Origin of the sequence: Flavobacterium sp. Sd200 (assembly GCF_009826935.1) — a bacterium.
GTDB lineage: Bacteria > Bacteroidota > Bacteroidia > Flavobacteriales > Flavobacteriaceae > Flavobacterium.
In genome coordinates this window covers 288357-346027 of sequence record NZ_WUMN01000004.1, presented here as the reverse complement: position 1 = coordinate 346027, position 57671 = coordinate 288357, and the positions used below count along the sequence as shown (strand labels likewise).

The window sequence follows — 57671 nt, the reverse complement described above, 5'->3', positions numbered from 1 at the left end:
TAACCATAAAGGCGGGTCGATAGTAATAACCCTCAATAGTAAAAGCTTTACCATACAAAACACCGGTAATAATAAACCTCTTGATAAAGCCCAGGTATTTGACCGCTTTTACAGAAATTCTGACAACGAGCAATCTACAGGTTTAGGATTATCGATAGTGCAGTCTATTGTAAACAGCTACAAACTTACTGTAAGCTACAGCTTTAACGGCCAGCATAGCTTTACAGTGCGCTTTCCTGAACAAAATGCTTAAATAATTATAACACAAACACAATGTTTGAAAAAGAAAAATTGGCGCATTTAAATTATAATTAGTTACTTTTGCAATCTAAACTTATTCTAAATAAGCATTGAAGGCTACACTCGCAACATTAAAAAAAGGCCAGCGCGCCATTATAACCGAATTTAACGTAGAAGCTATTCCGCTAAAGTTACTGGAAATGGGCTGCCTGCCGGGCAATGAGGTTGAATTGTTGCAAATTGCGCCGTTGGGCGACCCTATTTACATTAACGTTAACGACAGCCATGTGGCCATTAGAAAAGATACTGCTGCCGAAATAGACGTTACAATTATAACGGAATAATTAATGGCTGGCCATACCCTGAAAATAGCCTTAATAGGCAACCCTAATACCGGTAAAACATCTGTCTTTAACCTCCTTACAGGCCTCAACCAGCAGGTGGGCAACTATCCGGGAATTACTGTAGAGCGCAAAAGCGGCTATTGCAAGCTGCCCGATAACTCAAAAGGACTTATACTCGACCTTCCGGGCACCTACAGCCTTAATGCCAGCTCTATGGACGAGAATGTGGTTATAGAGCTATTGATGAACAAAACGGATAAAGACTATCCGGACGTGGCTGTAGTAGTTACCGATGTAGAGAACCTTAAACGCAACCTGTTGCTCTATACACAGATAAAAGATCTTGAAATACCCACCATACTGGTTATAAATATGGCCGATAGGATGGACAGGAAAGGCATTTCACTGGATATCCCTTATCTTGAAGAACATTTAAAAACGCGTATTGCGCTTATCAGTTCGCGCAAGGGTACAGGAATAGATCATCTAAAAGAGCTTATAGTAAACTATAAAGATCTTTCGCATGAGCCATGCCTCAATGCGTCTACCATAGATCCTGATTATTTCAATAAGCTAAGACAAGCCTTCCCTAACCAGTTGCTGTACAAACTTTGGCTGGTAATAACCCAGGATGCTAACTTTGGCATTATAGACATGAAGGAGCTTCAGGGCACGTCGTTTACCAAAACAAAACCTGAGTTAAAAAGGCTTCAACAAAAAGAGACCATAAAACGCTACCAGTTTATAAACGATGTATTAAAGGTTGGTCAAACTATAGATACATCGGGTGCAAAAGACCTGCGTGCCAAATTAGACCGCGTGCTTACCCATAAAGTTTTTGGCTACGTTATTTTCTTCGGAATATTGATGCTCATATTTCAGTCTATATTTTCATGGAGCGAAATACCTATGAACTTTATAGATGAGAGCTTTGCTTGGCTGGCCTCGTTTACGGCAGAACACATACAACCGGGCAAACTGACCGACCTCATCACTCAGGGCATCATTCCCGGAATAGGTGGTGTAGTAATATTTATTCCTCAAATTGCATTTTTGTTCCTCTTTATATCTGTACTCGAAGAAACCGGGTATATGAGCCGTGTGGTTTTCCTTATGGACAATATAATGAAACGCTTCGGGCTTAGCGGCAAAAGTGTAGTTCCGTTAATATCGGGTACAGCCTGTGCCATTCCTGCTATTATGGCAGCACGAAATATAGAGAACTGGCGGGAAAGACTTATAACTATACTGGTAACGCCGTTTACAACATGTTCTGCAAGGCTTCCTGTTTATACTATACTCATATCTCTCATAATACCGGACAGGTATGTATTTGGTATTTTTAACCTACAGGGGCTAACGCTAATGGGATTGTATTTACTTGGGTTTGCCGGGGCAATACTCTCGGCATGGGTGCTAAATAAAATACTTAAAACAAAATACAAGAGCTTTTTTGTGGCAGAAATGCCAAACTACAAACTTCCGTTATTTAAAAATATCGGTCTTAATGTGTTAGAAAAAACCAAGGCTTTTGTATATGGTGCAGGTAAAATAATACTGGCATTATCTATTATTATATGGTTCTTGGGTTCGCACGGACCCGGTAGCAATTTTGATAATGCTGAAGAGATCGTAAAAAAAGATGCTATTGAACGTCAGGTAAATCCTGCTCATTGGGAAGATATGATCGCAGCTTACCAGCTTGAAAATTCGTATATTGGTATTATGGGTAAAACTATAGAACCGGTTATACGCCCGTTAGGTTACGACTGGAAAATTGGCGTTGCCATTGTAGGTTCCTTTGCAGCACGTGAGGTATTTGTGGGTACATTGGCGACAATATACAACATTGGAAGCAGTGCCGAAAGTGAAGACGAGGGCACTATTCGACAACGAATGGCCGCCGAAATAAAACCTGCCACAGGAGAAAAAGTTTTCAATTTTGCAACCGGGGTATCATTATTGCTGTTCTATGCTTTTGCAATGCAATGCATAAGCACGCTTGCCATTACCAAAAAAGAGACTAACTCATGGAAGTGGCCCATAATACAACTAATAGGAATGAGTGGTTTTGCTTATATAGTATCGTTATTGGCTTACCAATTATTAAAGTAAACGCTATGGATATTCAACAGATAATAGTATACATACTTGTAACAGCGTCGGTCGCCTTCCTGATTAAAAAATATTTCTTCAAAAAAAAGAAAGCAGGCAATTGTGGTAGCGATGATTGCGGTTGCCATTAATCTACCCAATAATAAGGAAAACCTCAATTTATAATCTAAAAAAAGGCTTATGTTTGTTTCAATAGCCACGGTATGAAGTTATTGAAATATCCCCTTATTCCTTTCACCTTATTTTTTTCCCTTGGCATTACCGGAGGATATTACATTCCGTGGCTGTATCGGATAATTCCTTACCTGCTTTTTGTATCAACTGTTTTTGTAGGACTCACATTTTATTATGCAAATAAAGCGTTTATACAAAAACCTAATTTTGCTGTAGGCATTGCCATTTTTGCGTTTTTCTCCGGCACTGCAGTTCAGGCTTTGCATTATGGCCCGAATAGTAACTATCATTACTCACATTTCCTCGATAATACAAGAGATGATGCTCCAGCGTTACCTGTATTTAGTGGTGTAATTACCGAAAGGCTAAAACCTAATGAATATTCTGAAAAGTATTATTTAGAGGCTATCGGCTTTTTCAGGCAGAGTGCTTCCGGTAAATTGTTAGTAACAGTACCTAAAGACAGTCTGTCGAAAATACTGCATGCCGGCGATAAACTTATAATTGCCGATATTCCACAGCCAATAACACCTGCATTGAATCCCTATCAGTTTGATTATGCTGCTTACATGAAAAAACAGGATGTTTTTCACCAGATACGGTTAAAAGACAATTATATTTTAAACGGACAGGAAAAGAATTTTAACTACTACATAGAGCAGTTAAGAAATGCATTGATAAACAGTTTTAGTATCCATAATTATGATGCTAAAACCATGAACCTTATTAATGCCCTTCTTTTTGGACAACGCCAGGATATGGATAAGGAAACCAACGACAGCTACACCAATGCAGGTGTGGTACATATACTGGCAATATCGGGACTGCATTTTACACTGTTATTTATTGCACTAAATTATATCCTAGAACCTTTAAAAAGAGTAAAGCATATAGGTGCCATAGGGCATTGTATAATTACTCTTGCACTCATGTGGTTATTTGCCTGTATTACGGGCTTGTCAGCATCAGTAGTGCGTGCTGTGGTTATGTTCAGTTTTGTACTGGCAGGGCAACTGTTAAACCGCAGGGCAAATATTTACAACTCATTAGCAGCCTCTATGCTTTGCATACTGTTATGTAAACCCTCTTTTTTGTTCGATGCAGGCTTTCAGCTAAGCTATCTTGCCGTGTTTGCCATAGTATGGCTACAACCCATTTACGGCCGCCTGATACACTCTAAATACTGGCTGATAAACTTTGCTAAAGACACTGTTGTAATATCGCTGGCCGCACAAATAGGCGTGCTGCCGTTAAGCCTGTATTACTTTAACCAATTCCCACTATTATTTTTAATAGCAAATGTGGTCGTAATACCACTTTCCAACGTTGTTCTTGGATTAGGGATTACAGTGTTGGTGCTCAATTTTGTTTTTCCACAGGGAGCTATATGGTTAGGATACATCCTGCAATTTACTATACAAATAATGAACGGCTTTATAAAATGGGTTGCTTCATTTGAAAGTTTTGTAATAAAAAATATTCCGTTTAGCCTTTTGCTTAACCTTTGCATGTATGCCCTGCTTGCAGCAACAGTCCTGTTTTTATATAAGCAAAGTTTTAAAAGAATAGTTGCAGTGCTTAGCCTATTGTTTGTATTTCAGGTAAGCTATATGGCAACGGCATGGCAGGCAAAAAATGGCAGTGAATTGCTGGTTTTTCATAACCGTAATGCAACATTAATGGTAGAAAAACAGAATAACAATATAACCGTACTTAGTGCAGATACACTTGCCTTAGAAAACAGAATCATAAAGGCCTATAACAAGGGCAATTTTAATCGTAATTTGCAATTGAGGCCATTGCGTAATTTAGTTTGGCATAACAACCATAAAGTCCTGATCATAGACAGCATTGGTGTTTACCCTGAAAACATAAAACCCGATGTGGTAGTACTTACACAATCGCCCAAAGTAAATTTAGACCGCATGCTGCAACAGCTACACCCCAAACAGGTAGTTGCCGATGCCACAAACTATAAAACCTATATTACCCTTTGGGCAGAAAGCTGCCGCAAAAAAAATATCCCTTTTCATGCTACTGCCGAAAAGGGATATTATATACTCAAATGAGTCGTAAAGTCAAAAGGTATTAGAACACCACAAGTTCTTTCGACTTTATGACTTTAAAACTTTATGACTTTATTACGCTTTCTTATTTTTAAGGATCTTATTGGCTCCATCCAGCCATGCAGCAGGCCCACCTGCAACATATCCGGTACTGCCTAACGCATCGAAGCTTATTTTACCATCAGCACCTTTTGCACCATGTGCAAACCATACTGTTGGATATCCCCTAACCTGAAAGAACTGGTTAAGCTGCGCATTTTGCGACTTAAGCTCTTCACTTTGGGGGGTACGCCTTGGGAAATCAAGTTCTACCAGCACTACATTTTCCTGTGCCCATTTGGCAAACTCAGGGGTTTTAAGCACTTCTTTTTGCAAGCGCATACACCAACCACACCAGTCAGATCCTGTAAAGAACATAAGCAATGGCTTTTTAGTCTTTTCAGAAAGTGCCACTGCCTTAGTAATATCGGTTTGCCACTCCAGTTCCTGTGCCTGAAGGCTAACTGCACTAAAGGCAATAAACAGCAGTAAAATAGCTTTTTTCATAAACTGTATTTTTAAACGTTAAACCAAATTCAGTACCAACCTATTTAACGCCATGCATTAGTTTTTTTACAAGCGGATGAAGCGCTGTAATAATAATACCTAACCCAATAGGCACTGCTGTAAATATAAGGAAAAATGTTGTTAATGAATATTTTGCCGTGATTTCTTCTATCATTCCTCCCATAGATCCGGCAATTTTGTTGCCCATAGCTATAAACAGGTAATAAACGCCAAACATCATCCCAATCCATGCAGCAGGAACAAGTTTACTTACATAAGATAATCCTACCGGAGAGATACAAAGCTCTCCCATTGTGTGAAACAGATAAGCCAGTATAAGCCACACCATACTCACACGTACCGTTTCTTCCGCGCCCTGTACAATAGGCATAGAGCCATAGGCAAGGAAGCCAAAGCCTAATCCTAAAAGCACGAGACCAAGACCAAATTTTACTGCTCCCGGAAGGTTGTATTTACTTTCCCACCATTTAGAAAACAACGGGGCAAGGGTTATAATGAACAATGAATTGAGAATACCAAACCATGTAGCGGCAACCTCAGTAGTCTCAGCAGAGAATTCTCTGTTTACCCTCCAAATCACAAGCCCCCATATAGCAACAAAACTTAGTGCCAAAATAATGTTACCAATAGAGTATTTTTTAAACGTCTTACCAAAAAGACTTATAAGTACATAAGTAATTATTCCTACAGGAGCAATTGTAAGTATTGCGTCTATAATTTTATAAGTCATACCTGCATTCCCTGTTAACACCCTTTGTGTATAGCGATCGGCGAAAATAGTCATCGATCCTCCTGCCTGTTCAAATGCTGCCCAGAAAAAAATGGTAAATACAGAGAATATAAATACAACAATTAATCTATCTATAATGATTTTTTGAGGTGTATTGTCTACAGCCTGCTCTGCTTTCGATGCTTTTTCTTTTTTAGGAGCCAAACCAACTTCTCCAAAGATGCCCTGAGTAAAATAAAACTGCAATAATCCAAGGAACATAAAAATACCCGCAAGGCCAAATCCCCAGCTATAAGATACTTTTTCGCCTATATAACCACAAAGTAAAATACCAAGGAAAGCACCTGCATTTACACCCATGTAGAAAATTGAATAAGCACCGTCTTTTTTTTCCGGATGGTCTTTATACAAATTACTGATCATTGATGTCATATTGGGCTTGAATAAACCATTACCAGCCATAAGGCAACCTAGACCAATATATAAAAATGTCTCCGTTTCAAGAGCCATACTTGCATGCCCAAGTGTCATTATTAATGCTCCAAGTAAAACAGCCCATCTATAGCCCAAAAGTTTATCTGCAATAAGCCCTCCAATAACCGGAGTAAGATAAACACCCATAGTATAGGTTCCATACAATGCCATAGCCTTTTCGGTAGTCCATCCCCAGCCTCCTTTATCAATTCCGGAAACAAGGAATATTACCAATAAGGCACGCATGCCATAATACGAAAAACGCTCCCACATCTCGGTAAAGAACATTACAAATAACCCGGCCGGCTGACCAAGTACACTTGATTCAAAAAAATCGCTTTTTGTAGTTGTAGCGGTTGTAGACATATATATAAATTAAAATAATATTTTCTAATTACTTTACTTCCTGCATTAGTTTTCTAATCAGCGGTGTTAGTGCTATTAATATAACTCCGGCAATAAGCGAATAGATAGCCAACTGATAATAGCCCTCTGTATAAGATTGTAGCTTAGACACTAATGTTGTACCTGTATTTGACCTCGATATTTCGGCTCCAAGCTTGCCTGCAGCAAACTGCCCAAAGGCACTTGCCAGGAACCAAAGCCCCATCATCATTCCGAACAAACGCTTTGGCGACAGCTTCGTAATGATCGACATTCCTATAGGCCCAAGGCACAATTCACCCAGGGTTGTTACAAGGTAGCCAAAGGTAAACACATTTAGTGAAGTAATACCCTCTGCATTGGCAAAAAACCTTGTGTAATAAAAAACATAGAATGATGCCGAAAGGAAAAGAAAACCAATACCAAATTTAATTACAGTATTAGGCTCTATTTTCTTTTTAGCCAGCCATAGCCATAAAAGCCCTACCAATGGGCTGAATATTATTACAAACAGTGAATTAGAACTGTTGTTTACTACGTTAGGATCGATATGGAAAAATAGTAACGAATCGTTTAGGTTGTCTTTAGCAAATAGAGATAAAGATCCTCCGCTCTGCTCAAAAATGGCATTAAATAAAAAGTAAAAGAATATGAAAAGGAATGCTGCTATAAGTTTCTTTTTCAGTGAAGATTCCAGTTTAAACGCCTCGTAACAAAAATATAAAACTGCGATTATGCCAATGGTGTACATAAAATAATCAGTATAATCGCTGTTCTTTACCATAAGGAATATGAATGGTATGCTTAGTATAGAACCTGCATATACCAATATTTCTTTTAATTTTCTGCTGGAAGGTGTTATACCTAAAAGTGGCGAATTGCCTATAGGCCCCAAATGTTTTTTGGTGAACAAAAATGTAATAAGCCCGAAAAGCATTACTAATCCGGCAGAAAGGAAACACAACGACCATGAGTGGTATTTACCTAAATAAATACACAATGCGCCGCCTAAAAGTCCGCCTACGTTTATACCGGCATAAAACAATCCGTAGCCGGCATCGCGGCGGCTGTCTTTTTCATGATACAGCTCCCCTACCATCGAACTGATATTCGGTTTAAAAAAGCCAGTGCCTATAATAGAAAGCGTTATACCATAATAGAACATTTCCTGCGGAGAGAAAGCAATAAGAAAATTACCCAATATCATTACTATACCACCAAATACCAATGATTTTTTAAAGCCCAGAACCTTATCGGCAAAGATACCGCCTATAAATGTAAAGGCATATACAAATGCCTGTATGGCTCCATATTGCAGGTTGGCCTCATCGTCTTTAAGCAAAAGCTGGTCTACCATAAAAAAGGTAAGTACGCCACGCATGCCATAAAAGCAAAAGCGCTCCCACATTTCCACTAAAAACAAATACCATAACTGCTTAGGATATTTGCCTTCAAAATTTTGTATTTGTTCTAAAGTAACGTCAGTAGTCTCGGCCATTATAGTTTTTCTTTAATAAAGTTGGTCATTTTTGTATATAGCTGCAGCCTTGTATAGCCACCAAATATACCGTGGTTTTTATCCGGATAAATAGCCCAGTCGAATTGTTTATTTGCCTGAATAAGTGCCTCTATCATCAGCATACTGTTTTGTACATGCACATTATCGTCGGCAGTACCGTGTACAAGCAGGAAGTTTCCTTTTAGTTTAGACACGTGGTTTATAGGCGAATTATCGTCATAACCCAATGGGTTTTCCTGTGGAGTTTGCAAATACCTCTCGGTATAAACACTGTCATAAAAACGCCAGTTGGTAACCGGAGCAACAGCAATGGCTGTCTTAAATACATCGGCTCCTTTTAAAATACAGTTGGCACTCATAAAACCACCATAGCTCCATCCCCATATACCAATGCGCGAGGCATCTGCATACGGATATTGTGCTATAACCTTAGCTGCATCTATCTGGTCTTCTACCTCAAACTTACCAAGCTCTTTATAAGTAACCTTTTTAAAGGCTGCCCCCTTAAATCCTGTACCGCGCCCGTCTACGCAGGCAATAATATAGCCTTGTTGAGACAGCATATAAAACCAGTAGTCATCGCTCGTATTCCATGTATTAGCGACTTTTTGACTTCCTGGTCCGCTATATTGGTACATCAATACAGGATATTTTTTTGCAGGATCAAAATCTTTTGGTTTAATAAACCATGTATTAAGTTCATGGCCTTTAGCTGTGGTTATTGTAGTAAACTCTTTTGCCGGAAGATCATACTTGCTCAATCTCTCCATCAAAAGATCATTACTCACAATATCTTTCACAAGCTTACCGTCTTTGGCACTATGCAGCTTGTAGTTTGTGGCTATAGTGCTGCTTGAATATTGGTTTATGAAATATTCAAAATTGGGACTAAACGTTGCCTCATTGGTTCCGGTTTGTGTAGTTAGTCTAACCTTATTTTTTCCGTTGATACTGATACGGTACACATCTCGGTTAATACTACCATTCTCTACAGACTGGTAAAAAATGTTGCCAGTTTTATCGTCAAAGCCATAATAGGCAGTTACCTCCCACTTGCCTTTGGTTACCTGATGCAATAATTTCCCTGTTTTACTGTAATGATAAATATGGTTATAGCCGTCTTTTTCACTGGTCCATATAAAACTGTTGTCGTTTAAAAAAGTAAGATTATCGGTAACTTCAACATAGGCATTATCTTTTTCGTTAAGCACCACCTTTGCTGTCCCTGAATTTGCATCAACAAAAATAAGGTCAAGATTATTTTGGTGGCGGTTTATAACCTGCACGCTCAGTGTTTGGGCATCGTTAGTCCACTTAATACGCGGAATGTAAAAATCATTATAACTACCTAAAGCAATCTCCTTATTTGTACCCGATTTTAAATCATATATGTGCAAACTAACCGTTGCGTTCTTTTCGCCTGCTTTAGGATATTTAAAAGTCTCCTGTTTTGGGTACAGTCCCTGGTTGTAAACATCCATGGTAAATTCAGGCACATCTGTTTCGTCAAAACGAATATAGGCAATTTTATCTCCGGCTTTATTCCACTCATAGGCTCTTACAAAAGCAAACTCTTCTTCATACACCCAATCAGTAATACCATTTATAACAGCATTCTTTTTACCATCGGTTGTAATTTGCTTTGTAGTTTTCGCAATGGCATCATACACATATAAGTTATTATCTTTTGCATAAGCTACTTTACTGCCATCGGCATTAAAAGTTGGCTCCATTACTTTATTATCAGAAAGCTTAACCAAACTTTTAGAGGCAACATCATAAATATAAAAATCGGCAACAAAAGAATGACGGAAAATAGGGTTGCTGTTATTGGCAATCAGCATCTTTTTTTCGTCATGGCTAAAACTGTAACTGTCTATTCCGTCTAAACCATTATGGTTTTTAGAATCTATAAGTGTGCCTACCTTATTAAGCGTAGAAAAATCGTACAAATCTACCGCTGCATTGCCATTTTTATCATAGACGTTTAGAACGGTGTACTGGTTGCTGTTTTGCATAGCAGTAAGTTCTGCCATACCTTTTGCCCTGAAAGCACCTCCCCATATTTCCTGAAGGGTTATTTTTTGCTGGGCTATTGCCGGCATAACTGCCAGTAAAAAGAATAAAACCGGGGTTTTAATGTATTTCATTTTTAGTTAGGGTAAAAAACTTTCAATTTTAGTAATTTTTTATGACTTATAAGACCTTTTTTTTGTTAAATGCATTAAGCAACCTTTCTTTATAAAACAGTATTTTTGGCATAAGCTAAAGGTAAAGCTTATCTTTGCGTTAAATTATTATTTTAAGCTACTGAAAATGAGCAAAGCAATTCTGGGATTTAGTAAACTTAGCAAACAGGAAAAAATTAATTGGCTGGCACAACAGCATTTTGCCGACCCTGAGGCTGCCACAACACTTTTGCAAAGCTACTGGAATACCGATGCCGAAGTGCAAAAGTTGCACGACGAATTTATAGAAAATACTGTTACTAATTTTTACCTGCCGTTGGGTATAGCTCCCGGATTTATTATAAACGGAAAAGAATACACCATTCCGATGGCTATCGAAGAAAGTTCGGTAGTTGCAGCAGCCAGCAAGGCCGCAAAATTTTGGTCAACACGAGGAGGTTTTAAAGCCACCGTACTTAATACCGAAAAAATTGGTCAGGTACACTTTATGTATAATGGGAATGCTGACAAACTCAAAGTTTTTTTTGAAGAGACTAAGAATGAGTTTTTTACCGATACCGAGACCATAACCAAAAACATGCAAAAACGCGGCGGGGGTATTTTAAATATTGAACTGCGCGATAAAACCCATCTTATACCAAACTATTACCAGCTCCATGCAACTTTTGAAACCATAGACAGCATGGGAGCCAATTTTATAAACTCATGTTTAGAACAGTTTTCTAAAACTTTGCGTGAGGAAGCCCAGCTATATACCGCTTTTACCGAAGAAGAAAAAGATATTAAAGTGGTAATGAGTATCCTTTCTAACTACGTGCCGGAATGTGTGGTTCGTGCTGAAGTATCGTGCCCCGTTGAGGCACTTAATGAAGATAAAAACATCAGCCCTGAAGAGTTTGCAGACAAGTTTGTTGCCGCCGTAAAGATAGCCGAAGTAGAAACCTATCGTGCCGTTACCCACAACAAAGGCATTATGAATGGTATTGATGCAGTGGTTGTAGCTACCGGAAACGATTTTCGTGCGGTTGAAGCCGGAGTACATGCCTATGCAGCCAAAAACGGTCATTACACAAGTCTGTCTCACGCAAAAATTGAAGATGGTCAGTTTACATTTTGGCTCGACGTGCCATTAGCATTAGGTACAGTAGGAGGTTTAACTACATTGCACCCACTTGTAAAACTTTGCCTCCAAATGCTTGGCAATCCATCTGCCCAGGAGCTTATGCAAATAGTAGCCGTGGCCGGACTGGCTCAAAACTTTGGTGCACTGCGATCTTTGACTACCACAGGGATACAACAGGGGCACATGAAAATGCACCTTATGAATATCCTGAACCAACTTGAGGCTACCGAAACCGAAAAACAACAGGCTGTAAAGCATTTTGAAAAAAACACCGTGAGCCACAGTGCGGCAGCAGAATTTGTAACCCAACTACGAACCATAGATAAAGCACGCATTGAAGAAGACTTTTTACAGTAACGGAAAGCTGTTTATTACAGGAGAATATACCGTACTCGACGGTGCCGATGCTTTTGCGCTGCCCACAAAGCAGGGACAGTATCTCGAAGTTGAAGAAACCAACAGCGGCATTATAAACTGGAAAAGTTATGATGCTGATGGTTCTGTTTGGCTGGAATGTTCCCTGCCTGTAAAATCAGTTACAGAAAATATACCGACCGGTATATCACCAGAAGCTGATACGCTCATAGAAGTACTGCATCATGCACACCTTTCTAATCCAAACTTATTAAAAAAAAACACAGGATTTGATGTAGAAACAAGGCTTACATTTTCAAGAAAATGGGGCTTGGGCACCTCCTCTACTTTTATAAATAACGTTGCGCAATGGTTTAAAATAAATGCATTTCAACTACTGGCAGACAGTTTTGGAGGCAGTGGCTATGATATTGCCTGTGCACAAAACAACACCCCTGTAATTTACCGCATCAATGGCAATGATCCTTATATAGCTCCCGTAGACTTTTATCCAACGTATGCCAATAAACTATGGTTTGTATACCTTAACCAAAAACAAAACAGCCGGGAAGCCATAGCAGCATACCGTGCCCAACGTCAAAATATAGCACCTGTGATTACCCGCATAAACGCCCTCACTCAAGATGCAATACAAGCCAAAGATGCACAGGAATTCGGATCGGCATTAGAAAAGCACGAAGCCTTACTGTCTGGGGTTTTAGGCATTGCACCTGTCCAGGAACGCCTGTTCCCCGAATTTAAAGGTGTAGTCAAAAGCCTTGGTGCATGGGGTGGCGATTTTGTTTTGGCCGTATCGGAAGAAAACCCTATCGGGTATTTCAAAGCTAAAGGATATGATACTATTGTATCTTATCATGATATGATATTGTAAACTTAACTGAGAATAAAAATAGAGGTCTTTAGAATTCAACCAATTCCTAAAGACTTACTAAAACAAAAAGTCCTCCAAATTGGAGGACTTTTTGTATATACTAACGCTACTGATTAATTAAACTCGTAACGGTTATCTTCAATATCAGCGGCATCTTTAAGAGCATTTGTAATTCTGCCTTGTACGCTTCCACGTCCTTCAGCCATAAGCCTTGTGGTTATAGCTGTATAGTTTTGAGGAGCTGCTGCTTTTTCAACGCTGGTAGCTTTTATCATAAATACACCTGCAGTACCATCTATAAGACCTGATGTTTTTCCTGCAGCAAGACCAAATGCTTTACCTACAACTTTAAGTTCAGGACCAACACTTGGAACCATTGGGCTTGCAAAGCTAACGCCTGTTGCCGTCGCAATGCTTGATCCAGATGCTTTAGAAACAGCCTCAAGTGTAGAGCCAGTCATTTTTTTACGGATAAGCTCAGCTTTTTTCTCGTTACGTACTAACGGAAGTACAGATATTCTAGCTTCTTCTAAAGGAAGTAATCCTTTTTCGTTTATTGTTTTAAGTCTTGCAACAACACTACCCTGAGGAGTATCGAATTTCTTAACATCGCCTATTTTAGTACCGTTCTCGTAAGCCCAACGAACAATAGCCCTTTGAGCACCAACACCAGGAATGTTCTCATCGTTAACACCAAGACCGTTAGCCGGGGTTACAGTAAGATTAGCCGCTTTAGCAAGGTCTGCAAAAGATTTTTTACTGTCTCTTGCATCCATTTCTAGTTTAGTTGCTTTTACAAAGTTAGCATCAGTAGTAGCCTCTGTAGGCTGTATTTTTTGAGCTATTGTAGCAAGCTGTACGCCTTCGTATTTATCAAGAACTTTAATCACGTGGAAACCAAAATCAGTTTCAACAACACCTGTAGAACCTACACTGTTATTAAAAATATAATCGTTAAATGGTTTTACCATTTGATTTGGAACGATATCATCATAAACACCGCCTGTACCCAACGACCCTTTATCATTTGAGTTAAGAGCTACCAATTGAGTAAAAGAATCAGGGTTTGACCTTACCTGAGAAAGAAGTCCGTCTGCTTTAGCTTTAGCTTCTTCTTTAGTAAGTGTAACAGTAGGATCTGCCATTTGCGCACCTTTGTAAGCAATAAGTATGTGGCTTGCCTTAACACTTGCACCCGGCTTTTTACCTACCATTTTAGTAACTTTATAATAGCCATTATCTACATAAGGGCCATAGATCTGACCAGGAGCAAGACTGTAAATTTGCTGAGAATGCTCTACAGGCAGTTGCTTTTTGTTTACGTAAGTACTGTCAAATTTAATTTCAGAGTTTAGGTTTACAAACTCTTCATTATTTGTAACTCCGGCAAAACCTGGAACAGTATCGTTAGCCTTTGTTGTTTCGTTATAAACAACTTTAGGAGTAAGCAGGCTCTCAACATTTTTCTTAACCTCTGCCTCATCTGCTGCAGACGGTTTATTGTCTATAAGAACGAACTCTATATCGCGTGAAGCCTCTGCCTTATATTTTTTCTCGTTTTTCTTCATGTAAGCAGTAAGCTCCTCATCAGAAACTTTTACCTGATCGTCATTGATCGTTGTATAAGGAACAAGTACATAGTCAAATGTAGCTTTGTTGTTTTCCTGAGCAAAACGTGCTTTACCTTCCAAGTTAGTTGTAAAGTATCCTGCCTTCAGCATAGTGCCATACAACTGGCTTTTTGCAGAAGACTCGATGCTTGGCCTTTCTTTTTCGATAGCTTGGAATTGCTGCGGGTTAGTAGTTTTTAAGTTTGCAAGAAACTCATTAAACTTACCTTTATCAAATTTGCCCAACGCATTCATAAACTGAGGGTTTTGCCCAAGCATCTGTGCATAAACATCAAGCACGTGCTCTCTGCCCACACGAATACCGGCTTTCTCAAATCTTTCTTCTAAAAGAATACGGTTAACCTCTGTGTTCCAAACATAGTTTGCAGCCTGCGTAGAAGATGCTCCCTGCTGTTGTTGCTGGGTATTGTTTACTTTTTCTAAAAATTCTTTTACGGGAATATCTGTACCGTTTACACTTCCCACATTTTTAGTTACGCCAAAACCGCCACTGTTTATAATATCACCTATTATAAACGCCAGTAAACAGAAACCAATAACTCCTATGAGTAGTATTGAGCGCTCCCTTATTTTTGATAAAACCGCCATTTGTTTTGTTGTTAAAATTTTAATTCAGTGGGCGAAAATACAATTATCTATGTAATAATAAAAATACTATACTTATTTTTTGCCAAGTTTTCGTTTATTTATTTTCAGATATGAATATTTCGTTAAGCTTTATCATCTACATATATAAAATCAATGCGGTATTATTAACGAAAACGTTTAGAGTAACCGCTAATTATATTTAGCCATTACACAGAGATAAATCACTCATTATCATGCTCATCCTCTATTTCCCCAAATAATTCTTCAATAATATCTTCAACTGTAATGATACCTAACGTTATTGCATTATCATCCTGGACTACCGCCATACTCTTTTTTTTATGGGTAAGCTGAGTTAACAAATCTTTAATGTAAATAGTAGACGTAACATGCTCAATAGATATCATTACCTCCTCAATAGTTTGCGGCTTTTTGAATAAAGAAAACGAATCTACATAGCCAATTATATTATCCAAGTCTTCTTTATAAATAACAATCTTACTGTATCCCGTATCTATAAAAAGCTGTTTTAAACCTGCAACAGTATTTCCTGCATCTATGGCAGCAATATCTTTGCGGTTAGTCATGATCTCTGAAGCTGTCAGATTTGGAAAATCAAGTGCATTTTTAAAGATCTGTATCTCTGCATCTACTTCTTCCTGTTTATTGTCGCCCGTTAGCTGCTCTTTTAGATAATCATCAAGCTCGTGCCTGCTAAAAAGGTCTTTACGTGTATCTGCCCCGGTGTTAAACAGCTTTACAAGAATAAAATCAGACACCTTCATTACAGCTTTAGAAAAACTATAAAAAAGCATATAGAAAAAGTAAGCCGGCACAGTCAATGCTTTTATAAGGGTATTGGCATATACCTGAAACAGCACTTTAGGAATAAACTCTGCGGTGACCAGTATAATAAAAACCGAGAGTATAGCCTGGACTATAAACTGCCAGACATTTGGCAAGTAAAAACCTGCCCCTGCGAGCCAGCGCAGCGTAACATTGCCCATGTGGTAACCGTAAATAACCAGCACAATGCTGTTACCCACAAGCATGGATGTTAAAAATTGTGAAGGATTTTGGGTAAGACGGGTAAGAAATTTGGAAATAACGGTAGACTGCCGTTTCTCAATACTGAGATATACCTTGTTAGAAGCAACATAGGCTATTTCCATGCCCGAAAAAAAAGCAGAAAGCAACAGACATCCTATGATTATTGCTGCTTCCATAACGCTTAGTTTTTAGGTTGCCTGTTGTGATATTTTTTATGCGAACTTTTCCTGAAAAAGAACATAAAAACAGCTACACCCGCAAAAAGAAAACTTATCAGGGAGTCTTCGCCATTGTTTAACCTTACAACACCATCTATAGCAAATACAGCTGCCATAATAAGGTAAACATACGCCATATATTTTAAGTAACCCATAGTACTAATCTTCAACTTTATTAATCTGACCTTTATTACTTTGCATATTAAAGATCTTAAAATCTTTACTAAAATCTATGCCGGGCCCTTCCAGAAAGCCACCCTGACCATCTGTAAATTTAAAATATTTTTCGGTATAAAACCACTCATTCTTCTGGTCGTAATACAACTGATCAGTTTCAAGCACTTTACCGTCGTTAGAAGTAATCTTTACGTTACCCTGAAGATCTATAATGTCAGTATTTGCATAAGTAATGGCATAGTCTGATTTTATGTAGCTGTTTTTTTGCTGATTGTCTATCAACGTTACATCTACCCCTTTAGGGAATTCATTAAAGCCATATTCAAGCTGGCTGTAATCGAGCATTAACGGACTTACTAAAATAGCCTTTACCTTACCGCTGTCGGTATATTTAAGATTGATGTTCTCACTCCTGCCCACAGGGCTAAAAGCAACACTGTTAATGCGCTGCACATCTTTAAAATTACTTTCGCATGATGTTAGCAGCCCAATAATTGCCAACACTGACAGCATTATATATTTCTGAAATTTTATCATTTTAGCTTTGGCAATGTAACACTTTCATTTATCCAGCAGCCGTAAGTAATAATATCTCCCTTACCTTTTTTAACTGCCTTCGCCTCTTTTTTAGTGGGCAAGCCTTTTGTGTATTCTTCTGTCAACGAAGCTACAGTAGGCTTATACTTAGGCTCTGCAAGCTCTGCTTTTTTGAGCGTTTCTATAGCCAAAAGTTTTAGCGCTTTAACCTCAAAATCGCCAAGGCCGCAATCTTTTGGAGGCGATGCATACAAACCCGCTATAAACAAATAAGGCTTTCCTGAATTGGGGTTAACCGCAGCCGATTTTAAAGCAAACTCTTTAGCCTTAGCCCTGTCTGTAACCCTATATATTGCTGCAATATCGTTATACAGGTTGGCTTTTTGCACAGAATCTTCCTGCAATGCAACAGCTTGTTCATAATAGGCAATAGCTTCGTCAGTTTTATTTCTTTTTTGAGAAAGATAACCCAACTGCAAAGCGCTTTTATACCCTGGTCGCAATTCGTTTAACACAACTGCACCATTATACAAAACATCACTTCGGTTGCATTTATTAAAAGTAAGCACATGAACCATCGAATCTATCCATGCAACATTGCCTTTGTTTTTCTCAAAATTAGCACTGTAATAGGTCTCTAGTTTTTCGCAGCTAAAATATTTAGACGCTGCCCTAAACATATTTTCGGCTACCGCATCAAAAGTGCCTGAAAGTGTTCGTGTATCACTAAGATATGCCAATTCTTCCTGCTCAAGAACCAGCGAATTATCATCGCGCTTTTTGTGAAGGACGGCCCTTTTATCTTCAATAGTATTTTTCGCAAAAGCTATTTGGGCGGCAATATCACCTACTTTACGGATAAATTCATCCTGAGTTATACCTTTTGCTGCTTCATATTCTTTTAAGTACAAATTAAAATACAGTTCAAGCGCAGTATAATCCATAAACAACTGAGGATTGGCATTAAAAGCGTCGTTCAGCAACTTATATACTTCTCCCTCTTTAGCTAAAGACTTTTCATTTAACAGCAAAGCCCTTTTTATATCAGCACCGGATGCCGGATAGTTTTTTTGCCAGGCATCATAAAGCGCTATTCGATCCTGAACAAACTTTTTCTTCTCAGCCTCATCTTTGGTTTTAACCTCTTTATCTTTAAAGGCAGTTTCGCCATATACATAAAGCTGCTCATTAAATTTCGGGCAGTGCTTCATTAAGTCCGGCAACTGCTTTACAACATCGTCATAACTCTTGTCTTTAGCCTTTTCTTCAAGAAGTGCAAAAGCCGGTTCGCATTTAAAAGCCGGAGCCTGCGCAACTTTCGCCTTTGGCTTTGTGGTAGTTTTAGTTTTTGCTTTCGTTTGAGCAAAAGCAGTAAAGCAAGTTGTTACAGCCAGCAATAGTATAAGTGCCTTTTTAATTTTCATGCCGCACATTTTTTAAGTCTATTCGTATCTTCTCTTAACAAACCATCTGTCGTTTAGAGAGATGCCAATAAACAGGTTAACATAGTTTTCCTGAACAAGGTTAGCATTAGTAGTACCGCGTTTGCCAAACTCTGCGCCAACGTTTATATTAGACCCTCCTATAGTTCCGCTCAACGGAAAACCAAGACCAAGGCTAACGCCATAATCGTTAATATCCTGACCCGCAATTACAAGACCCGTTTTCTCATATTTCAAACCTGCTCTGTAAGTAATCCTGCTCAGGTAACTGGTATAAGACATGTATTTAGGTGTATAATAACCTCCTAAAGATATTTTATGCGAATTTTCAAAGCCCGATGCCGTCATATTCGCAAAACGGTTGCTTAATTTGCTATTTTGCTGATACGTATATTCTACTCCGGCAAACCATTTCCTGGCCTGTCCAAAACCTGTACCCACTGCGAGTTTAGACGGAATTGCAACATCTACATCAGACACGTTGATGGTTACCTCGTCGTTAACGGTTTCTGTATCAGAAGACGAAACGGTTATTGCAGCGATATTTCTTACTGTAGTATTTTTTAGGGTCGTCTCAGGCGAATAGGTTGCGCTCGCCACCCACATGTATTTTTTATTGATAAGCGTTTGATACATAGCTCCAATATTAACCCCAACACCTTTATAATCCGAAGTATTTATTTCGCGGCTTCTGTATTGTGTCGAAGTACCTCCGCTTCCAGAGGCAACAGACACTACCGATTTAGTCTCTATATCTCCAAAGTAATACTGAAAGTCGGCACCAATGCTTAATTTATCTGTTATTTGGTAGGCACCTCCAATAAAAACACGGTTTAAGCCTCCATCACCTAAAAACTCTCTCTTACGGTAAAGATTATCCGAGCTGTCCTGTACAGAATCTTTCACTTTATACCCTACCGCTGTATATGGCATTAAACCAAAAGAAACACCTACTTTTTTAAAAGCAAGCGCTACAGCCAAATAATCAAAAGTGGTACGTCCTGCATTGTCTTTTGCATCATTGGTTTTTAAAGTTGTTTTAGAAGTAGTACCTCCAACCGAGAATGTGGTAAACTTTAAACCACTGTATGAAGCAGGGTTTTGCAGGTTTAAGTGAATACTGTCGGGCACTATACTAAGCCCGCCCATCGACCTGTTCTCTACAGTGCCTTTAAACTTAACATCGCCCACGCCATAAAAAGAGTAGGGAGAAGCATTATTTTGCTGTGCTGATGCAACTACCGAAAATATAAGGCAAAGGCCTGCAATAATTTTTTTAATCATTTTTGATTCGTATATAGGTATAAAAGGTTCAAACTTTCCAATAAGAAATTTGAATTGGCAAATATGGTGCTTTTTAATCTTTTAGCCAAAAAATCAGCATCTCCTCCCGTTAATATCACCATTACATCCTGATACTGTTGATTATACTGTTGTGTAAAACCCTCAACTTCATGTAAAAGGCCGTTTACCACCCCACTGTGCATGGCTGATTTTGTGCTGTTGCCAATATAATTTTGTGGCATTTCCGGATATAACAACGGAAGTTTTGCCGTAAAATTATGCATTGCATTATATCTTAGCTGCAATCCGGGCGAAATTGCGCCTCCTAAATAGTGGTTACCATTGGTAACAAAATCATAGGTAACGCAGGTACCCGCATCTATAACGAGTCGGTTTCTTGCAGGATATTTAAGTACCGCCCCGGCAGCCAGCACCATACGGTCTATTCCAAGAGTGGCAGGTGTGGCATAATCGTTAATAAAAGGAAAAACCAAATCGTGGTTTACGGCAGTCAGCTTAGTGTTCTGCTGCAGCCATAAAAGCAGTTCATTATCTTCTTTGCCTACCACACTCATAATACTTTGGGTGGCATCAGGAATTTTTTTTAAAATTTTTTCAACCCCGAAAACACCCTCTTCCGGATTAAAAACAAATTTCTCAACAAGGGCAGTATCCTCAAATACAGCGGCTTTAATTTTTGTATTGCCTACATCTACAGCTAAAAGCATTTTGCGGTTTTTAGTGCTGCAAAGATAGTAATACATTTTTTTTAACCTTTGCTTTGCATAAGTTAAAAAAGGTTCTATATTTGCACCCGCTAACAAGTTTACTGATCTCTTAATAAAATTAAGATTTGTACGGTAAATTTTGCAATGGTACCTTAGCTCAGTTGGTAGAGCAATGGACTGAAAATCCATGTGTCCCTGGTTCGATTCCTGGAGGTACCACAAAACAAATCCCACATGGGATTTTATCTTAAAATATTGCCGGTACCTTAGCTCAGTTGGTAGAGCAATGGACTGAAAATCCATGTGTCCCTGGTTCGATTCCTGGAGGTACCACTTTAAAAGCCCTTATCTTTTTTGATAAAGGGCTTTTTTTTTGCAATTATACACAAAACCTTACATCGCTTTTTTACACTACCAGCCTTCTGGCACAATATCCGGCGAAACCTCTCCGTGCTCACTTATATAACTAAAGAAATCTTCAACCTTTTTGGGAGCAGGCTGAAAAATAGTCATCAAAGTACCTGGGTTATTTTCTATGGGATTAATAATTGTATGTAAAGTTCCTTTTGGAATAAATGCGGTATCTCCGGCTCTCAACATCGATTCTACGCCATCTATACTTACAATAAACTCCCCTGAAACAACATACACAATTTCATCCTCCAATCCATGAATATGAGGAGGAGGCCCTCCTTTATATTTAAATACATTTGGTGTTGATGTTTGAATAAACAACTCCTCATTGGTATCTGTTGATGATACCTTGCAATGCAAAAAAGTCTTATTACCAGGCTTCGTTTGCTTACCACTGTAACGACTTTCATCAGATTTTACTATGAAAGGTTTTTTACCCACCTTCTCTGAACTTTTTCTTTTACTATAAAACACAGATCCTCCTGCAAAAGAAAATGCAGGCAAGGCAAGCAGCATTGTCGAAATAAATGTTTGTCTTTTCATAAATAGTTATTTGTAAAATTGAATACCACTACTTTTTATTACAGGCAAGCCTCAAAAAAACCTTGCATAACCCTACATCCAAAACACACTCGATAAAAAACTAAGATACTAAATATTAGACGCATAAAATAATTTTATAAAATCATATCAACCACAAAAAAGTCCGTAAGATATCACAAACACCAACTATTAGCTACAGTACAATTTTTTTGTTATTTTTATAAATAAAAATTCTATGCCATATTACAGAGCCCTGTTTAAACTGCCCGGCGGCAGAGAACTTGAAGCCCATAAAGGATATGTTCCTGATATATTTTTTGACGCCATACAAAAAGTTACCGTTAACGATATTGTAGATACTTATGAAGATGGTTTTGTGCTTTCAACCGACCTGCATGAAAAGCTGAACATTCACGACACCTACACCAGCTATGCAGCCATAGGCAAAAATGCTCCGGTGGGAACAAACACATCTACCGAATTTAAAACGGAATTATTAAACCTGCTAAAAAATGCCAACCACGCACGGCCATTGGAAAACCACCATGGATATCAGGTTTTTTACATGGAATATATTGAAACTCCACCCGATGATGATTAATAGAAAACGAATAAAAACAAAAAAACCGAAACATTATTGTTTCGGTTTTTTTTTGAGCGGAAGACGAGGCTCGAACTCGCGACAACCAGCTTGGAAGGCTGGAGCTCTACCAACTGAGCTACTTCCGCTTTTGTGAGTGCAAATATAATACATTTTATTTCTTTTGCGCAAGCTTTTTCTATAGAAAATTTCAGTGTTTTTTCTTCCCAAAAGCTAAAGCGTTTGCCTCTAATTTGTTACTAAACTGTTTAGGTTTAAAAAAATTAAAATTAAGTCTGAAAACTTTTCAAAAACACTCTCAGCAACCACACAGAGCCACCAATTATGTAATACATAAAATTTTTCCTGTTAAGTAATAATTTCACAAAATTTTATATCTCATTTTAACAATTCAAGAAATTGGTTTTGTATCTTTAAGGTAAATTATAAGACGGCAAATCACAATCCGGACCCCATAAAAACCGCTCACGGAGCATTATAAGCACCCCGGATTATCTTATCCTTCTGTTCAAAACAGGGCTTAAGTAGTAACGCCATTTTAAGATCTGTACAACCAAACACAAATGTTATGATCAGGCCAACTACCATATTATGTGCATTGTTGCTAATAGTTGCTTCCTGCCAAAATACCGGGCGGCTAAAAGAACAACTGCCTGTACAACCCGAAAATACAGCACACTTAAAAAACACTCCTTTAGCTTTAGATCCCATACTACTTCAAAATGTTCCCGAAGTTGTCAAAGAATTTTATGCCGCTAATGGCAACGTTACCTTATGGACAACTCAGGATGACCGTAAAGCACTACAGCAAACTATTGCTGATGTAGAAAATGACGGACTGCTGCCTGATGATTACAGTCTTACTTTTTTAAAAGAATTTGAAACACTTACGGCAATATCCGAGCAGGACTGCATGCGTTATGACCTAATGCTCACCGAAGCCTTTACATCTGTAACCAACCACTTATTTAAGGGCAGATTAAAACCCGATGGCGTATATACAGACTGGGCACTTACACCAAAAAAACTCGACACCAATAAACTGCTCACCGAAGCTTTGCAAAACCATAACGTAACCGAAGTTATAGATCGTTGCAGGCCACGCCATAAAATATACGGCAGCCTGCGCAAAAGCCTTGCCTATTTAAACACATTGCCTAACGACAATACAATAAACAGCATTGTCATTGTCAAACCCATTACTTTAAACGATAGTACTTCTACAGTACACAGCATAAAACAAAGACTGGCCTATTGGCAGGATCTGGATAGTATATATCTTAACGATAATGTTTACAACGCAGCAACAGCAGTGGCTGTTAAAAAGTTTCAGGAACGCCATGGTATTGTGGCAGACGGTGTGGTGAACAGCCGCACTGCACAGGCTTTAAACTTTAGCCGAAACCAGCGAAAAGAACAGGTAATTGCCAACCTGGAGCGCTGGAGATGGTTTCCATACGACTTTGGCGAACGGGCTATTGTAATAAACATTCCTGATTATGGACTGGCTATAGTAGAAAACAATAAAGACACGATACAAACTTATAAAGTTGTGGTAGGCAAGCCCGACAGGCGCACCCCGGTACTACAATCTACTTTAAGCAACCTTATTATAAACCCTACATGGACGGTGCCTCCCACCATCTTAAAAGAAGATCTTACCCCTACTGCCACTAAAGACCGCAACCATTTTATTGACCTTAACATGAAAATATACCTTAATAACGCAGAAGTGTCTCCATGGGAATGGGATCCTGAAAAGGCTACAAGCTACAGGTATGTTCAGGGACCGGGCAACCACAACGCTTTAGGAAGGATAAAGTTTAATTTTCAGAACAACTTTAGCGTGTATCTACACGACACCAATCATAAAGAAAATTTTGCAAAGCCTTACCGCGCACTGAGCAGCGGTTGTGTAAGGGTTCAAAATCCTTTTAAACTGGCCGGCTATGTATTGGAAAAACAGGAAGCAGGATGGACCAAAGATAAAATAGATGAAATTCTGGAAACCGGGGAAACTACAAACGTAGATATAAAAAAATCCATCCGGGTGCACCAGCTATACTGGACCGCCTGGATGGATAAAGACGGGCTGCAATTTAGGAATGACATTTACAGCCTCGACAAAATATTATATGCTAAACTAAGAAGCTAATAATTTAGATTTTGCAAAGTAGCTTTTAGTAGGATGGTAAATAAACAAACATGCTTTGCCCTGTAATAAAGTTACAATTTCTTTCGTAAGGGCTACCGGCAATGCCGGGCAACCCTGGCTCCTGCCCAAACGGTGATGTTGTTTTGTAAACGCTTCACTAACATAATCAGCAGCATGCATAACCACTCCCCTGTTGCGTGCATTACTGTTAATACCATTTTCCAGTCCGTCAAGCTTTAAACTTTGGCCGTGTTTGCCGTTGTAAATTTCGCCTGTGGCATAAAATCCAAGGCTGCTTTGATTAGAGCTGTTGGCATTACTAAATGCAGTAGCAAACTCATTGCCACTATTCCTGCCATGAGCCACAAGGGTGTTGTAAACCACAGTTTTAGAAGCCATATCTATAATCCAAAGTCTTTTAGAATTGGAAGAAAGGCTGAAATCAATAACGGCAAGATAATCTTTTTTGATTTTTCCCTGCTCTTTTAGCTGGTTATATCCCTTGATAGCGTTAGAGAAACATTCAAAGGCAGGCATAGATGCAGAGTGCGATTTAATTGTACTGTAAACAGTTTCTGTTTCAGTCATTTCATTAGCCACAGGTGCGGCTTTTACATTGTGTTTTGGTGTTGTTGCGGTAAAAGAAAAGAACAAAAATAAAACCGACGTAAAAAAGTTGTAACCCATAGTAATCATTTAGTTGTGCATTCTAACAAAGCCGCTAAATAAGTTAAGAAAAACCAAACTTCCAAAAAGCAACTGTGTTAAAATCAAATATTTAACATTTTCATTTGGCAGGGACTCATTCCTGTGCCGTTCTCACTTCATAATATCTCTATAACGGGACAAAAGCTATGCAAATTGTGTAAAACCTAAAATTATATTAAAATTTAAATTTTGCTTTACTAATCTTAATGCGTTTGCAATACAATAATTGGTTAATTTATAGTAATTTTATCCCTCAACTTCGTGTTAATATAATCTAAAACTGTGCCAAAAAAACTTAAGTAATTGAAAATGAATAAAAAAGTTATCCTTATGATACTTGACGGCTGGGGAAAATCGCTAGACCCAAAAGTATCTGCCGTAGACAATGCCAATACTCCTTTTATTGACAGCCTTTATACACAATATCCTAATGCAACCCTAAGAACAGACGGCCTTAACGTTGGTTTACCCGAAGGCCAGATGGGCAACAGCGAAGTAGGCCACATGAACCTTGGCGCAGGTCGTATTGTATATCAGGATCTTGTAAAAATCAACCTTGCCGTTCAGGATAATACTATTGCAAAAGAGCAGGCACTGGTAGATGCATTTGCCTACGCTAAAGAAAATAACAAAAAAGTACACCTTTTAGGTCTTGTTTCCAATGGTGGCGTACACAGCCATATTGACCACCTTAAAGGCCTTGCAGATGCTACTCAGGCAGCAGGTCTTGATAAAGTATATATACATGCATTTACCGACGGACGCGATGTTGACCCGAAATCCGGCATTGGTTTTATTGCCGATATAGAGAACCATATTAAAGATACCAATGTAAAGCTGGCCTCTATTACAGGCCGCTACTATGCAATGGATCGCGACAAACGCTGGGAGCGCGTTAAACTGGCTTATGACGTGTTAGTACATGGTACAGGCACTCCATCTACAAATGCGGTAGACAGCATACAGCAAAACTATAATGAAGGTATTACTGATGAGTTTATTAAACCGATAGTAATGACTACTGATGGCACTACCCTGGTTGCTATTGTAGAGCCTGATGATGTGGTAATATTCTTTAATTTCCGTACAGACCGCGGGCGCGAACTTACAGAAGTACTTAGCCAGTTCGACATTCATGAGCAAAATATGCACAAGCTTAAGCTGTATTTTGTAACATTGACCAACTATGACGACACCTTTAAAGACGTTCATGTGGTGTATGATAAAGATAACCTGACTGAAACTTTGGGTGAAGTAGTTAGCAAAGCAGGCAAAAAACAGATACGTATTGCCGAAACTGAGAAATATCCTCACGTAACATTTTTCTTTTCAGGAGGGCGCGAAGAACCTTTTGAAGGAGAGACAAGGATATTGCGCAACTCTCCAAAAGTCGCAACTTATGACCTACAACCTGAAATGAGTGCGTTTGAACTAAAAGACGCTTTGGTACAGGAACTTAAAAAAGGAGAGGTAGATTTTGTATGCCTTAACTTTGCCAACGGCGACATGGTGGGGCACACCGGTGTATTTGAGGCAGCAATTAAAGCCTGTGAAGCTGTAGATGCCTGTGCTAAAGAGGTAATTGAAACCGCTCTTGAAAACGGCTACACCACTATTGTAATTGCCGATCACGGTAACTGCGAAACCATGATAAACCCAGATGGCAGCCCTAATACAGCACACACTACCAACCCAGTGCCTATTATTTTGGTTGATAAAGAAATTAAGCATGTAAAAGACGGCATACTTGGCGACATTGCCCCTACTATACTGCACCTTATGGGAGTAGAGAAACCTGAGGTAATGACAAGGACATCATTAGTTTACTAAGATTTTTAGAAGCTGAAAGACTTTAAATAATGCAAACCCCGTTGGTATATAAACACTGACGGGGTTTGTTTTTTTTATGTAATGTAGCGAACTAAAAACCAATCACTCCTAAAAATAAAAAAACCGACCCCTACAACTGATCGGCTTTCTCCTTTTTGAAAAAAAACTTGAAATATTAAAAAAAACAACTAATCTAAACAAGTGTTGCATTCGCCCTCAATATTAAAGAGTGTTTGCACATCGGCAGGGCTAAGAACTCTATTGTAAACCCTTAGGTCGTCTATCCAGCCCCTAAAATCCTGGCCTATGTAATAATCAAGTGCATTTGCGCCTATATTGGTATATTCAAACTGTTGTGTATTTTGCAGCACCCCATCACGATATATTTTGGCTTCATACGTACTGGTAAGCGTTATTACAACATGGTGCCAGTTGGTTGTATCGGTATGCAATGCCGAAGTCTGGTTCCAGTTAATATCCCATATCTGCTGAAAATTAGCGGCACCGAACATAGGAGTGTTACCATCATAAACCGATAAATAAAATCCGTTTGTACCACCCGAACCTTTTGCAAAAAGAACTTCAAAATTACTCTGGTCGGTATTTTGCATTCTGAACCAAAGACTGATACTTAACTCATCACCATCTTTTATGGCATTATCAGCAGATGATGTTACCCTTAACGATTGGTTTCCGTTAAAAGAAATAGCACATCTGGAATTACCGCTACGGTCGTCAACAAAAACAGTATCGTTAGGTGCTGTCACCACACTTCCCTTAAGATCATTAACATTACCCGAAAACGGCATGTAAAGTTTTAACCCATCAGTAAGTATTGCCGGATTATCACATGGCTCTTCAGGGTCTACAGGCCCTTGGTCGCAGGCATCTATAGCTGTGGTTATTACCTGCTGCAGCTGTATGTTGCTGTTAGCCGAAACCACTTCCTGTCCTGCAACGGTAAGCGTTACAGGATAGCTTATAGAATAGTATTCGTTAGCCCCTATATTTAACAAAACAGAATACAACTCTTCATCATTGTTAAGCATATAAGTATTTTCTCTTTGCAGCCTGCTGTTATAGCTAAACACCGTTATAGGATAATTTATAGCAACACAATCCCTTATATAATGTGCATTATCGTTACAGGCATCTACAAGACTTCTATATTGTGCCTCATTGTTTACAACAATCTCTGTATGATTGGCATATACAATGGTTACAGGAAAAACAATCGTCAGCACATCTGCCGCAGTAATAGTATTATTCTGCAAAGCCTCTTCTACAAGTACATAATCATTACTGCTGTTAACCGTAATATGCTGCCCGTTAGCAATAACCTCTACCGGAAGTTTTACATAGAAACAACTTGTACTGTCTATAACTGTACGTGTAATATTGTCGCTTACAGATATTGAGGTCAGCAATGCTGTAAGCTCCGACTCCTGAGTAAGGGCTGCCGTGCTGTTCTCGCTTACAGCATCGTTCTGACAAGACACTGCATAAACAAGCACCACCAGTAAAGCTATTGCAAATATATTTTTAAACCTGCCCATTTATTTTTTTCTGTAATATAATAACAACCCAGTAAATATTTACCCTACCTATATTTTATTTTTTATAAAAAAACCGACCCTTTATAGGGGTCGGTTGAGCAATTTTAGTGTAGTTTTCTTTTTCAAATACTATTACATTCCAAACAAATGATCAATTCCAAAAAAATAGATTACAGTATCAAAACAGGTAATAAAAAAAATACCCTACCTCAAAATTTTATTTTTTTTGAAAATTAAGAAGCTTCGTACTTAATTAACAATTTTCACAACATTGCTTTGCTTATCTGCCTCCCTGATATTTAAAAAATAAACACCTTTTTCAAGTTGGGGCAACTGCAATGGTACCTCCGTTTTTCCGGCTGCAAAAAATTTACTCTGCGCAATTGTGCTTATGAGGGTACCTTTTACGTCATACAATTGCAGAGTAACCGGACCACTATTTTTAATATCCAGCATCAGTACCGAATTTGCCGTAACAGGATTAGGGTAAACCATAAACCTATTTACGGTTTTATCAAAACTTTCTGTATCGGCAACTGCATCAACCGGCATTAAACGCGCCATTCTGAAGCCCATCATGACGGGACCCGTACCCCCGACCAGAATTTTATCATCGGGCTGAATTACTATGGCACAAAGATATTCGTGGCCAAGCCCTCCGAATGTAAATATATTGCTGCCATTATCCGCAAAAGTAATATCGGGCACACCATTCATATCATAGGCACTTACATTAAAATCGTAATTACTTGTTAGCCCGGAACTATAACCTACTATTAACTTACCCCTGCTCACGGCAACTTCCCTCGCCTGGCAAGAAAGATTTGCCCCCACATCATTATACAAAATGCCATTTTCGCCAAAACTTTCCACAAGGCTGCCGTTTGCCGATAGTTTTACTAATATACCAATATATTTAGTTGATGGCATAATACCACCCGCAATTATGATATCGCCATTTTCTAATACTACTATACCCGGCATATAGGTAATACCACTTATATGTGCAAGAGACACCCAGCCGGCATTACCAAAACTCTCATCAGGCAAACCTGTAGAAGTATACTTTACAACATTCATTGTATTATTAATCCTGCCCGAAGCCAGTATAGATCCATCAGGTAAAAGTTCCATTGCCGTAATTTCTTTACGTCTGTTCGTGTTAGCATGAGGATAACCATTCATATTAAAGGATTCATCTATAGTTCCATCCTCAAATAACCTAATTATAGAAAATTGAGAATCTCGTATACCCGCTAAAAGTATTTTACCATCCTGCTGTATTTTAACTACGTTTGCATTACTGGTGCCTTCCAAAGGAATTGTTAAAAAACCGGTTGTATTAAAAGTAGTATCTAAAGATCCATCTGTATTGTAACGCGCTACAGCTACATCTATAGTTGTAACACCGTTGATTATAATACTCGATGACCCGGCTGCAACTATTTTTCCATCAGGCTGCAACGCTATAGAGTTTATTGCGGCACTATCGCCAATTTGAGTAATTACCCTGCCGTTATCACCAAATTCAGCATCTAATGTTCCATCCTCTAAATATCTCACAATCATAAAACTTGTGTCAACATTAACCCCATAGCCCCCAGATGCCACTATTTTTCCGTCTGGCTGCAACACCATATCACTAATCCCCGCGCCAATATTGGCAGCAACCCGCCCATTTGTACCAAAATCAGGGTCAAAACTACCCGGCTGTCCAAATACACCAAGAGGCAGTAAGCAGCATAATAAAAATAAATGTAATGTTCTTTTCATAAAAATCGGTTATTTGTGTATTGCGCAAAAATAAGTAAACGCTAAAATATTTTAACAAAACACATAATTATTTTGTAAGACACATGTACAAAATTTTAAAATAGTTTGCCTTATGCATTTACTGTCAAAATAATTTATAATTTACGCCCTGTTTTAAAACACGGAATGAGCAGCGATAAACCAACCGGAATTTGCGAAGAACTAACCTTTGCCAACTTTTTTGCAAGCCATGCAAAGGCTTTGCGCAATTATCTTTATTATAAGTTTGGCAACCGGGAACAGGCAGACGATGTAACACAGGAAGCTTTTATTAAACTTTGGGAAAACTGCGCGAACGTTCCGCCCGAAAAAGCAAAATCGTTTTTATATACCGTTGCCAATAACACTACGCTAAACCAAATTGCGCACCAAAAAGTGGTTTTAGAATATTCTAAAAAAAACACTCAGAATGGCAGCGATAATCTTAGTCCCGAATTTTTACTGGAGGAAGAACAGTTTAAAGCAAAACTGCAAAATGCAATTGCCAACCTTAGCGAAGCGCAGCGCACTGCATTTTTGCTGCACCGCATAGAAGGAAAAAAATATCATGAAATTGCCGAAATCCTTGGCATTGGAATAAAGGCCGTTGAAAAAAGAATACATGGTGCGCTGTTGCAATTAAGAAAAGAAATTGATACTTTTAGGTAGGGTTTTTTACAACCCGGCTGTTACAACAAAAAACAGAAGGAAACAATGAACGAGGATGTTACCTTAGCAAAGTGGCTAAACAACGAAATGACCGAAAAGGAGCTGCATGATTTTATGCAAACCCCTGAGTATGCCACTTATAATAAAATTAAAGAGTATTCTGCGGAGCTAACTGCACCCGAGGCAGATATGGATACACTATATCAAAATATTACCCGTAATAAAAACAGAGCGAAGCAACCTAAGGTTCGCACATTAAACACCTGGATGCCACGTGTGGCAGCAATTTTTGTTGTTTTGCTTGGCGCTGCTTTCTTTTTATATGCATCGCACACCACAGAGCAAATGGCTGCTAATGGGCAAAGAAACACTTTTTTATTACCTGACTACTCTGAAGTTGTGCTTAACTCAGGATCTGAAGCCAACTACAAACAATTTAACTGGAACAACAACCGAAGACTACAACTTGAAGGAGAAGCTTATTTTAAAGCTGCCAAAGGCAAGACTTTTGATGTGGTAACTCCACACGGAACCGTAACGGTAATAGGCACACAGTTTAATGTTAAAGTACGTAACGGCCGTTTAGACGTTACCTGTTTTGAGGGTAAGGTAAAAGTTGCTTCAGGAAATGAGGTTGTATTTTTAACACCGGGCAAAAGCGTTGCCTACGAAAACGGTAAAAACCTTAATGTTGGAGATGATAAAAAAGCTGCTCCGGGATGGATAAACTATGAGACTTCTTTTGATAAAGAAAATCTGGAAAATATAATCAGTGAGCTGGAACGCCAGTATAACGTTAAGATAACTGTAACAGGAAATACAATACCGTCAAAGCGTTTTACAGGTACCATTCCCACAAAAAATCTTGATACGGCTTTAGATATTATCCAGGCTGTATATCATTTAAAATCATCAAGATCAAACAACAACACTATTATATTATCTACTGAATGATGCAGGGCATCAGGCATTTTTTAGTGCTCATTTTATTTTTTTTTTTCGCCTCCAATGCTTTTGGACAGGACGAGAACAAAAGTATTGAGTTAAAAAAAATACTGAACAGTATAAAAAATCAATATCACGTTAAGTTTAATTATGCCGAGGAAGATGTTGTGGGTCACTCCATTTTTCCGCCCCCACGACACCTCCCACTAAAAGCAATACTTATATATCTATCAAACCGCACGGGTCTTACATTTAGAGAAACGGGCGGTTATATCATTATATATACCTCAACAAAAACCGAAACAGAGCACCTGCAATGCGCCTATGTTATTGACGAATTTGGACAGCCAATAGAAAATGCGGTTGTTCAGTTTGACGGTGGTGTAAAAGTAGTAACCGCTGCCGATGGCTATTTTGAGATTCCCAAAAAAACACAATCTGTATATGTAGCGCAACTGGGCTATCAGGCTGCCATAGTACCTGCAAAACTGCCCGACAGCAACGACTGTCTTGAAATAGTACTTCCGCTTACCGTTCAGCAGCTCGATGAAGTGGTCACCGAGCGATATCTTACAACAGGTATGTCTAAATTAAAAGACGGTTCGTTTGGCATTAAGCCTAAAAAATTCGGTATACTGCCAGGACTTATAGAGCCTGACGTATTGCAGGCTATGCAGCAACTACCCGGAATAAACAGCATAGACGAAACAGTTAGCAATATCAATGTGCGTGGCGGATCTCATGACCAAAACCTGTTTATGTGGAATGGTCTTCGTCTTTTTCAAACAGGGCATTTTTTTGGGCTTATATCTGCCCTTAGTCCCAATCTTGCACATAATATCAAAATCTCTAAAAACGGAACATCGGCCTTTTATGGCGAAAGTGTATCGAGTGCCATAGATATTACATCACGCCCCGCAGACATCGGAACAAATACTACAAGTATAGGCACAAACATGATAAGTGCTGATTTTTATACCCGTATTAAAACCAACAAAAATGCTAATATAGAACTAACTGCGCGCCGCTCTTTTACAGATGTTTTGGCTTTTCCTGCCTATAATAAATATTCTAAGCGAATTTTCCAAAATACAGTGGTTACTGCTCTTAGCAACAGTACCGATGTAAATTATAAAAGCGATAAAGAGTTCTATTTCTACGATTTTACGGCACAGTACCATCAAAAAATAGGCAAAAGGCATCACTTTTATACCGATGTAATAGGCATAAACAACAAACTGGATTTTACCCAAGGCACCATTACCCAAACCAATGTGGTTACCAAAGCAAGCGGGCTTGACCAACTGACGTTAGGAGCAACCACTTTGTGGCGCACTAAATGGAACGAGAGTCATAGCACAGAAGTGGGCATATATGGTTCTTACTACAATGTTGACGGTATAAACCAGTCTATAGAATTTAACCAGATCACCAGTCAAAAAAATACCATACTTGATGCAGGATTGAAACTTTATGACAGGCGCATACTAACTCAGACATTTACCCTGCACAGCGGATACCAGTATAATGAAATAGGCATAAAGAACAGCGACAATATTAACGAACCACAGTACAACCGCAATGTAAAAAAAGTATTGCGCACCCATGCCCTGATAGGCGAGCTTGAATTTAGTCCGGAAAACGGCAGGATCTTTTCCCGGTTTGGCGTAAGGTTAAATTACATTGACCCGTTGGGTGCTGTTTATACCGAGCCCCGCATGCAGTTTACTTATGATATTGCAAACAATTGGAAAGTAGAAGTACTGGCCGAGAAAAAGAGCCAAACAGCCTCTCAGGTAGTGGAATTGCAGGCAGACTTTTTAGGCATAGAAAAACGCCGTTGGGTACTTGCCGATGATGCCGATATACCTATACAGCACAGCAATCAGGTATCTTTAGGAATATCTTATAAAAACAGAGGATGGTTAGTATCTGTTGATAATTTTTACAAGAAAGTAAAAGGAATTACCTCTAACGGGCAGGCATTTCAGGATCAGCTTGAGCTGGTGCAAACCACAGGAAGCTATACCGTTTATGGCACTGAATTTTTAGTACAAAAACAATTTAAAGACTTTTATGCCTGGCTTAGCTATACATGGAACAACAATAACTACAGCTTTAACGGCGTAGAACCTAAAAAATTCCCCAGTAATTTTGAGTTGGCACACACCATAAACTGTGCAGCTATATATGAGTGGAATAACCTCAAAATAGCCTTAGGAGGCAAATGGTTTACCGGAAGGCCAGTTACGCCACCGCTAATAAATGTGCCTGTATATAGCAGTAGCGGCATTCCATCTGTGGCTTACAGAGACCCTAATTCTGACCATCTTGGTAATTTCTTTCAGGCAGATTTTTCGGCGTCATATACTTTAAAACTCTCCGAAAAAACCAGCCTGCAATTTGGAGCCGCAGTACTGAATATTTTTGACCGCAAAAATATCATCAATACTTACTATCGCATAAACAGTAACCGGAATGGTGTCGAAATGGTCAATACCTATGCTTTAGAGCGCACCCCAAATGCCATGGTAAAACTCATTTTTTAGGATTTCATTTCCCTTTAAACAAAAAATCCGCCCATTGAATGAGCGGATTGTGTTACAAAGAATTTGTAATTTAGTTCTTTACAATTTTTTTAGTAGCAATCTGATTATTATCAAATTCTACCTGTACTACATAAATACCTTTTTGCAGATTAGTCATATCTACTTTATCAGATTTTGTTTGCAATACCGTTTGCCCTAAAGCATTGATCACCGATACATTTTTTATTTGCTGTCCGTTTGCTGAAATGGTAGCAATGTTGTTTACCGGATTAGGATATACGCTTATGTTGTTTGCTTTAAATCCTTTTGAGCTCATTGAGCTATCAGAATATCCCTGAACGTATACTGACATTGGGAAATATCCATGGTCGTTTGTAAACAATGCCGATGGTACATTCATTTTATAGCTGTGTTGTCCGGCTGCAAGTGTGCCAAGTTCTACCACACGGGTTTCTATTTTTGCACCTGGGCACCAGGCACGTCCTGTCCAGTAGTTAAGTGGTCTTACAGAAGGACCATAAACTCCGTTGCCCATGGTATTATACACCCTGTAAGGTTCACAATCCCTCCCCGGTCTGAATCTAAGTTTCTCTACATTGTCAAGATAAACATAATGCAGGATGTTCCTGTATTCTTCGCTGGTAGAATAAAAAGACCCGTGGTTAGAAACTACAACATAAAACTTTGCATTTTGCACTTCTTCGCCAAAATCAAAATTTATGGTTCTTACAGTTTCGTCCAATTCATCAGTACCCTGCCCCATGTTGTTCGTTTCGGTAGCCTGAACATAATCTTTAAGTTCAAACTTATAAGAAAGCCATTCAAAATGATTCTCACCCAATACAAGATCAGGATCATTTTCAGTAACAAGCTCTAAAGTTCCTTTATAAACATCATTCCTGTTGTTGCAAAGGCCGGTAGATAAAAAGTCCCATTGCGCACCACCCTGGTCGGCACTTGGCCCACCCTGATGCCCATATATCTCAAGCTCAAACCAAAAATCATATTCGGCTGCCAGAATAGGGTCATGAAGTATTTGTGCAATATTATCTGCCTCAAAAGTATAAGGCACCTGCGTTGGCGTCTGTGTAATATTGTTCATAAACGGTGTAATAAACCTGCCCACTTCTATCCTCATTACATCTTCATATACATAAGAAGTTGAATTTTTAGGTACAAAAGCAAGGTTTACGTTCCCAATACGGTCATAATCATCACACAAAGCCTCTGCCAATACATTTATGGTAAGTCTGTTACCTATAACGGCTATTTGCTCTTCGGTAAGTTTTTTACCATACGACCAGTTTTTACTGCGTACAGTGCCTTCAGGAACGGGCGTGTTTACAGGGCCGTCATACATACCGTAAAATACTACTTCGTCAAATACAGTAAGCACTGCGGGTAAATCCTGTGCTGTTGCCTTAGAACCAAACATGGCGGCACAGAGAGAAAAAATGAGTAATGTTCTTTTCATAAACTGAAATATTTTATGGTTGAAATTTAATAAAATATTTCCATTAACGTTACATTAGCACGGCTTTTAACCCACCATACCGCAATAAAACACTAATTTGCTTTAAAAAGTTATATTTAAAACTGAAAGTAAATAAATGGCTGCGGCCCGGCCGATGCAGCAGCATATACCAACCAGAAAACAAAGCCCAAAAGAATTGCTTTTATGAGTAACGGTGTTTTAAAAAATGCCTTATTTAGACTGTTGCTGAAACTTTGAGGCAATAAGTGCCATGCATATCCTATTACCATCAATCCAAACACATTTTTATAACCCAAAATGATCGTTTGCCAATGGTCGGGCTCAAAGGTTAAGTTGCCAATATTGTTTATGAGTTCTAAAGCTGTGGTAAAATCTTTTGCACGGAAAAATATCCAGCAAAATGCCACAAAGTGGAATGTAAGTATTACTGCTATGATCTTCCATAGAAAAGCTGCTGACTTATTTTCTGTCTCCTTTTTAGGGAAGAATTCCATCCAAAGTTTATGTACTGCCAAAGCAAGACCATGCAGTGCCCCCCAAATAATAAAACGCATGCTTGCCCCGTGCCACAACCCTCCTAAAAGCATGGTGGTAAAAAGGTTGACATTAGTGTACATTGTCTTTTCCTTTTGCTTTGCCAGTAAAAAGGTAAGAGAGAACAAAACTGTCGAGGCGACACCTACTATTAAAGGAACACTGCTTATGTGCGAGTATTGTATTCCCCACACTACAAGCCCGAAAAAGAACAGTGCAGGAAATAAAAATCCGGCAAATGAGCCATGCCTGTTACCCCCTACAGATATGTATAAAAAGTCTTTTAACCAAGTAGATAGCGAAATGTGCCACCTGCGCCAAAACTCGGTAATGGAAGCCGATTTATAGGGTGTGCGGAAGTTGGTAGGCAACTTAAAGCCTAATAGTAATGCAATACCGATAGCCATATCGGAATAGCCCGAAAAATCACAGTATATCTGTATGGTGTAGCCATAGGCAGCCATAAGGTTTTCAAAAGCTGTATAACTGTTTGGCGCATCAAAAACACGGTCTACAAAGTTGAGCGATATATAGTCGGATATTACTGTTTTCTTGATAAGCCCTCCAATAATTAAAAAGAATGCATTGTTTACATCGGCCTTGGTTAGCTCCAGTTTGGCATATATCTGCGGAATGAAATCTTTTGCACGAACAATAGGACCTGCCACAAGCTGCGGAAAAAATGACACAAAGAAAAGATAATCAAGATAATCTTTAGCCGGGGTTATTTCTTTACGGTAAATTTCTATTATATAACTGATAGACTGAAACGTGTAAAACGAAATACCTACCGGAAGCATAACTTTGCCAATGGTATAATCCAACCCGAAAAGTTCGTGTGCGCCATCTAATATAAAGTGGTTGTACTTAAAATAACCTAAAAACGTAAGGTTTACAATAACACTAAACCACAGGTAAACTTTACGTTGAATTACCCGCTGTTCGCGATATAAAAAGTAACTCAGTGTATAATCTACCACCGAAGAAAAGATGAGCAGGATAAAATAAACCTCGCTGCACAGGTAATAAAAATACAGCGAAAATGCAGCCGTAAAAATAATACGCGCCTTAAAATTGCCTTTTATAAGAATATAAACGGCATAAAAAATAACGAACAGCCTTAAAAACTTAGCCGTGCTAAAAAGCATAGGCTCATCAGGATTGTATAAAAACCAATCCCTTAAAGTCTCGTTTGTAATATTCGGCATTATATCCGTAAACTGCATTAGTTTTTGCTGGTTTTAAAATTATCGTAACCCTTTAAAAAAGCTTCGCTAAACAATCGGGCCTGTTTTTCATAGCCATCTTTGCTGTAGTGCACCCTGTCAGTACTCATAAGTCCGCGCGCAGCATTGCGCGGCACGCTGTATAAGCCTCCTATTTCGCTAAAAAGATCCCAGGTGGCATAGTTGCCATTGGTTTCCTGAACCTGTATCTCCTTAGCATAAGCAGCAACAAAAGTGTTTACATATTTCCTTCTGAAAAGCGATGGTGGCGGTGTCATGACCAGTATACAGGCATTTTTATTTTTAGCCCTCACATTAGCAATAAACGTATTAAGCTGCGCCATATAATCAGGGGTGGTCATTTTATCAAAGCTTTCGTTTGTGCCCAATGATATTATAATGAGATCCGGAGTTAAAGCCGGTAATTGCTCGAAAAATAGTGGGAAACGGTTGTAGTCGCTCGCTTTTGCTCCATTAACACCTATACTATGATAAATAACTCCGGGAGTGTCATTTTCAAGTACCAATCCGCTAAGGCTGTATTCTTTGACACCTTCATTAGGCAGAAGGTATATTTTAGACAACTCTTTATTGCTGTGATAAAAATGCGAAAGCGAATCGGCCTGCAGTTCCAACGGAATAAACTCCGACCTCCTAACCTCACGCTTCTGCATTTCGTTGGTAGGTATTTTAAGCGTTCTGCCCGCACGTATATTGTTGTTTTTTAAACCGTTCAGTTTTTTTATCTGGGCAATAGTAACATCATATTTATTGGCAATACTTCCCAACACCTCTCCACTCTTTATACGGTGCGTTATTTTTTTAGGCACAGTACTTTCCAACACCACGGTTTTAGAACTTGTAGCTACATCAAAGGCAGCTCCATTGTGTGGTGTGATAATTTTAAGCGTATTAAACCGGTAAGCGCTGTCTTTAACATTAAGCTCTACTGCAAAGCTTTCGCGTGTTTTAAGTGCAATGCCGCTAAGCCCTATTTCCATACCGCCCTCTGCCGGATAAATAACCCTGCGGCTGTTCCATGACGTGTTGCTCTTAAAACGTGTGCTATAGCTACCGTTGGTTTTTGCTAACTGGTGCGGAAACGTAAATCCTGCCCCACCGTTGCCAAAACGTTCCTGCATTTTTTTACGGATAACATTCGTCATCAGGTCGGCCTGAATGTGGGAGTCGCCAATATGTACAATGTTTACCTTACCTGCCTTTTGCTGTTCCAGCAGATACAATTTTTCGTACAGCAACTTAAGCGATGATGTATTGGTAATAACATTTGGCCCAAGTACCTCTATCGAATCTACAACCGCAACAGTATCAATAGCAATACTATCGGTAAACACCTCAAGGGTATCTACCTGCGCATTAGCCTTTAAAAAGGCAAAAAAGCATACTAGTATGGCGGTCAGTTTAATTTGCACTCGTTGTATCTTTCGGGGTTGTAATGGAATCTTCTTTTTTAATAGTATTGACAGGCGGATTAACCGGAACTACTGCAGGCCTGACTGGTACAGTTGTCGCCGGCTTTGTAGCTGCCCCCTGTTTTGCAGGAAACTGCGGTGTTTTGCCAGTTGACGGAGCAGCCGGTTTTAGCACAGGCTTGCCCGCTGCAGGAGTTGCTGGCTTAAACGCCGGGGTGGTTGTTTTTGGCACAGCGGTTTTAAACGAATCTACAGGCTCTTCGGTTGCAGGTGTAGGCTGGGGTGCTATAACATCTGAAGGTAATGGTTTTACACCTCTCAGTTTTTTATACTTAACGTACCCCTCATTCAACTGGTTGTAAATAAGGTCGGATATTTTTTTAGATCCACGGAAATTAAAATGCGTATAGTCTTTATTAGCCAGAGCCGGAAGTTCTTCTACCCACTTAACCATAGAACCATCGCCCCCCATAAGTGTGTACAGGTTTACGTAACCCGACTGTGTGTTTACCGCATAGCGCTTTTGTGCCTGTGTCAATGGTACTACAGCCGAATCGGTTTTCATCTCAAGTCCGTATTTAGTCGATTTATCGGCGGTGGAAATAATCAATATAGCCACACCGGGGAAACATTCTCTTAAATGCTCTACCACACGTGCCATGCGCTTTTCATACCACGAATAGTTAAGCGAACCATAGTTAAGCACGTTGGTGCCATAGTGCAGCACGATAAGATCATAACCAAGCTTCTCGTTAAACGCCTGCATCAGCTTGGTATCGAAGCTGCCAATAGGCAGACCGGAATTGCCGCGGTTGCTAAAGTTGTCTACATGCACACCTTTGCCATCGTCGAAATTAAAGCCGTAAAACGGAATAGAGTCGGCCGCTACAAAATTTGTTTTAAAGGTTTTAAGCCCACCATTGGCAATAGAAAGCGTATTGAGTATGCCTGATGGATTTAGCTTTTTAATAAGGGTATCGGTACCAATAATAACCTGAGCAGATGCTTTTGCATTGCCGCTCCTGCCATAGAACAGGGTTGGATTATTAAGCTCAGACAAGTGACTCAGCCTGCTGGCTTTATATTTTACCCACACCGGGTCTACAGTGTCTTTCTTTACAAAAAACACATGACCGTTAATACCAAAAGGTTTAAGCGGGTGCTTTACATTTAAGTAGGACTGTGTTTTCCAATTCGAAGAAAACTGGTGTGTAAGTGTGTTTCTTGATGGGGCTGACTCCGACGTGATGTTTACAAACCCCACACCTTCACCGCCAAAACGAGCCTGCAGACTGGCGCGCAAATCTTTCACGATCATGTCGCCATCGGTCATAGAATCGCCAAAGTAGGCAATGCGCACGTTACCCTGTTTTGCAGTTTCCAACTTTAGCAATTTTTCGTAAAAAGCTATAAGGTGCTGGAAGCCTTTGTAATCTTCATAAGTTTCAGCAGGGAATTTTATACCGTTGGTTTCCTCAAAAGTAATCTTGGTGTTGGTCAGTGTGTCTTTGCCCACCGGTGCGTGTTTAGCCTCCTCTACTGCTTCGAGCATAGTACTGTCTACAACCACATTTTTAGTGTTGGCAGTTTCGGTAAATATTTTTTCCGGCAGGTAGGCCTTAAACATTACCATGGCGGCAATGGCAAGTACCACTATTGCAAACGACTGAAAAAAGTAGGGTTTATTCTGGCTCACAAAAAAGTTTGTTTATGACTAAAAATTACATGCGTTCCGGCACTTCGATGCCTAATAGCTCAAATGCCGATTTGATGGTTTCGCCCACCTTTTTAGAGAGTTGTATCCTGAATATTTTTTCGGTTTCCTGCTCAGCGCCAAGCACAGGCACGCTTTGGTAAAAAGAGTTGTACTCCCTAACCAACTCGTAAGTATAGTTTGCAACCAATGCAGGGCTGTGACTGTCGGCAGCCGCCTGAATAACGTCAGGATACTGGCTTACAATTTTTATCAGCTCTTTTTCTTTTTCATGCAGGTCAACCTGTGACGCATCTAATGATGTTGTTATATCAAAATCGGCACGACGCAGCAGCGACTGTATCCTTGCATAAGTGTATTGTATAAACGGCCCTGTGTTGCCTGCAAAATCTACCGATTCTTTAGGGTCGAACAGTATGCGCTTTTTAGGGTCTACCTTAAGTATGTAATATTTAAGCGCGCCAAGGCCAATAATGCGGTACAAACGGGCTTTATCTTCAGCAGAATAGCCTTCAAGTTTACCCAGTTCTTCGGCAATGTTTTGAGCTGTCGCTGTCATTTCTGCCATCAGATCGTCGGCATCTACCACGGTACCCTCACGGCTTTTCATTTTACCGCTTGGGAGGTCTACCATACCGTACGATAAGTGATACAGATTAGCCGCCCAGTCGTAACCCAGCTTTTTAAGGATAAGAAACAGCACTTTAAAGTGGTAGTCCTGTTCGTTGCCCACGGTGTACACCATGCCGCCCACATCGGGGAAATCTTTTACACGCTGTATGGCGGTACCAATATCCTGTGTTATGTAAACCGATGTACCGTCTTTACGCAGTACCAGTTTTTCGTCAAGCCCGTCCGGGGTAAGGTCTATCCAAACCGAACCGTCTTCCTTTTTGTAGAACACGCCTTTTGCAAGGCCATCTTCTATAATATCTTTACCTAAAAGGTAGGTATCGCTTTCATAATAATTTTTATCGAAGTCTACACCTATTTCAGCAAATGTGGCGTCGAAACCACTATACACCCAGCTGTTCATTTTCTCCCAAAGGGCTTTTACCGCAGGGTCGTTAGCTTCCCATTTAAGAAGCATTTCCTGGGCTTCGATAATTATAGGAGCTTTTTTCTTGGCTTCATCTTCCGTAAGACCTTCATTTATCAAGTGATTTATCTGGTCTTTATATGCCTTATCAAACTCCACATAATATTTCCCAACCAACTTATCACCTTTAAGGCCGGAAGTTTCGGGAGTTTCGCCATTGCCAAACTTCTCCCACGCCAGCATGCTTTTACATATATGTATGCCCCTGTCGTTAATCACCTGGGTTTTGTACACTTTTTTACCCGATGCCTTTAAAATATTAGCTACCGAATAGCCCAACAACACATTACGCACGTGGCCTAAGTGCAGTGGTTTGTTAGTGTTAGGCGATGCATACTCTACCATTACGGCTTTGCCTTCGGTATCTGTGGCAACAGCACCAAAGTTCTCGTCGGCCTTAATTTCGTTCAGGAAGTTTATGTAGTAAGCATCGGCAATAACAATATTAAGGAAACCGCCCACCACGTTAAAGCGGTCTACAATGTCGCAGTTCTCTACCAAATACTGGCCAATTTTATTTCCCAGTTCGGCAGGGTTGCTTTTTATAAGCTTCAGCAGCGGAAAAATAACCACGGTAATATCACCCTCAAAATCCCTACGGGTAGCCTGCAGTTCTACCTTTTCAAGAGAAACATCAAACAGGGCGGCCGCCGCTTTTTGTATTTGGGAAGTAAGTATTTGTGATAGTGCCATTTTATATGTTTTTTTAAAGCGTGCAAAGATACGTATATTTTAGCAACGCACTGAAACGAAAATATTTAAATTGTTTGTTAAAACACCACATTTAAGCCCTCCAGAACACGCTGCTGTAAATCAAATATTTATAGATGAAAACTTATAGCTGTTCTTACAATAAAAAAACACCGGGTCTATATTTTTTTTCAGCCCCATTATATTGGGAAACAGCCGGATATTGTTTAAAATGGGTTTAAATAGATATTTTGTATTCATTTTCCTGTAACAAAACAGGTTTTATTTTGTCTTATAGGCAAACAATAACTAACGGCTTACAAAGCTATCCTTTAAAAACAATAAGATGAAATTTAAACTGTTATTTATGCTCCTTTTGGGCAGCATCATGACGCTTACTGCACAAACTCCGGGCAGTATATCGGGCAGGGTTACCGACAAAACCTCTAAACAGCCCCTACCCTATGTTAACATTGTGGTTAAAGAAAATGGCACTGTTGTAAACGGTGGCATTACCGATGATAACGGGGCATTTTCTATTAAAAAACTGGCACTTAAAAACTATACTGTAGAGGTGCAGTTTATGGGTTTTAAAACATTTACAGCTCCGGCATCATTAACCGAGGCCAATAAAGAAGCAAACCTTGGCACCATAGTTTTGACCGAAGAGGCGACTACGCTTGACGAGGTAAACATTGTAAAGGAAACCTCGACCATAGAGCAAAAAATAGACCGTAAGGTAATAACCCTCGGTAAAGACCTGACTACTGCGGGAGGTACTGCTTCTGAAATAATGAACAACATACCATCGGTTAACGTAGACCAGGATGGAAAAATATCGTTGCGCGGCAACCAAAACGTTAGGGTACTTATAGATGGCCGACCTACTAATATAGATCCTGCGCAGCTATTAAAACAAATACCGTCGTCATCTATCAAAAAAATAGAACTTATTACCAACCCAAGTGCCAAATACAACCCGGAGGGTATGAGCGGTATTATTAATATAGTGCTTAACAAAAATGCTAACGACGGTTTTAACGGCAGTCTTAATGCGGGTATCAATTTTGGCGAAACTCCAAAATACAACAACTCGCTCGACCTGAACTACCGCACCGGAAAGGTTAACTTTTTTGGTAACGCCGGAAGCAACTTTGGCAAGAACTTTATGAACGGAGGTGTTCTAAGACACGATATAGGTTCGGTTCAGGAGATAGACATTGTAAACGATAACGAATCATATCTCGCCAAAATAGGTATGGACTATTATATTAACGATAAGAACACGCTGTCAGCCTACACCAACCAAAACCATTTTACCGGTATCGCAGATATTAATACCTCTATTTTATACCCCGAAGATGCTCCCGATGAGTTTCAGGATATTCTTCAAAGCAATAAGATAGACAGCGATAACCGCAACAACACATACAACCTTGCATTTAAACACAAGTTTGAAAAAGAAGGACATACTCTTGATTTTGAAGGAAACTACAACGATTCTAAACAAACCCAAGATGCTGTTTATAACACAGTAATAGATAACTCTGCACCAGGCACATATAACGATTATGTACTAGACAAACGCGAGAACACCACCTTAAACCTCGACTATGTAAACCCACTTAACGAAAAAACTACGTTAGAGCTTGGCGCCGAAGCAAGGTTAATTCGCAGCGATAACACCTACAACACTACCAATCCTAACGTTACTACGCCGGCACTGCAAAACTCAGTGTATGCTTATGACACCGATATATATTCAGCATACGCTACTTTCGGGCAAAGACTTGGCAAATTTAGTTATCAGCTTGGTGCACGTTTAGAACATTTTAAGGCCGATGCTAATTTTAACCGTGGCGAAACTACGTTCCAGAATAAATATTTTACAGTATATCCGTCGGCATATTTAACCTATAGCGTTAACGATAATAATACTTTACAACTTAGCTACAGCCGACGTGTAGACCGCCCAAGTCTTGAACAAACAAAACCGGTAAGGGAGTTTAGCACTCCATTGGTTACCTCATTAGGAAACCAGTTCCTTACTCCGCAGTTTACAAACTCTGTTGAAGCTAACTACACCCGAATGTTCGGCAAAGGATCGTCTATTACCGGAGGTGTGTTTTACAGGCTTATAAACGACGAGATAAGCCGAGTGCTTTATCCGGACGAAAACACAGAAAACACACAGGACCAGATAATGAGCTATGCCAACTTTTCTAACAATAACGCTTTTGGATTTGAACTATCTGCAAACTATAAAATATTAAAATGGTGGGACATACAGCCTGCAATAGATTTTTCGAGCATTAAGCAAAGAGGAGTTGTTTCTGTATTGATTCCGGGTACTGTTGACGAATACGAGCCTACATTAAAACGTATTACTGCATCGGCTTTCAATGCAAGGCTAAACAGCAACTTCAGGGTTAACCAACGCCTTAGTTTCCTACTGTTTGGTTTCTATCGTGGTCCGGTAGACGGCGTGCAGAACAACAGTAAAGAAATGTATAAAATAGACAGTGGGGCGCGCTACACGCTTCTAGACAATAAAATGACTCTTAGTCTTCGTTTTAACGATATGTTTAAAACACAGCGCTTTGGATTTGATGGTCTAAATCCTTTCCCACAATCAGGAGAATTCCGTTGGGAAAGCCGCACTGTATATTTTGGACTAAACTATATGTTTGGTGGCGGAAAGAACAGAGCTATGACACGTAAATATCGTGAAGACAACACCAAACAAGGCAGTGGCGGTATGTTCTAAGCCCCACAACACAATCACGGCATTAGCGTAATGCAATTTCATAATTAGGTGGCAGACCCCGTAACAATTGTTACGGGGTTTGTTTTTAAAACAAAAGCCTGTTGAAACTTGTTTCAACAGGCTTTTCAATATTATATTATCATTCCATTTAGGAATTGATTAACCTAATCAAATCAGGAATTGTTTGATTGCATATAACTATGCAGCAGCAGTTTCAGCTTCTTTGTTTATTTTTTTAACTAAGCCTTGCAATACATTGCCCGGGCCAACTTCTGTAAATAAAGTAGCACCATCTGCAATCATATTTTGTACACTTTGTGTCCATTTTACCGGAGCAGTAAGCTGGGTAATAAGGTTAGCTTTAATTTGTGCCGCATCACTAACAGCTGTAGCAGGTACGTTTTGATACACCGGGCACACAGGATTAGCAAAAACAGTATTTTCTATAGCAGCTGCAAGCTCTTCGCGGGCAGGCTCCATCATTGGCGAGTGAAATGCACCACCTACAGGCAGTATCAATGCTCTTTTTGCTCCGGCAGCTTTAAGGGCTTCGCAGGCAGCTTCAACCGCTTTGGTCTCTCCGCTAATTACTAACTGACCCGGGCAATTGTAGTTTGCTGCAACCACTACACCGTCTATAGAAGCACAAACATCTTCAACAATTTTGTCTTCAAGACCCAGTACGGCAGCCATAGTGCTTGGTGTAATCTCGCAGGCTTTCTGCATAGCGGCTGCACGTTGCGCTACCAGTTTAAGGCCGTCTTCAAAGGTTAGCGCCCCCGCAGCTACAAGCGCACTGAATTCTCCAAGAGAGTGACCTGCAACCATATCCGGCGTAAAACTGTCACCCAACGTTTTTGCAAGTATAACCGAATGTAAAAATACAGCAGGCTGTGTAACGTTGGTCTCTTTTAATTGCTCGGCAGTGCCTTCAAACATTATATCGGTAATCCTGAATCCAAGGATCTCATTTGCTTTTTCAAATAGTTCTTTGGCCTGGGCGTTGTTCTCATAAAGTTCTTTACCCATTCCTGTGAACTGGGCTCCCTGACCCGGAAATACATATGCCTTCATAGTATCTTGTTGTTTAGTGTTTTATTTTGCAGGCACAAAAGTAATGCTTTTTATTATTTAAATACGATTAACAGACTTTTGTACATAAAGCTCCTGCAGAACCACATTATTTCAGTGCATAAAAAAAGCCCGCACTGTTGGACAGACAGGGCGGGCAACCAAATACATAACACCGGGAACTAAAAACCCGGCAAAACAAAACTAATTGGCACTAAATTGTAATTACAGTATAAAATACGGATCGTCTGACGGTTGTATTTCCTGTAATTTTATTTCTTTAGGTTTATTGTCATCTTCAAACTCATTTCGGTACTCGTGTACCATTTGCATAAGGTTATTCTCTATAGTGTTGGATATAGATATCATAGGAGTATCTGTTGGCCTGTTATCAAAAGGGTCTTCGAGGTGGATGGCCATTTTTTCGATAAGAAAACAGGCTGCGCCAATAGTTGCCACAACCGGAATTTGCAGGTATCCTAAATAATCTTTAAGTCCAAAGGGCAACAGAATAATGAACAGGCATAGCGTAAAGCGAATATACAAACTGTAGGTAGTAGGAAAGATCGTGTTTTTAATACGCTCGCATTTACCCATTCCGTCACATAAACGGGTGAGTGTGTTATCTACCTCCACCTGCTGATATACATTCATTCTGCCGTCATTCAAAGCTCTTTTTAATTCTTTGGCATGCAGCATTAATATTGCATTAGGTACATGCTTAAAGTTTTCTACAAAGCTAAACTCTTCTTTGCTAAGCAACGTTTTTACAGGCTTAACAGGATCTTTACCTCTTAAAGACTGAGCAAGACTATAACACCAAGCGGCCTGTCTTTTTGCAAAACGCTCTTTAAAATCGTTAGTTTCAGGGGTTTCATCAGTGCTGTCATAGAACAATATAACCTGTCGCAACAATGTGCGCGAGTCATTTACAATACCGCCCCATACAATGCGTGCCTCCCACCATCGGTCATATGCCTGATTGCTTTTAAAAGCCAGCAACAGCGATATGATGGTACCCAAAATTGTAGGGATTGCAATCGGTATATTTATTGAAGTAGCATTATACAGATGATGAATCAGTTCAAAACCAATAGCATACACTATTACCAAGGCAAGTTCAATTTTTATTTTACCAAGAACGTATTTTAGGGGTATTCGTTTTTTTAGCAACATGACCTACAGTAATTATCTTTTCCTCTTCTTCATAAAATGTGTTTTAGACTTTAGAGGAGCCATGACAGCAGATACAACTGTTTTTCATAGCATTATGCGCTCATGTAGCCTTACAAAACAACAAACAAAGTATTAAAAAATATTTAAAGGAAAATTAAAATTACATAAGAATTAAAATTAAAAATTTTAATCTTTTAATGAATGTTTGTATTAAAAACGATATTTACAACGGTACCTTTTCCTGGTTCAGATTGTATTATGAGCTCGCCTTTGTGCATACGGATAATTTTCATTGCAAGGGGCAGCCCAAGGCCATACCCATTATAGCGGGAGGCTTTTTTCCCACGAAAAAAAGGCTCATAAAGATAAGGGATATCTTCTGGCGGAATACCAATACCAATATCGGTAATGGTAATTTTAATATTTTGGCTATTAGCAGATAAAGAAACAAATACCTCTTCGTTATCGCTATACTTAACCCCATTGGTTATAATATTGCTAATGGCAAGTTCGAGCAAAGGGCGATTACAGGGCAGTGTTAGCTGGTTGGCATCATCCGGAATATCATTAAGATTTATAGTAATGCGGTTTTCCGGATATAGCTTATCGAGCTCGCATTTAACATCCAGCAACAATTCATCCATCCTTACATTATCCTGCACCTGTTTAGTACCGTCGTAGCCGGTTTGAGTCAGCTTTAAAAGACTCTCTGTAAGATTAGCCAGCCTTGTAGCTTGTTTTTGAATGTTGTTAAGCACCCCCTCATATTCCTCCGGTTCGCGTTCCTTTAGCAACGCAATCTCAGTTTCTGCAATAATAGTGGTTACAGGGGTTTTTAGCTCGTGCGATGCGTTGTTTATAAAATTTGCCTGTATCTCAAAGCTGGTTTCCAGCCTGTCGAGCATGTCATTAAAGGTTTTTGCAAGGTCCGATATTTCATCTTGTGGGTCGGCAGCCGGGGCAGGCAGCCTGTTGTGCAGGTTGCTTGCGCTGATGCGCTGTACTTCGGCAGTAATATTTGCAACAGGGTTCATTACACTTCTTGCCAAAAAGCGGCCAAAAATAAAGGCAAGTATAAAAAAGGCAAAGCCGCACACAATCATTATACGTGTAATATATAAGGTAGTAGTGTTACCTCTTCTGTCGCGGGCAGTTACAATAACCATATACTTTACATTGCCCTCATCAAATATCTGGGCATAGTAATAATGACTGTCTTCCTCCTCTACCCATGCCGATCCGTCTTTCATAACACTGGCATAAAAATCGGGCGGCAGGTGTAGTTGGGTGTTATACTCAAAAGACGTAGGCCCGTTTACCCTCAGCACATAATCCTTTTCCTCTATAAGTTCGGGCAGGCCGCGTTCACGCAATAACCTGTAATAATGTGCTTTTTGCGGATCGTTTTGATAATGGATGCTCGCCACTATCTTAGCGCGGTCTACCAAACGCTTTACAAAGTAATATTCGTTATTGCGTTTAAACAAAAAAAGCACCACTATGCAAAGCAACAGCATGCTTATGCACGATAGGGTTACATAGGTTACGGTAATTTTTTTGCGAATTTGCATGCGTTATGGCTTTACCACATAGCCAAGGCCTTTTATGGTATGTATAAGTTTATGTCCGTAAGGCTTATCTATTTTTTTGCGGATGTAATTAATATATACATCCACTACGTTGGTGTTCATATCAAAATTAATATTCCACACGTTGTCCAGTATTTTTTCGCGGCTCAGTATAGTGCCACTGTTTTTTGCAAGGTAATGCAGCAGGTTAAACTCTTTGGCGGTGAGCACAATGTTTTCGCCGTTGCGCTTAACTGTTTTGGTACGCATGTCTATCTCAAGATCTTCTATAACAATACTCTCGGCAGCTTTATGTTCCTGCGATGCCCTGCGTGCCAATGCGTTAATTCGCGCCTCAAGTTCTGCAAACCTGAATGGTTTAGCCATATAATCGTCAGCCCCGGCATTTAGGCCTGTAACAATATTATCGCTGCTGTTAAGTGCCGTTAGCATTAATATAGGCACATAATTGTTTGCAGCCCTAAGCCTCCTGCAAATCTCTATACCGTTAATATCGGGCAGCATAACATCCAGTACTACAACATCATAGTTTCCGGTTGTAAGCATTTCTATAGCGGTAGCACCGTCTAATGCGGCACTTACATCATGGTTTTTTTCTGACAATCCTTTGCGTATCACCGATAGCAATGTGGGTTCGTCTTCTACAATTAGCAGTTTCATGCAAAAAGGGTTTGTTGCAAAAATAACGATTAGGCTCTTATAAAACGCAATAAATGTTGATTTCACTGAATATTATGTAACATCTAAACGATGTAGGTCTGCTATATAGCTATTTTTAATGCGAAATTTTTAGTGAATCGTATTTATATATTTGTTGTAAAAAGCATGTGTAACATTTTATATTTTATACGACAAATAAGCAAAACAACCAAAACCATGAAAAAAACGTTAGCCATTATTCCTTTGGCCCTTGTTGCCTTTTTATTTCTTTACATTGGCAGACCGATATTTAACTTCGGTTTTATACAGTTGCCAATAATGCTTTTGTTTCTGCTGTTGCTGGCCATGTTGCTATTGCTCAGCACGGAATATTCGGGAGGCAAAACAAAAATAAAAATAACCAAACTGCACCGCCCTCTTTTAATAGGCTTTATAGTTGTGCTGGCTTACACTATAATTGCCCCACTGGCTACCAGCCTGCCCATGTTTAGAACAGAGGCTTACCGAAACATGATAGGTAAAGTGCACAACGGCGAAAAAATAACGAACCATATTGCACCCATCGCTTTAGACCGCATTCGCGTGGTAGACGAACCGTTGGCAACACTGCTTGGCGAAAAAATATTAGGATCAGACCAGGGACTGGGCAGTAAGAGTGAACTTGGAGAATTCTTTATCCAAAAGGTAAATAACCAATTGTATTGGGTTGCGCCGTTGCTGCATTCGGGCTTTTTTAAATGGCTTAACAATAAAGAAGGTACCGAAGGCTATGTTATGGTTAGTGCCACCAACGAGCGCGATGTAAAACTTGTGCAAAATATTAATGGTAAAGACCTTAAAATAAAATATCAACCTGCCGCCTTTTTTGGAAGCAATATAGAACGTCACCTGTATTTTAACGGTTATGCAACCACCGGCCTTGCCGATTATAATTTTGAGATAGATGAAAGCGGGCATCCGTTCTGGGTAGCCACTAAATATAAAAAGCGTGTAGGTTTTTCGGGTAACGATGCTGTAGGGGTTGTTACTGTAGATGCACAAACAGGCGATATTAAAGAGTACGATCTAAACAATGTGCCTGACTGGATAGACCGTGTACAGCCAATATCGTTTATTATAGACCAACTTAGCGACTGGGGCGAATATGTACATGGCTTTTGGAATTTTAGTAATGAAGACAAGCTTATGATTACTGAAGACCTTACACTGGTATATGGAGATGACAACCGTTCGTACTGGTACACGGGTGTATCATCGGTAGGTAAAGAAGAATCGGCTGTAGGTTTTATGCTGGTGGATACCCGTACCAAAGAGGCTACGATGTATAAACAAAGCGGTGCGACAGAATATGCAGCGCAAAGCTCAGCTGAAGGTAAGGTTCAGGAAAAAGACTATCGAGCCTCCTTGCCTATACCATACAACATTAACGGAATCCCAACTTATGTAATGACACTTAAAGACGGTGGCGGACTTGTAAAAATGTACGCCATGGTTGCCATTGGCGATTATACTATTGTGGGTGTGGGCAACACCATGCGCGAAACGCTTATGAGCTACAAAAATGTGTTTAACATGGCTGGAAACCGCATCAACCCTGATACCAAGGCCAATCGCAAACAATTAAAATCTGTTGTAACCCGTATTCAGAGCGATATTAAAAACGGCAACAGCTTTTATTATTTTACTGTAAACGGTTCGCCTAAAATATTTATCGGCTCATCGCAATTATCTAATGAGCTGCCGGTAACCATTGTGGGCGACAGTATCAACATTTCTTTTGATGCCGATACCGAAGAAGTCATCGATGTTTCTACATTCGACAATATAAAACTCAGCAAATAAAGCAGGGTTCTACAATCAATAAAAAACTCCCAAGCCAAGTGGTTTGGGAGTTTTTGTATATATGCATTGTTCAGTTTTAAAAACTGCTATTGTAAACTTTGAACTATTTACCTCTAACTTTTTGCTCCCATTTCCAGGCAGAAGCAAGTGCATCTTCTAAAGACAGCTCTGCTTTCCAGCCCAGCACATCGTTAGCTTTAGTGGTATCGGCATAAGCTTCGGTAACGTCGCCTTCGCGCTTAGGTACAATTTTATAATTTAGTTTTTGCCCGCTTGCTTTTTCAAAGGCTTTTATAACTTCAAGAACCGAATTTCCTGTACCCGTACCCAGGTTAAAAACCTCAACTTTATCGGCATTTTTTTGTTCTGTCAGACGTTTAAGAGCAGTAACGTGTGCTTTCGCAAGGTCTACCACATGTATGTAGTCGCGAATACAGGTACCATCCGGTGTTGGATAATCATCACCAAAAACCGAAAGTTGCTCACGCAGTCCTATAGCAGTTTGGGTAATGAAAGGCACAAGGTTTTGCGGCACTCCAAGTGGCAATTCGCCAATATTTGCCGATGGGTGTGCCCCAACAGGGTTAAAGTAACGCAACAATATGGCGCTTATGTTGCTTATTTTAGCTACATCATGAATGATCTCCTCGCCTATTTGCTTTGTATTACCATAAGGAGACATAGCAGGCTGTACAGGAGTATCTTCAGATATTGGCATTTTCTCTGCCTGACCATACACTGTACACGATGAACTGAAGATAAAGTTTGCACTACCTTTTTTTTGTAACTCCTGAAGGATATAAACCAGTGCGCCCAAATTGTTTTCATAATACAACAACGGATTTTGCACGCTCTCACCTACTGCTTTACTGGCTGCAAAGTGAATAACTCCCGACACATCTTCATATTTTTTAAAGAACCCCTGTACCGCAGCTTTATCGCGAAGGTCTATTTTTTCAAACTCCGGTTTTTTGCCTGTAATGGCGTTAATACCTTCCAGGACATCTATTGACGCATTTGAAAGGTCGTCTATAACTACTACATCAAAACCTTCGTTTTGAAGCTCTACCACTGTATGCGAACCTATAAAACCCAGGCCGCCCGTTACAAGTATTTTCATTTATTTATATTTTCGATCTATTAGGTTTAAGTAAATATCTGTTTAAAAGATATTGGAGCAACACAACAAGTGGTGTCCCTATTATCCACAGGAAACCAGCGAAGCCAATATAGGCATTTCCACATTTAATTTCACCTTCTTTATAATTGCTTAAATAAAAATTAACCATAAAAAAGGGATACAATAACATAAGTATCCCAAAGGCTAATACAGCAAATGATGAGAAAAGGTGTTTCCAATAACTGTTAGAAAAACGTTTAAATAGCAGATTTATTACCGTTTGTACCAATAAAAAAACTGCCAGCTCAATCATCGATTATTTATTTAAAAATTCTATAACACTCTCTGTTATAAACGCTATTTGCTCATCATCAAGCTCGGTGTGCATTGGTAAAGAAAGTACCTCTTTTACCAGTTGATTGGTTACAGGGAAATCTTCTTCTTTGTAGCGCGCATCAAGATATGCTTTTTGGCTGTGCAGCGGTATAGGATAATAAATAGCACACGGTATACCTTTATCAAGCAGGTGCTGCATAAGCCCATCCCTGTCGGCATCCAGTATCCTTAATGTATATTGGTGGAAGACATGGCTGTCGGCATCCCCCTTTACAACAGGGGTAACAATTTTTGCATGCCCTGCAAAAGCCATGCTGTATTTGTTTGCGGCCTCCTGTCTTGCTTTATTATAAGCATCAAGATGAGGCAGCTTTACATTAAGCACCGCAGCCTGCACGCTGTCTAAACGCGAGTTTACGCCCACTACATCGTGGTGGTAGCGCACATACATACCGTGATTTACAATTCCTCTTAACGTATGTGCAAGAGCATCATCATTAGTAAAAATAGCACCACCATCGCCATAAGCGCCAAGGTTTTTAGACGGGAAGAATGAAGTAGAGGCCACATGACCTATAACTCCGGCTTTCTTTTTTGAGCCGTTGGCAAATTTATAGTTAGCTCCAATAGCCTGTGCATTATCTTCTATAACATAAAGATTGTATTCTTTGGCAAGCTCAAGTATCTCTTCCATATTGGCTGCCTGTCCAAAAAGATGTACCGGAACAATAGCTTTTGTTTTTGGGGTAATTGCTTTCTTTATAGCTTCTACAGATATATTAAAAGTATCAGTATCTACATCTACCAAAACGGGTGTAAGCTGTAAAAGAGCAATTACCTCTACTGTGGCAGCAAAAGTAAAATCGGCCGTAATAACTTCGTCGCCCGGTTGCAGGCCAAGTCCCATCATGGCAATTTGCAGGGCATCTGTACCATTAGCACATGGAATGACGTGCTTAACATCAAGATATTCTTCAAGATCTTTCTGGAACTTGTGTACCTGTGGGCCGTTAATATATGCTGTGTTATCTAAAACCTCCTGAATAGAAGCGTTTACTGTGTCTTTAATACTTTCATACTGGCCTTTGAGGTCGACCATCTGGATTTTTTTCATCGTATTTGAATAAGTGACACAAAAATAGCAATTAATTCGCATAAACGTTTTATTCTGGCACCCTAATATCGCTTCACGAAATCGATTTCTTACCTCCTGCCGTTAATAATTGCAACTCATCGATTTTTAAGTGTGATTTAAACACTAATAAACCTTTTTAACATAACTTTATATTAATGAGTTAATTAACCAAACTTTTATTACCAACCTCTAATTTTTAAAATTTATGAAAAAATTAATGATCATGGCTTCGTGCCTGCTATTAGCCACACTGCAATCGTGCAGTACTGAAGACACTGCGCAGCAAGCTGCTCCACAAGCCAAGGCAGGTGCAGAAGATTTTAAAACATCGCTTGCAACCGCCACTAAATTGGGAATGCAGCAAACCAACATGGATCGTGAACAGGCTAATCGCGAAAGGGTTGAAATTATGGTAAAGGGAGCCAGAACTTTTTTACTTGCCAACGGCTATACCCAGTCTCAGTTGCAGGATAAAGATGAGGCAGCAGTATTAAACCTGGCATTTGAAATGTATTTTGAAGAAAACCAAACCAACAATTAAAACCTACTTACCATGAAAAAGTTTTTATTATTAGTACTGTTAGCAGTTAGTATAAATGTTTCTGCGCAAAAAACAGTTAGAATCATCAACTCAACAATTCATAGCGTTGTTATGCAGGAATTGCAGTCGGCCGGACCAGTATATGGTTACCCAAGATTTAAAAGCACTACTCCAATTACCATTGCATCAGGTGGCAATTATTTTATGTCTAATACACAACCCACCTGGTTTCCACTTTTTTCCTATACTGGCGCATTGCCTATTTACACCTGGAATAAATTTACCTCAGCTGGGGCATCTCCTATTTCAGTAGCAAGTTCTACCCTTAACAACGCTACCGACGCTGCCCCACAGGTTTTTTATTCGGTTACTTTAAAACTTGGCACAGCGGCACCTGTAACAGTTGGGGTGTACACTTATCCATCCAGCGCAAGCGTGGTTATAAGCGGCATAACTTATTACTTTACCTGTACTGTTACAGGAAATACCACTGTTGTAACAATCAATACGTAAGCATCATTACGTAAGCATCATTAAAACACTATCCTCCGTAGCTTTGGCTCAACGGAGGATTTTTTTGCTCTCAACAAACCAATCAGGAATTAGCCCTCGCCACTACGAGGTCTACAAGCCCCTTAACCGTAAGTCCTCTTTTACGTATCTCACTAATAAAAACTTCTTTATCGGGGTTAAAGGTTTTGAGGTATTTATCGCAAGAGATAGCCAAAAACGCCAGGCTAATATCGTCTAATGCTAAAGGCCATTTTTTCAGCACAAACTCCTCATCAATTTTCGTTTCAGGATACTTGGTCGAAACGGCAATATATCCTACAATGGTGCTTTTAATTTGTTCAGGATTCATTTTGTAAGGTTTTAGGTTTAGGAAACTTCTAATCCAAAATTGCTGCAAACCAAAAACTTAAAAAAATTAATGTCGTCAACTGCGCAAAACATAACGCCAATTGCAATACTCCGTAAACAATAGGAGTGTTTACAATGATTTTGAAAAATGGCTGCTAAAAAAATAAACCGTAATTTTGCCACTAACTAAACTTTAGCCATGCTTTTACTGTATAGTTTTTTTACCCATATAGCCTCTTTTGTACTCTATATAATTGCGCTTTTCAACCCCAAGATCCGGTTGTTTGTCAACGGCAGAAAAACTGTTTTCAATACTCTCGAGCAGCACATAAACCCCACTGATAAAACCATTTGGTTTCATGCGGCATCGCTTGGTGAATATGAGCTTGCCCTGCCTATAATGGAAAAAATAAGGACACTGTATCCTGACCATAAATTGGTGCTTACATTTTTTTCGCCATCAGGATATGAAGTACGCAAAAACACAAAAGCTGCCGATGTTGTAGTGTATCTTCCGTTAGACACTGTAAGCAATGCAAAAAAGTTCATTAAGCTGGCACACCCAAACATGGCTTTTTTTATAAAATATGAGTTTTGGCCCAACTACCTCAACGAGCTACAAAAAACAAATACACCTACCTATCTCATATCAGGTTTGTTCAGGCCAAACCAAATATTTTTTAAATGGTATGGAGGTTTTTACCGCAGGGCCTTTAAAGCATTCAACCATTTCTTTATACAGTATGAAAGCTCAAAACAATTGCTAAACACTATTGGTTTTACTAACGCAACCATTAGTGGCGATGCCCGTTATGATCGTGTAAGCGAGATACTGGAGCGTGACAACACCGTACCTTTTATAGAAGAATTTATTAACGGCAAAACCACAGTTGTTTTGGGAAGTTCGTGGCCCAAGGATGAAGCCCTTATATTTGATTTTATTAACAAATCGGTCAATGTAAAATTTATTATTGCCCCACACACCTTTGGGGAGAGCCACATTAATACTATTAGAGAAAGCATTAATAAACCAACAATACTTTTTAGCGAAAAGGATAACAAAAACCTTGCTGAATATGACGTTATTGTTATTAACACTATTGGGCTTTTAAGTAAAATATACAGCTATGCCGATGTTGCCTATGTGGGTGGCGGATTTGGCACCGCCGGCCTGCACAATATACTGGAGCCTGCTGCCTTTGGGGTTCCGGTAATTATTGGCCCAAACCATAAAAAATTCCCCGAAGCAGTGGCCCTTGCAGACATGGGCGGTGTTATTGTGGTAAAAGATAAAGCTGAAATGGAAGACGCCCTATCATCTCTACTTTATAATGATGATTACCGATGGGAAAAAGGACATATTGCAGGAACCTTCGTTAGCATGAACCGGGGAGCTGTAAATATAATAATCAATCACATAACCGATGAGTCAGGTAAGCTTTAAAACCTTTGAAAGTAAAGATGCTGCTGTCGTGGTAGGCATGATGCAGGATTTTTATGCTATAGATAATTATCCTATGGATATAGCTGTATCTACAGGCTTGTTCTTTGAGTTTTTAGAGACCGAATCGCTTGGGCGTGGGTGGCTTATTTTGATTGATGACGAAGTAGTCGGCTATGTAATCCTGACGTTTGTTTTTAGTTTCGAATACAAAGGCCGCATTGCTTTTTTAGATGAACTTTTTATTAAAGAAACAGCACGCGGTAAAGGACTTGGCAAAAGGGCTCTCGATTTTATACAGGTACAGGCTAGATTATTGTCGGTCAAAATAATTTATCTTGAGATAGAAAACCA

The 57671-nt window shown here is 39.4% G+C and carries 46 protein-coding genes and 3 tRNA genes (2 of these 49 cut by a window edge); 21 read left to right on the top strand and 28 right to left on the bottom strand.

The window, feature by feature from the left end; all coding sequences use genetic code 11:
- From GR160_RS13420 to GR160_RS13400, 5 genes are all read left to right on the top strand, one after another.
- A protein-coding gene (locus tag GR160_RS13420) for a HAMP domain-containing sensor histidine kinase (RefSeq protein ID WP_160750383.1) crosses the window boundary here: on the top strand, positions 1-253 show its final stretch. It extends 1052 nt beyond the left edge of the window; only the last 253 of its 1305 coding nucleotides appear in the window; its start codon lies off the left edge, out of view; the stop codon is at positions 251-253.
- 97 nt (positions 254-350) lie between these two features.
- The gene (locus GR160_RS13415; protein WP_160750382.1) at positions 351-584 is read left to right on the top strand and encodes a FeoA family protein; all 234 of its coding nucleotides are present in this window, start codon (positions 351-353) and stop codon (positions 582-584) included.
- 3 nt (positions 585-587) lie between these two features.
- On the top strand, positions 588-2699 hold the full coding sequence (feoB, locus tag GR160_RS13410; protein WP_160750381.1) for a ferrous iron transport protein B: 2112 nt from the start codon (positions 588-590) through the stop codon (positions 2697-2699).
- On the top strand, positions 2615-2830 hold the full coding sequence (locus GR160_RS19585; protein WP_370519223.1) for a FeoB-associated Cys-rich membrane protein: 216 nt from the start codon (positions 2615-2617) through the stop codon (positions 2828-2830). Before feoB ends, GR160_RS19585 begins: the two co-directional genes overlap by 85 nt.
- A 72-nt stretch (positions 2831-2902) precedes the next feature.
- The gene (locus GR160_RS13400; RefSeq protein WP_160750379.1) at positions 2903-4942 is read left to right on the top strand and encodes a ComEC/Rec2 family competence protein; all 2040 of its coding nucleotides are present in this window, start codon (positions 2903-2905) and stop codon (positions 4940-4942) included.
- 72 nt (positions 4943-5014) lie between these two features.
- Here GR160_RS13400 and GR160_RS13395 read toward each other — a convergent pair whose 3' ends face one another.
- Genes GR160_RS13395 through GR160_RS13380 form a run of 4 tightly spaced genes read right to left on the bottom strand, consistent with a single transcriptional unit; the run spans position 5015 to position 10763 of the window.
- Complete coding sequence (locus GR160_RS13395; protein ID WP_160750378.1) at positions 5015-5485, bottom strand: thioredoxin family protein; 471 nt, start codon at positions 5483-5485, stop codon at positions 5015-5017.
- Between the two features lie 40 nt (positions 5486-5525).
- Complete coding sequence (locus GR160_RS13390) at positions 5526-7076, bottom strand: peptide MFS transporter (RefSeq protein WP_160750377.1); 1551 nt, start codon at positions 7074-7076, stop codon at positions 5526-5528.
- Between the two features lie 28 nt (positions 7077-7104).
- Entirely contained in the window at positions 7105-8592 is a 1488-nt protein-coding gene (locus GR160_RS13385; RefSeq protein WP_160750376.1) for a peptide MFS transporter, read from the bottom strand.
- Positions 8592-10763 carry a S9 family peptidase gene (locus GR160_RS13380; RefSeq protein ID WP_160750375.1) on the bottom strand — a complete coding sequence of 724 codons (2172 nt, stop codon included), beginning with the start codon at positions 10761-10763 and terminating at the stop codon, positions 8592-8594. Before GR160_RS13380 ends, GR160_RS13385 begins: the two co-directional genes overlap by 1 nt.
- A 166-nt stretch (positions 10764-10929) precedes the next feature.
- Between GR160_RS13380 and GR160_RS13375 the strand changes: the two genes are divergently transcribed.
- Both GR160_RS13375 and GR160_RS13370 read left to right on the top strand, forming a co-directional pair.
- Entirely contained in the window at positions 10930-12282 is a 1353-nt protein-coding gene (locus GR160_RS13375) for a hydroxymethylglutaryl-CoA reductase, degradative (RefSeq protein WP_160750374.1), read from the top strand.
- The gene (locus GR160_RS13370) at positions 12260-13171 is read left to right on the top strand and encodes a GYDIA family GHMP kinase (protein WP_160750373.1); all 912 of its coding nucleotides are present in this window, start codon (positions 12260-12262) and stop codon (positions 13169-13171) included. Before GR160_RS13375 ends, GR160_RS13370 begins: the two co-directional genes overlap by 23 nt.
- Positions 13172-13284: 113 nt before the next feature.
- On the opposite strand, the gene GR160_RS13365 is transcribed toward GR160_RS13370, so the two are convergent.
- From GR160_RS13365 to GR160_RS13335, 7 genes are all read right to left on the bottom strand, one after another.
- Positions 13285-15390 carry a peptidylprolyl isomerase gene (locus GR160_RS13365; RefSeq protein WP_160750372.1) on the bottom strand — a complete coding sequence of 702 codons (2106 nt, stop codon included), beginning with the start codon at positions 15388-15390 and terminating at the stop codon, positions 13285-13287.
- Between the two features lie 221 nt (positions 15391-15611).
- Positions 15612-16616, bottom strand: a complete 1005-nt coding sequence (locus GR160_RS13360) for a hemolysin family protein (protein ID WP_160750371.1) — start codon at positions 16614-16616, stop codon at positions 15612-15614.
- A gap of 5 nt (positions 16617-16621) precedes the next feature.
- Positions 16622-16813: a hypothetical protein gene (locus GR160_RS13355; protein WP_160750370.1), complete on the bottom strand. Its 192-nt coding sequence runs from the start codon at positions 16811-16813 to the stop codon at positions 16622-16624.
- A gap of 4 nt (positions 16814-16817) precedes the next feature.
- Positions 16818-17372, bottom strand: a complete 555-nt coding sequence (lptC, locus tag GR160_RS13350) for an LPS export ABC transporter periplasmic protein LptC (protein ID WP_160750369.1) — start codon at positions 17370-17372, stop codon at positions 16818-16820.
- Positions 17369-18796, bottom strand: coding sequence for a lipopolysaccharide assembly protein LapB (locus tag GR160_RS13345; protein WP_160750368.1), 1428 nt, complete (start codon positions 18794-18796; stop codon positions 17369-17371). The genes lptC and GR160_RS13345 overlap by 4 nt, the downstream gene beginning before the upstream one ends.
- Positions 18797-18814: 18 nt before the next feature.
- Positions 18815-20098 (bottom strand): hypothetical protein, encoded by a 1284-nt coding sequence (locus GR160_RS13340; RefSeq protein ID WP_160750367.1) that lies wholly within the window; start codon positions 20096-20098, stop codon positions 18815-18817.
- Complete coding sequence (locus tag GR160_RS13335) at positions 20095-20826, bottom strand: type III pantothenate kinase (RefSeq protein ID WP_160750366.1); 732 nt, start codon at positions 20824-20826, stop codon at positions 20095-20097. The genes GR160_RS13340 and GR160_RS13335 overlap by 4 nt, the downstream gene beginning before the upstream one ends.
- Positions 20827-20972: 146 nt before the next feature.
- On the opposite strand from GR160_RS13335, the gene GR160_RS13330 reads away from it, so the two are divergent.
- Together GR160_RS13330 and GR160_RS13325 are read left to right on the top strand one after the other, a co-directional pair.
- Positions 20973-21045 (top strand) — tRNA-Phe (locus GR160_RS13330).
- Between the two features lie 41 nt (positions 21046-21086).
- Positions 21087-21159 (top strand) — tRNA-Phe (locus GR160_RS13325).
- Between the two features lie 78 nt (positions 21160-21237).
- Here GR160_RS13325 and GR160_RS13320 read toward each other — a convergent pair.
- Positions 21238-21783 carry a cupin domain-containing protein gene (locus GR160_RS13320; protein WP_160750365.1) on the bottom strand — a complete coding sequence of 182 codons (546 nt, stop codon included), beginning with the start codon at positions 21781-21783 and terminating at the stop codon, positions 21238-21240.
- 235 nt (positions 21784-22018) lie between these two features.
- Here GR160_RS13320 and GR160_RS13315 point away from each other — a divergent pair, with 235 nt between their 5' ends.
- The gene (locus GR160_RS13315) at positions 22019-22384 is read left to right on the top strand and encodes a hypothetical protein (protein WP_160750364.1); all 366 of its coding nucleotides are present in this window, start codon (positions 22019-22021) and stop codon (positions 22382-22384) included.
- A 55-nt stretch (positions 22385-22439) separates the two neighbouring features.
- Here GR160_RS13315 and GR160_RS13310 read toward each other — a convergent pair.
- Positions 22440-22512, bottom strand: a tRNA-Gly gene (locus GR160_RS13310).
- Between the two features lie 440 nt (positions 22513-22952).
- Here GR160_RS13310 and GR160_RS13305 point away from each other — a divergent pair.
- Positions 22953-24539, top strand: a complete 1587-nt coding sequence (locus tag GR160_RS13305) for a murein L,D-transpeptidase (RefSeq protein ID WP_160750363.1) — start codon at positions 22953-22955, stop codon at positions 24537-24539.
- Here GR160_RS13305 and GR160_RS13300 read toward each other — a convergent pair.
- Complete coding sequence (locus GR160_RS13300) at positions 24528-25226, bottom strand: murein L,D-transpeptidase catalytic domain family protein (RefSeq protein ID WP_160750362.1); 699 nt, start codon at positions 25224-25226, stop codon at positions 24528-24530. The two genes, GR160_RS13305 and GR160_RS13300, sit on opposite strands and share 12 nt — an antisense overlap.
- 330 nt (positions 25227-25556) lie before the next feature.
- Between GR160_RS13300 and gpmI the strand changes: the two genes are divergently transcribed.
- Positions 25557-27077 (top strand): 2,3-bisphosphoglycerate-independent phosphoglycerate mutase, encoded by a 1521-nt coding sequence (gpmI, locus tag GR160_RS13295; RefSeq protein WP_160750361.1) that lies wholly within the window; start codon positions 25557-25559, stop codon positions 27075-27077.
- A 188-nt stretch (positions 27078-27265) separates the two neighbouring features.
- Here gpmI and GR160_RS13290 read toward each other — a convergent pair whose 3' ends face one another.
- Positions 27266-28633 carry a LamG domain-containing protein gene (locus tag GR160_RS13290; RefSeq protein ID WP_160750360.1) on the bottom strand — a complete coding sequence of 456 codons (1368 nt, stop codon included), beginning with the start codon at positions 28631-28633 and terminating at the stop codon, positions 27266-27268.
- A 249-nt stretch (positions 28634-28882) separates the two neighbouring features.
- Positions 28883-30406: a T9SS type A sorting domain-containing protein gene (locus GR160_RS13285; protein WP_160750359.1), complete on the bottom strand. Its 1524-nt coding sequence runs from the start codon at positions 30404-30406 to the stop codon at positions 28883-28885.
- A 165-nt stretch (positions 30407-30571) separates the two neighbouring features.
- Between GR160_RS13285 and GR160_RS13280 the strand changes: the two genes are divergently transcribed.
- The 3 genes from GR160_RS13280 to GR160_RS13270 are packed head-to-tail and all read left to right on the top strand — an operon-like array spanning position 30572 to position 34587.
- Positions 30572-31093, top strand: coding sequence for an RNA polymerase sigma factor (locus GR160_RS13280; protein ID WP_160750358.1), 522 nt, complete (start codon positions 30572-30574; stop codon positions 31091-31093).
- 45 nt (positions 31094-31138) lie between these two features.
- Positions 31139-32047 (top strand): FecR family protein, encoded by a 909-nt coding sequence (locus GR160_RS13275; RefSeq protein ID WP_160750357.1) that lies wholly within the window; start codon positions 31139-31141, stop codon positions 32045-32047.
- A complete protein-coding gene (locus GR160_RS13270; RefSeq protein ID WP_160750356.1) occupies positions 32044-34587 on the top strand; it encodes a TonB-dependent receptor plug domain-containing protein in 2544 nt (847 codons plus the stop codon). The genes GR160_RS13275 and GR160_RS13270 overlap by 4 nt, the downstream gene beginning before the upstream one ends.
- A 70-nt stretch (positions 34588-34657) precedes the next feature.
- Here the strand turns inward: GR160_RS13270 and GR160_RS13265 are convergent, their stop codons facing one another.
- From GR160_RS13265 to argS, 5 genes are all read right to left on the bottom strand, one after another.
- Positions 34658-36061: a peptide-N-glycosidase F-related protein gene (locus GR160_RS13265; RefSeq protein ID WP_160750355.1), complete on the bottom strand. Its 1404-nt coding sequence runs from the start codon at positions 36059-36061 to the stop codon at positions 34658-34660.
- A gap of 116 nt (positions 36062-36177) precedes the next feature.
- Positions 36178-37842 (bottom strand): MBOAT family protein, encoded by a 1665-nt coding sequence (locus GR160_RS13260; RefSeq protein WP_160750354.1) that lies wholly within the window; start codon positions 37840-37842, stop codon positions 36178-36180.
- Positions 37842-39275, bottom strand: a complete 1434-nt coding sequence (locus tag GR160_RS13255; RefSeq protein WP_370519222.1) for a LysM peptidoglycan-binding domain-containing protein — start codon at positions 39273-39275, stop codon at positions 37842-37844. The genes GR160_RS13260 and GR160_RS13255 overlap by 1 nt, the downstream gene beginning before the upstream one ends.
- Positions 39265-40971 (bottom strand): hypothetical protein, encoded by a 1707-nt coding sequence (locus GR160_RS13250; protein WP_370519221.1) that lies wholly within the window; start codon positions 40969-40971, stop codon positions 39265-39267. The genes GR160_RS13255 and GR160_RS13250 overlap by 11 nt, the downstream gene beginning before the upstream one ends.
- A 25-nt stretch (positions 40972-40996) precedes the next feature.
- Positions 40997-42781: an arginine--tRNA ligase gene (argS, locus tag GR160_RS13245; protein ID WP_160750353.1), complete on the bottom strand. Its 1785-nt coding sequence runs from the start codon at positions 42779-42781 to the stop codon at positions 40997-40999.
- Between the two features lie 343 nt (positions 42782-43124).
- On the opposite strand from argS, the gene GR160_RS13240 reads away from it, so the two are divergent.
- Complete coding sequence (locus GR160_RS13240) at positions 43125-45545, top strand: TonB-dependent receptor domain-containing protein (protein WP_160750352.1); 2421 nt, start codon at positions 43125-43127, stop codon at positions 45543-45545.
- Positions 45546-45743: 198 nt separating this feature from the next.
- Here the strand turns inward: GR160_RS13240 and fabD are convergent, their stop codons facing one another.
- The 4 genes from fabD to GR160_RS13220 all read right to left on the bottom strand — a co-directional run bounded on the left by fabD (position 45744) and on the right by GR160_RS13220 (position 50041).
- A complete protein-coding gene (gene fabD, locus GR160_RS13235; protein ID WP_160750351.1) occupies positions 45744-46619 on the bottom strand; it encodes an ACP S-malonyltransferase in 876 nt (291 codons plus the stop codon).
- Positions 46620-46841: 222 nt separating this feature from the next.
- Positions 46842-47792 carry a bestrophin family protein gene (locus GR160_RS13230; protein ID WP_160750350.1) on the bottom strand — a complete coding sequence of 317 codons (951 nt, stop codon included), beginning with the start codon at positions 47790-47792 and terminating at the stop codon, positions 46842-46844.
- A 194-nt stretch (positions 47793-47986) separates the two neighbouring features.
- Complete coding sequence (locus GR160_RS13225; RefSeq protein WP_160750349.1) at positions 47987-49363, bottom strand: HAMP domain-containing sensor histidine kinase; 1377 nt, start codon at positions 49361-49363, stop codon at positions 47987-47989.
- Between the two features lie 3 nt (positions 49364-49366).
- Positions 49367-50041 (bottom strand): response regulator transcription factor, encoded by a 675-nt coding sequence (locus GR160_RS13220; protein ID WP_160750348.1) that lies wholly within the window; start codon positions 50039-50041, stop codon positions 49367-49369.
- 216 nt (positions 50042-50257) lie between these two features.
- Here GR160_RS13220 and GR160_RS13215 point away from each other — a divergent pair, with 216 nt between their 5' ends.
- Entirely contained in the window at positions 50258-51883 is a 1626-nt protein-coding gene (locus GR160_RS13215) for a hypothetical protein (protein ID WP_160750347.1), read from the top strand.
- Between the two features lie 103 nt (positions 51884-51986).
- Here GR160_RS13215 and galE read toward each other — a convergent pair whose 3' ends face one another.
- Together galE and GR160_RS13205 are read right to left on the bottom strand one after the other, a co-directional pair.
- The gene (gene galE, locus GR160_RS13210) at positions 51987-53003 is read right to left on the bottom strand and encodes a UDP-glucose 4-epimerase GalE (protein WP_160750346.1); all 1017 of its coding nucleotides are present in this window, start codon (positions 53001-53003) and stop codon (positions 51987-51989) included.
- Between the two features lie 316 nt (positions 53004-53319).
- On the bottom strand, positions 53320-54453 hold the full coding sequence (locus tag GR160_RS13205) for a DegT/DnrJ/EryC1/StrS aminotransferase family protein (RefSeq protein ID WP_160750345.1): 1134 nt from the start codon (positions 54451-54453) through the stop codon (positions 53320-53322).
- A 226-nt stretch (positions 54454-54679) separates the two neighbouring features.
- Between GR160_RS13205 and GR160_RS13200 the strand changes: the two genes are divergently transcribed.
- Complete coding sequence (locus GR160_RS13200; protein ID WP_160750344.1) at positions 54680-55015, top strand: hypothetical protein; 336 nt, start codon at positions 54680-54682, stop codon at positions 55013-55015.
- 12 nt (positions 55016-55027) lie between these two features.
- Complete coding sequence (locus tag GR160_RS13195) at positions 55028-55528, top strand: hypothetical protein (protein ID WP_160750343.1); 501 nt, start codon at positions 55028-55030, stop codon at positions 55526-55528.
- Between the two features lie 82 nt (positions 55529-55610).
- Here GR160_RS13195 and GR160_RS13190 read toward each other — a convergent pair whose 3' ends face one another.
- Positions 55611-55877 carry a hypothetical protein gene (locus GR160_RS13190; protein ID WP_160750342.1) on the bottom strand — a complete coding sequence of 89 codons (267 nt, stop codon included), beginning with the start codon at positions 55875-55877 and terminating at the stop codon, positions 55611-55613.
- Between the two features lie 198 nt (positions 55878-56075).
- Here GR160_RS13190 and GR160_RS13185 point away from each other — a divergent pair, with 198 nt between their 5' ends.
- Together GR160_RS13185 and GR160_RS13180 are read left to right on the top strand one after the other, a co-directional pair.
- Positions 56076-57320, top strand: a complete 1245-nt coding sequence (locus GR160_RS13185; RefSeq protein WP_160750341.1) for a 3-deoxy-D-manno-octulosonic acid transferase — start codon at positions 56076-56078, stop codon at positions 57318-57320.
- On the top strand, positions 57301-57671 hold the 5' portion of the coding sequence (locus GR160_RS13180; RefSeq protein ID WP_237421226.1) for a GNAT family N-acetyltransferase. The gene runs 82 nt beyond the window's last position; the window shows 371 of its 453 coding nt (coding positions 1-371); its start codon is at positions 57301-57303; its stop codon lies off the right edge, out of view. Before GR160_RS13185 ends, GR160_RS13180 begins: the two co-directional genes overlap by 20 nt.

Coding starts and splice junctions, on each gene's coding strand:
- GR160_RS13265 (WP_160750355.1), bottom strand. CDS start 36,061: ATGAAAAGAACATTACTCATTTTTTCTCTCTGTGCCGCCATGTTTGGT.
- GR160_RS13270 (WP_160750356.1), top strand. CDS start 32,044: ATGATGCAGGGCATCAGGCATTTTTTAGTGCTCATTTTATTTTTTTTT.
- GR160_RS13205 (WP_160750345.1), bottom strand. CDS start 54,453: ATGAAAAAAATCCAGATGGTCGACCTCAAAGGCCAGTATGAAAGTATT.
- GR160_RS13375 (WP_160750374.1), top strand. CDS start 10,930: ATGAGCAAAGCAATTCTGGGATTTAGTAAACTTAGCAAACAGGAAAAA.
- GR160_RS13185 (WP_160750341.1), top strand. CDS start 56,076: ATGCTTTTACTGTATAGTTTTTTTACCCATATAGCCTCTTTTGTACTC.
- GR160_RS13260 (WP_160750354.1), bottom strand. CDS start 37,842: ATGCAGTTTACGGATATAATGCCGAATATTACAAACGAGACTTTAAGG.
- GR160_RS13190 (WP_160750342.1), bottom strand. CDS start 55,877: ATGAATCCTGAACAAATTAAAAGCACCATTGTAGGATATATTGCCGTT.
- GR160_RS13355 (WP_160750370.1), bottom strand. CDS start 16,813: ATGGGTTACTTAAAATATATGGCGTATGTTTACCTTATTATGGCAGCT.
- GR160_RS13335 (WP_160750366.1), bottom strand. CDS start 20,826: ATGCTTTTAGCTGTAGATGTAGGCAATACAAAAATTAAAGCCGCTGTA.
- GR160_RS13290 (WP_160750360.1), bottom strand. CDS start 28,633: ATGGGCAGGTTTAAAAATATATTTGCAATAGCTTTACTGGTGGTGCTT.
- GR160_RS13345 (WP_160750368.1), bottom strand. CDS start 18,796: ATGAAAATTAAAAAGGCACTTATACTATTGCTGGCTGTAACAACTTGC.
- gpmI (WP_160750361.1), top strand. CDS start 25,557: ATGAATAAAAAAGTTATCCTTATGATACTTGACGGCTGGGGAAAATCG.
- GR160_RS19585 (WP_370519223.1), top strand. CDS start 2,615: ATGGAAGTGGCCCATAATACAACTAATAGGAATGAGTGGTTTTGCTTA.
- GR160_RS13360 (WP_160750371.1), bottom strand. CDS start 16,616: ATGGAAGCAGCAATAATCATAGGATGTCTGTTGCTTTCTGCTTTTTTT.
- GR160_RS13280 (WP_160750358.1), top strand. CDS start 30,572: ATGAGCAGCGATAAACCAACCGGAATTTGCGAAGAACTAACCTTTGCC.
- GR160_RS13240 (WP_160750352.1), top strand. CDS start 43,125: ATGAAATTTAAACTGTTATTTATGCTCCTTTTGGGCAGCATCATGACG.
- GR160_RS13225 (WP_160750349.1), bottom strand. CDS start 49,363: ATGCAAATTCGCAAAAAAATTACCGTAACCTATGTAACCCTATCGTGC.
- GR160_RS13320 (WP_160750365.1), bottom strand. CDS start 21,783: ATGAAAAGACAAACATTTATTTCGACAATGCTGCTTGCCTTGCCTGCA.
- GR160_RS13365 (WP_160750372.1), bottom strand. CDS start 15,390: ATGGCGGTTTTATCAAAAATAAGGGAGCGCTCAATACTACTCATAGGA.
- fabD (WP_160750351.1), bottom strand. CDS start 46,619: ATGAAGGCATATGTATTTCCGGGTCAGGGAGCCCAGTTCACAGGAATG.
- GR160_RS13200 (WP_160750344.1), top strand. CDS start 54,680: ATGAAAAAATTAATGATCATGGCTTCGTGCCTGCTATTAGCCACACTG.
- GR160_RS13215 (WP_160750347.1), top strand. CDS start 50,258: ATGAAAAAAACGTTAGCCATTATTCCTTTGGCCCTTGTTGCCTTTTTA.
- galE (WP_160750346.1), bottom strand. CDS start 53,003: ATGAAAATACTTGTAACGGGCGGCCTGGGTTTTATAGGTTCGCATACA.
- GR160_RS13285 (WP_160750359.1), bottom strand. CDS start 30,406: ATGAAAAGAACATTACATTTATTTTTATTATGCTGCTTACTGCCTCTT.
- GR160_RS13385 (WP_160750376.1), bottom strand. CDS start 8,592: ATGGCCGAGACTACTGACGTTACTTTAGAACAAATACAAAATTTTGAA.
- GR160_RS13230 (WP_160750350.1), bottom strand. CDS start 47,792: ATGTTGCTAAAAAAACGAATACCCCTAAAATACGTTCTTGGTAAAATA.
- GR160_RS13300 (WP_160750362.1), bottom strand. CDS start 25,226: ATGGGTTACAACTTTTTTACGTCGGTTTTATTTTTGTTCTTTTCTTTT.
- GR160_RS13390 (WP_160750377.1), bottom strand. CDS start 7,076: ATGTCTACAACCGCTACAACTACAAAAAGCGATTTTTTTGAATCAAGT.
- GR160_RS13305 (WP_160750363.1), top strand. CDS start 22,953: ATGATCAGGCCAACTACCATATTATGTGCATTGTTGCTAATAGTTGCT.
- feoB (WP_160750381.1), top strand. CDS start 588: ATGGCTGGCCATACCCTGAAAATAGCCTTAATAGGCAACCCTAATACC.
- GR160_RS13380 (WP_160750375.1), bottom strand. CDS start 10,763: ATGAAATACATTAAAACCCCGGTTTTATTCTTTTTACTGGCAGTTATG.
- lptC (WP_160750369.1), bottom strand. CDS start 17,372: ATGATAAAATTTCAGAAATATATAATGCTGTCAGTGTTGGCAATTATT.
- GR160_RS13395 (WP_160750378.1), bottom strand. CDS start 5,485: ATGAAAAAAGCTATTTTACTGCTGTTTATTGCCTTTAGTGCAGTTAGC.
- GR160_RS13340 (WP_160750367.1), bottom strand. CDS start 20,098: ATGATTAAAAAAATTATTGCAGGCCTTTGCCTTATATTTTCGGTAGTT.
- GR160_RS13400 (WP_160750379.1), top strand. CDS start 2,903: ATGAAGTTATTGAAATATCCCCTTATTCCTTTCACCTTATTTTTTTCC.
- argS (WP_160750353.1), bottom strand. CDS start 42,781: ATGGCACTATCACAAATACTTACTTCCCAAATACAAAAAGCGGCGGCC.
- GR160_RS13220 (WP_160750348.1), bottom strand. CDS start 50,041: ATGAAACTGCTAATTGTAGAAGACGAACCCACATTGCTATCGGTGATA.
- GR160_RS13315 (WP_160750364.1), top strand. CDS start 22,019: ATGCCATATTACAGAGCCCTGTTTAAACTGCCCGGCGGCAGAGAACTT.
- GR160_RS13195 (WP_160750343.1), top strand. CDS start 55,028: ATGAAAAAGTTTTTATTATTAGTACTGTTAGCAGTTAGTATAAATGTT.
- GR160_RS13275 (WP_160750357.1), top strand. CDS start 31,139: ATGAACGAGGATGTTACCTTAGCAAAGTGGCTAAACAACGAAATGACC.